Raw genomic sequence first — 54,089 nt, 5'->3', positions numbered from 1 at the left:
CAACGGACGGCTCGAGCACCTCCGCGGATCAGCCCTCGGCTTCCGAAACCTCACCCACTACATCGCCCGCAGCCTCCTCGAATCAGGCGGCTTCAGACCCCAACTGCACTCTTATTTACGATGAGCCATTTATAGGCCTGGCGAGCGGGAGACCGATCGTGCAAGCTGCCGACATGACCAGTAGTGCTGCCCAGCCCAGCAACGCGATGCCGATCCCGCCGATGTCTGCGGCCGCATTCTCAGCTGTGCGGAGCGAGAAAAGGTAGATGCCATTAGCGGTGAGCATGGGAATGGCAGCTATTGCGAGTAGGACGGCTCCGAGCTTGAGGAGATCGGGACGGCATCCCAGTGCTTTCCCGACCAGTAAGAAGGCTGCAGGGACACCTACGCACAGCAAGGCGGAGCATAGGTGCGCTGCAACGAAGGAAAGTAAGCGGTCTTCCTGCGTCCATAGATACCCGCAGAGAAAAGACAGAACCAGTGCAATTATCCCTGGTAGGAATCGCAGACGAGGGGGCATGCATCACTGTCCCACATCCCGCACATGCCGCCGCCCTGATAGCACTAGACAGACCGTCCGCAGGGGGGTCCACTTGTGCGCCTCGCTAGTCTGGCGGAATGGAAGACATCCAACGGACCGCGCGTGGTCGATGGGAGAAAATCGGATTCTGGCTGCTGGTTTTTCCCGTCGTCCCGGCTGTAACTCTCAACAACATCCTCATGGCCCTTGGGCTCCCCTTTTGGGGGAGCATCGTCATAGTCCTGGTCCTCTTGGCCTTCGGCACCTACTTACTGTCACGGCCGATCAGAACAGAGCGGTCCCGCCGGCTCGCGAATGACTTAGAACGAGGAGTCTTTGACTGCGCCATCCGTTTCCCACGCTCCACTTCCGGGTCGTTACGTGACCTATGGGAGTTTGGAGCTGGCGAGTTACAAAACAGCTCATTCCGCTTTCAAGCTCGCGTGGAGGATGAACAAGGCTCTCCGGCCGGACACGTCAAGACGTTCCCGAACGCTGTCATCGCTCCTGCAACCGAACCTCCCGCCCGCAAACCGCAGGGTTGGATGCGCGACTGGAGATACCTACACCTCCAGAGCGAGGGATGCTTCGTTCAGGTAGCTGGATCAGACCTGACCTGTACATTCATAGAATCAGCCCTGAGCGCTAAGCACGAAACGAGCAAGGCGACCGCCAACGGTGAGGATGTCAACCAAAACTCGCCCTAACGGCCACGAAGTCCCTAGTGAAGTAGGCCCGTTCAGCGATGGTTCACCGACGACAGTGAGCGGAACCTGTACCCGGTCGAGGAACATCCCCAACACTCGAGGGTCCTCGTCTCTCAGCTGCGGGAAGTCCTTACCCGAGAAGGACCCAGATCTCGTGCAGTCGACGTCGTCGACGCCCTACAAGTCACCAGCACGGAGTTCGCGCAGGTCTGGGCGGAGCACCCCGTGGGATGGCGGTACAGCGAACACAAACGCCTCCTCCACCCCGAACTGGGAGAGCTCACCGTGTACTGCCAGAGCCTGCTGGATCCCGAGCAGACCCAGACACTGCTGGTCTTCACTGCAACCCCCGGCACCGAGAGCCACGACAAACTCCAACTACTCTCCGTCATCGGGACGCAAAAACTGAGCCCGGCATGAACCGCCAGCGAGAACCAGTCGGAGGAACGAATGAAGGATCCCTGTCGGTACGTAGCTTTCAGTCAAACCGCACGAAAGCTCGAATGGATCCTCCAGCAAACTCGTCTGTCTGCGTGTAGCCCAGGGCTTCGTAGAACGACTTCTGCTTTGGCTCGTCATCAGTGATGAGAACCTTCTGCCGCACGTGCGGGTACTGTCCGAGGGCGCGTTCTGCGAGAGCTCGACCTAAGCCCGTCCTGTGGTGTGATGGCCGGACGAGGATGTCCTGGAGATAGCAGATCGAAGCACCGTCGGAGATTACGCGGGCCAGGCCGACAAGCATCTGACCGTCGCGAGCAGCCACCAGTGTCGATGATCCTTCGAGTGCTTTTTGGAGAGTGTCCGGATCTTTGGTGTAAGCAAGCCACTCCACCGCGTTGTAGAGCGCGAGAACGTCGCTCAGTGCTAGATCCTGAGCCTTCACTACCTCAATCGTGGTCATGGTCCATCGAAACACAGCGCAGACTCTCGTCTTTACTCGAGGTCTCGCGTGTCCGCTCAAGGATCCGTTAGCGGGACGCTTCAGGGTGTCGGAGGGCCCTCACCGTGGGCTTGCTTACCTACGAGATTGCGGCGTGCTCCGCAGGTTCTTGGGCACGAAAACACACCCGAGGATGAGTCCTCCGGTGATGAGCAGCAGGAGCGAATACCCGGTGTAGATGATGCCCAACGCCAGGGAAAGCCACGCGACCGTCGCGATTACGCCGCCGATCACGAGTCGCTGATCGGAGATTTTCGTCGCGAGTAGGAGTAGCAGCACTCCATAGAAGAGACTGAAGGAGTGTCCGGCGGAGATGCTTGGAAGGGCTGCCACAAAGCTCAGGCCGATGAGCAGAACCAACTGGCCGCGGACCAGGTTGATGCCCGCACGTCGCTCCAAGCGCGAGGTGTAGGCCCATAGGGCGAGGGTGATAGCCGGAGCCAGGAGTGGTAACGCGTACCTCTGAACCCACCATGCAGGCGCCATATCGGACCAGCGACTGGCTTCCTCGAACGCACCGATAAGAGTCGCAATCCCTACAAGTACCAAGGCTGCGACGACAGTCTTGTCCTTCGTGCTCTGCTCGGGCGAAGAATCTACGTCCTGGCGATATGCGTTGTCCATCTACTCGACGCTACCAACCCAGCCCGAAGGCCCTGGAGTACCCCGTGGATCGTTATCAACGCGTAGCTCGCTTGCCCAGGCGGATACGACCAGTGAGGGCAGGCGAACGACTCGCACTCCGGTCGCTGAGGGATCCACCACCGTTCGGCAGCGTGATCCTTCACGGGCCCGATGACGCGACGCTCGCTGTGTAGCGGGCGTCCTACGACTCCATCTACAGTCAAAGAAATGCCTACGAACTCATCGCGCCTCCGTCCGGCAATGGGCTTTCTAATCTTCCAACTGGTACTGGCGGTAGGTTTTGTCTACATAGCCGTGGTCGCGGTGACGGAAGACAGAGGACCACTTCCACCCTTCATGGACGTCATCCTTCTTGTTTTTGCTGTAGGCCTACTGCTCGCAGCCTTGTGGAGTTTGTATCAGAGCAGACGCAGATCCCGAGCTCGTCCCGCCGCCGCCGCTGACCGTGACTAGTAGCTGCTCGTTTGTACACACTGGCGCGGGCAGGAATCCGACGGGTAGGACCATCGTCAGGCGGGCGTTAGCTCATTGTCGACAACATCAGTCCGGAGAGGTTGCTGGATTGGGCTGGGCCGGTTCTCCCGCGCGGTGGTATCTGCGGATACTCACAAAGAGCGAGAGGGTGAGAACGATCGGTAGCAAGGGCACGACGAAGCTGCCGCCCGACGCAATGACCCATATCGCCAAGCCCCAGAACGCGACCGTGAAGACACCGGAGACGATGAGAGAACCCCGGGTAGGGATCTGAGGGAGCGGTTCGTCTCCGCTGCGGCGAAGGTCGTTGAGCTCTTTCACTGCGGCGAGGGACATTGGGACGAAGATGGCCAGGAACAACCCCAGGCTGACGATTGTGCGTCAATTATCGGAGATCTCGAGCGCATCCGCGACGATGACGATACCGGTCCGGATGAGCAGTACCCAGACCACCGCAGCGATGATCAAGCGCCGACGCGCTGGGTGCAGAGGCGTAGTTCGAATCGGTTCAGTCACTACGACAGCGAACCACAAGTGATTGGCTGCGGGTGATCAGCGTCAGACGACAAACCCAACAGACTCAGTCATCGATCCTCCCGCGAACCTATGCGGTGCGTTCCGGGCTTATCGAGTGTTGAGTGTCATCGAGTTAGAAGATCAGCCGAGATGATCACGAGCCCGCCTGCGACGAGCATCACCGACACAGCCACCCAAACTGTGGCCAGGCCAGCTGCGATCTCGGACTGACGGTCCTCGCCGATGTCGAAGGCCTGGAGCAGCACGTTCGCCTGGAAGCGCCCGATGACCTTCCTTCCTCGGAATGCAGCTACCGCGAGCAAGATCATTACGAAACCAGCGCCCACGCGCTTCACATTGCTTTCGCTAGAGCGGTCATATGGTGAAGCTAGCACCTGGAGCGGGGGTCCCTGTACGGGCAGCTCACTACTATTTAGGATGCGTGCGCCCTAGTCACGCAAACCCGCCTTTTTCCTCTCGGCTCGACTGAGCAGTAGAACCGTCACGATGATCAGGCACACCGCGATCGCGACAATAGTGAGAGCGACTGCTCGACCGAGAAACACATTCAAGGGGATGGCAATTACAACCATCATCGGAGCCATCGCCACCAGCAAGATTTGACTCAGCCCGACCCTTGGCTTCTTGAGGTGGTTGCGATCAGTCATGGCATCGAGCTCCCAAATTGGTTGGTCATCGCCTAGCAGTCTCTCGAAATTCAGGAGTAGGCAGTGGCAAGCCACTGCCTACTCCGATCCTGACGGTCGCTGAAGGATCGGCCAGCGGGACTGCTCCACCCGGAGGGCTACTGCGGGTCAGCGTTGCCTACATCGTCGAATTTCCCTGGTGGCGGGGGTGGGTTGCGGACCATATTCACTCCCAGGTTCGCCATGTAACTGACGAAGATGGCTCCGGGGATACCTAAAACCAGCAACGCATACTCGGACGGTACGAAGAGTCGCAGCACGAGAAACGCAACTAGGCACACTCCGAACAGGAGAAGGATCTTACTCGGCGCTTTCCAGTTCTTCATGCGGGCGGTTCCGTTCGTGAAGGAGCTATCTGACGGCTGTCGCTGTTCAGTGTGTCAGCTACGCCCTGTTCGTACACCGATCCCTTAGCGGAGAGGAACGCCCGGTGACGCTGGTGGTGTCCTGAGGCGGAGGGCCATGAGGGCCGCGGCGAAGTAGAGGGTGCCTTGTATTTGTAGGCCGATGGTGAGTCCTGTACCGGTTCCTAGGAAACCCGCAATGAGTGTGCCGAGGGCTTGCATTGCCCCGTAGAGGGCGAAGTAGGTGCTGAGGACGCGCCCTCGTGCGCTTGGAGTGCAGCTGGTTTGGAGGACTGTGAGCATGCCGGTCATGAGGGTCACCCCGGGGGCGCCGACGAGGATGAAGAGGCCGATGTAGAGGGGCATGCTGGTGGTGAGGGCGGGCAGGTTCCAGATCGCCAGCGAGAGGGCACCGAACACTGCGAGGGATCCCGAGATGAGCTGTCGCGGCGGGATGCGGTGGATGATCAGTCCGAGGAGTACACCTCCTAGGAGCGCCCCTATGGCTTGCACGCCGCGCAGCAGGCCGACGTCCGTTTCGGTTCCTCGGAGTTCGCGTGTCACGAAGAGAACGAAGAGCAGGACGAAGGCGCCTTGTGCCAGGGCGATGACAGCGGTGATCGCCATGACCTGCCGAAGGGCGGGGGTTCTGGCCGTGATGCCGAGGCCCTCGACGAGGTCGGTCCACGGGCTGGTCGCCCCGGGAGGACGGGTGCCAATTGGTGCTGCGCGCCGTGTCCGGGCGCCAATCGAGAAGACGACGGCGGCTGCGAGGAAGGTGCCTGCGTTCGCGTAGACGATGGCGTCGAAGCCGCCGGAGGCGAGGATCAGTCCGCCGAGGGGGCTGCCGAGGAGGCGCGCCATGCTCGAGAGGACACCCATTAGCTGGTTGACCTCAGCCAGCCGGTTCGCGGGCACGCTCGCTGCAGCGGTCGTGGCCCGGCAGGGTTCGATGATCGTGCCGAGGACGGATTCCACGACCACCACGGTGTAGAGGATCCACAGGTCGGAGGCGTCGTCGACGGCGAGAAGTGGCGTGAGACAGAGAACCTGGAGCCCGGCGACGATCGCCATGATCTTCCACGGTTCGCTGCGGTCGATGAGCACTCCGGCGAGGGGTCCTGCGACGACGGTTGGTGCGAGCCCGAGGACGAAGACGGTGGCGGTGATCAGCGGAGATCCCGTGAGGGCCAGGACATGGAGGGGGAGTGCTATCAGGAGCATCCAGTCGCCGACCTCGGCCAGGAATCCTGCTGCTGCCAGCCCGGCGATACGCCGATCGCGGAGGAGGCGCAGCACGGTTAGGGAGCGTCCTTGCCCGGAGTGTCCGGGAAGGATCGTACCTGAAGGTGGACCGACTGAGTATCCTGCGGCAGCTCGGATCGGTTGCTGCGTATGTAGGGTCGCAGAAGATCATCGATGGATGCCGCCAAGCCGGTCAGTTCCTCGGCGGTGATCTCGAGACGGTAAAGCTGGGTTCCCGCGGCGTCCCGCCAGTACTGTGGAACCCCGCTGCGGTGCGCGAGATAGCGATCGAACGCGTCGTTCGCGGTGCGGGTCGCAGCGGCCTCCAGCGCGCTGCCGGCGATCTCACCGGCCTGGGTTCCATCACCTGAGAAATCGAAACCTGCGGCTGTTGCCCGCCAGGGGCGGTCACGTCCATCGGTCGCCGACGCGTCCGCTCGCTCGACGAGACCCACCTTCGCCAGGGCGCGCAGGTGATAGGAGCAGTTCGAGGGCGTCTCTCCCACGACCTTCGCGCACTGGCTCGCGGTCGCCGGACCCACTGCCAGGAGATGGTCGAGAATCGCGAAGCGGGCGGGGACCGCCAATGCCGTAAGAGCGTCGCGGCTGGTGATCTTCCGCGGCCCCGCAATCGTCCCTGATGTTGAAGGGGTCGCGCCCATATCTGAAGTCATTACTTCAGGGTGAGATTTCTTGGACACGATGTCAAGGGAAGACTTCAGATAATCGGCTTACTGCGACCCGGCATACTGCCATCCGCTGATTATCCGTGACGGACTCCCAAGGGGATCCTGAACCGTGCGCTGTAGTTGCAGCACCAGTACCTGAAGCGCTGTTCCTCGACGCTCCTGAGCACCCTGGAGTCATAGGGCTGCCCGGATGCTTCACCTCGATCCGGGTGTGATGGCAGACTCGGCTCATGCGGTTCGGAGCATTTTGTTGATGTTCTGAGCGGTGGGTACCTTTCTCGAATAGTTCAACAACAACGGCTTAGGTGAGGTGCTGTGAGTAGCTGGAACTCAGCCATAACAACAGGGCTGCTGAGCCTCCCATCGGGGCGGATCGTGCGTGGGCGTGGGCTCGGCGAGGCACCCCCGAATGGTGAGGCGCCGGACTTCGGGGTTTACCTACTCGATGAACCACCGAAACTTTCATGGCCCGCGCGGTGGGTGGATTGGCCGGATTTCGGGCTACCTACTGATCCCGACGATGCGTGCAGCGCACTTCGGGAAGCCTGGCGACGCGCCCCCACCGAACGGGTCGAAGTTGCATATTGGGGAGGGCATGGCCGAACCGGCACCGCTTTGGCATGCCTGGCAATACTTGATGGGCTACCACCGCACCTGGCAGTCGACTACGTGCGCAGTAAATATCGTCCCGCTGCCATTGAAACTCCTGCGCAAGAAGACTTCATTGCGAGACTCGCAGCCAAAACCTCACGTTGAGCCTGCGCATTGGGAAAAGGCATTTCCCCAGGAGCAAAGGAACTCTACGAACCCATCGGATCCTCCACCGAACGTCGTTCGGGCGTTCGGGCGTTCGGGCGTTCGGGCGTTCGGGCGTTCGGTGGAACTTAGCGGTCCTGCACAATGGTCTGCATGACGATTTCCGTACTGGTAAGGAAAGCGCGGCCAGAGGACGCGCCCGAGTTGGTAAGACTGCGGCATGCGATGTTTCTTGCGATGGCAGAAGCAGGCGCAGCCGGCCGTGCACAGGACGTCGATGACACCTCGTGGTACCCAGCTGCGCAGGAGGCGATCGCTTCGCGTATTGCCCAAGGCACGCTGGCCGCTTTCGTCATCGATGAGAAGCCCGATATCAACGGCAATCACCAGCACGGCAGATTGTCGGCCTGTGCGGTGGTGACGCTCGAGGATCGGTTGCCCGGGCCGGGGTTTCCTCGAGGCACCAGTAGGTCGATGTCCTCTGTCTTCGTGGAACCAGAGCAGCGCGGACGCGGCTTGGCCCGTGCAGTGGTTAGCGCCGGATTGTCATGGCTGGATGAGATGAATGCCGAGGTCGTGGATCTCCATGCGACACCCGATGCCGCGCATCTCTACCGGTCCTTGGGGTTCACCGAGGCACGGTCACTCGCTCTGCGACGCCTGAACAAGCTCTAACGACACCAGATAGTAAATGCTTCTGCACGACCATCTCGCTGGGGGATGACCCTGCAGGACACCGCTGTCCTCTTCAGCTTCGAGGTACGAGTACGTTAATCGAGGCGAAAAGCTGCTCGGCCCGGTCCAACGTCTTTTCGTTGATTTTTGGCACATAATGACTCTGCCTCCGGTTGAGAGCAGCAGCAGGCGAAAAGTGATTTATGCGACCATGGTTAATTCCTCGGGTTTCGAAAGCACGTTCTACCCGTCGAACCAGTCGTGGGTCGTCGGGCAGTTCCTTCACGGTGAGCTTTTTACCGCTTAGCAATCCTTGATATGCATCATTGATCAGTTCGACGTAGAAACTTGGCTCGAAGACATCTTCAATGTCAGCATCGGCCTTACCTAAGACGGTGCCAATTTCAACTATTCCGCCGCCGCCAAGACGGCCAGCTTCTCTTAGACGCTTGACCGCTGCCACGTCATTACTAGATGTATCAACTAATGCAATTGTGTTGAGTCCATTTGATCCTAGAAGTCCAATGAACGCTGGAAGCTTTGCGATTCCCCCAGCAGGAGTAATGACCAACTTCTCATTAAGGCCTTCCCGATTCAACGATTTCAGTGTTTCGGAGAGTACTTCAAGGTAGAGAAGGTCTCCGGGGCCTTCAACAAGTAGAACGTTTGGCCCGACAAATAGTGTTTGACTTAGTTCGATACCCAGAGTCGCGTGCAAGGGAAATGCTGTCTCGGCGTCAGCGCGTAGTACGTCAGCAGACACAATTGTTCCCTTCTGTTCATCGTCGACCACAGTCCGAACCCGACCGAACTTGTGAGCGTTGATCATGAATGGGGAATGAGTGGAGAAGAGTACTTGATGGCTAGGGGCGAGTCGTTCGTCAATAAAGCGAAGCAGATCAGCTTGCGCTGTCGCGTGCAGATTCAGGCCGGGTTCATCCAAGAGTAAGATTAGTTGCTGCTTGGAGTCCTCTTCGAGGTGAGTGAAGTAGGCGAGGAAGGAGAAGAACCAAACGAAGCCACGTGACCGCTCATCGAAGGGAACGCTGACATTGTGGCGTTGATTCACGACCCGAATTTGCAGCAGCGGTGCTTGGTTGAAGGGGGCTGCAGCTCCTGGTTCGGGTGTTCCGATGATGTCGAGCCGAACGGATAGGTTCTTGTTCTGTGTCCAGTACTCAAACACCTCGCTACTGATGCTGTTGGAAGCATTTTCCAGATCCCGTATAAGGTGTTCATGCGATTCGGGTTCCTGAAAATCTTCTAGGTCCACCCCGGCCATGCTGAGGAGCGCCAGTACTGCCTCCTCACCTCGGGTCAGAGTTCCTTTTGTTCGGGCGGCTATGAGATAGGGAATGGAAACTTTACCAGGCATCGAGTCGTAATCGCCGAAGTACACAAATCTGGGTCGATCTGCTGCTAGTGAATCAATCACAGCGAGCTGCAGGTCGTTGTTACGCCAGCCTTCGACCACTGTAAGAACTTGCGTAACAGCAGCTGTTGGAGCCTCCATGCCTTCAAGTATCTGTGTCAGCGCGGGAACGGTCGTGGCCTGATTGGCCAGCTGTTGCGTCGCCTGAGGAAGATCGAGCCCCTCGCGTAGATGTTCTACGGCTACAGCTTGATCAATTTGTACATCCCACGTTGAAACACCCTCGTACCGGTAGCCGGTAGTCATCTTAATAATTTTGCTTTTGAGAACTCCATGACCAAACCGCGCTTCAACCTTCGCTGCCTCAGAATCGTCAAGCTCATAGGTAAGCTCCGCGACTCGGAGCTTACCTTCTTCCTTCCGTTCCCGAGTTAGGCGGCTCGGATAGTCCAGTCCTTCGTCAAATTTCGATTTATCTACAGGGTAGGACTTATATAGACCTTGAAGTACTGCAGTTTTACCGGACTCATTTTTTCCAACGAGGCAGGTGACATCGGGTTCTACGGTGAACTCGCTGCCGTCTTCGATACTTCTGTACCGTCGCAAGTTTGCGGTGATGAGCTTCACGGAAATCGCTCCCCTTACGTTCCAGAGCTAGGCTGCTCCAACTAGGACCGATAGTACCGTTGGCACCATGCGCGGAGGCGTCGTTGCCATGCGCGACAACATCAGCCTGATGCCCGTCGTCCTCATCTAGGTCTTACGCCAATACCTGTGGTGAAGGTCCTTCGATTGCTAGCCGAGAACCTGGGGCGTGTCATGAGAGGCCGGTCGAGAGTGCCCGTTAGCCGGTCGCTCTGCGCCCGCGCAGACGACTTTGGGAAGTAGTGCGGGCCACGGCAACGCCCTCGCTCACCCTGCCGGGGCGCGAAGAGCGTAAGACCCATACTCTGAAAACGCCCGCAAAGCTGCGCTATCTGCAACACTGATCCCGTGAAGATTGGATACGCACGCGTCTCCACGAAGGGGCAGGACCTCACCGCCCAGCGGAATGCTCTGCTGGCGTTCGGGGTCGAGGCTGAGAACATCCATGTGGACCACGGCTTCACCGGCGCGAACCGAACCCGTCAGGGACTGCGCGAAGCACTGGCATCCTGCCGGAAGGGCGACACCCTGGTGGTGACCAAACTGGATCGCCTCGCCCGTTCATTGTCCGATGCACGGGATATCGTCGACGAGCTCACGCGGAAAGGTGTGGCCCTCAATCTGGGCGGCAGCATCCATGACCCCACGGATCCGATAGGCCGCCTATTGTTCAACGTTCTCGGCATGGTCGCAGAGTTCGAATCGGACCTGATCCGTATGAGGACGAGGGAGGGGATGGCCATCGCGAAAGCCAACGGACGGCTTCGCGGCAAGCAACCCAAACTCTCCGCCAGCCAGCGCAAGCACCTGCTGCATCTGTACGACGCCGGAGAGCACACCCAGGGCGAGATCGCTGAACTGCTCGGGGTTTCTCGGACCACCGTGTATCGGGAACTGCAGCGACGCGCCAGAGCCACGACGACCTAGCGCTCCCGATCAGAAGGGTCCCCCACCCGATCACGGGGGAGGACCCCTCCCAGCAGCAGCAGCAGCGGTCGAGCCGGCCGGAGTCAGCCCTGGTGGAAGGTCGTCCCGCGGACACGCTCCGAGGCGCCCACGCGGTCCAGGTACGGCGTGATGCCGCCGAGATGCATGGGCCACCCGGCACCCATGATCATGCAGAGGTCGATGTCCTCCGGAGCGGCGACGACCCCTTCGTCGAGCATGCGCCCGATCTCGTCCGCCAGGGCATCCTGTGTCCGGCGCAGCACCTCGTCCGTGGAGGATGGCGAACCACCCCGCTCCATGAGGGCCAGTGTGGCGTCGGGAACGGAGTAGGAGCCGTCGTCCTGCTTCTGCCACAGGCCCTTCACTCCCGCGTCGATCAGCTTCTGCTGGTTCGCCGACACGTGGAACCGGTCCCCGAACGCCGCATGCAGCGATTCCTGGACGTGCTGCCCCACGGGCAGTCCCACGAGAGCCAGCAGGGTGAACGGCGTCATCGGGAGACCCATGGGGCGCAGCGCGTTGTCCGCCGTGGTGGCGTCGGTGCCTTCATCGAAGACGGCGGTGATCTCACCGAACATGCGTCCGAGGATGCGGTTGACCACGAAAGCCGGTGCATCCTGCACCAGCACGGCGTTCTTCTTCAGGCCCTTGGCGAGGACGAAGGCCGTGGCAAGGACGGCGTCGTCGGTCTTCGGGGCTCGTACCACCTCGAGCAGCGGCATGGCCGCAACCGGATTGAAGAAGTGGAAGCCGACCACACGCTCGGGATTCCGCAGGTCCGCGGCCATCTCGGCGACGGACAGCGACGACGTGTTCGTGGCGAGGATGCAGTCGGGGGAAACCACGGCCTCCACCTCGGCGAACACCTGCTTCTTGACGGACATCTCCTCGAAGACGGCCTCGATCACGAAGTCGGCGTCGGCGAAGACATCCTTGGAGACAGAACCGGTCACGAGTGCCCTGACGCGGTTGGCTGCATCCTGGGACAGGCGCTTCCGGTCAAGCATCTTGTCGATCTCGGCATGGACGTAGGCCACGCCCTTGTCCACCCGGGCCTGATCGATGTCCGTGAGCACCACGGGTACTTTCAGCTGGCGTGCGAACAGGAGCGCGAGCTGGCTTGCCATGAGCCCGGCGCCGACGACACCGACTTTCGAGACGGGCCGCGCAAGCTTCCTGTCAGGTGCACCGGCGGGGCGCTTGCCCCGCTTCTGGACGAGGTCGAGGAAGGCGTAGACCGTCGCGTGGAACTCGGGCGTCTGCATGAGTTCGGCCAGGGCTGTGCACTCGGCAGCTGCCGACTCCTTCCGGGTCAGCGTCAGGCCGGCCTCGAGCAGGTCCAGCACGCGCGACGGCGCCGGTGCGGCATTGCTGGTCTTCGTCTCGACGAACGCCCGACCCGCGGCGACGGCGCCCGTCCATGCGGCGTCGTCGTACCGGGCCAGCTCGGCCCGGCGGCGCGTGACCGTCGTTGCAGCCTCGCCGCCATTGACGACCCTCGCTACCCAGAGGAGCGACTGCTCGAGGTAGTCGGCGGGCTCGAAGAGCGCATCGGCGATGCCGAGGCCGTAGGCCGCGCGGCCGTCGAGGCTGCGGTTGTTGCTCAGCGGGTTCTCGATCATGACCTTGACGGCATTGGCAGGGCCGATCAGGCGGGGGAGGCGGTAGACGCCGCCCCATCCCGGGACGAGGCCGATGAACGCCTCGGGCAGGCCGATCCCGCTGGCGCCCGAGGACACCGTCCGGTAGTTCGCGGCCAGCGCGATCTCCAGTCCGCCGCCCAGGGCCACGCCGTTGATGAAGGCGAAGCTCGGCACCCCCATGTCGGCGAGGAGGTCGTAGGCCTCATGGCCCAGCTCGGCCATGAGCCGGCCGAGGTGCTCGGACTTCACGCTCTTGACGGTGCTGAGGTCCGCTCCCGCGACGAGGAAGTACGGTTTGCCCGTCACAGCGACCGCTTGGATCTCGCCTCGCGCGGCGCGGTCCTTCAGGCCCTCGAGCGTCCGCCCGAACTCGATGAGCGTGTTCGGCCCGAGGGTCGTCGGCTTCGCGTGGTCGAGGTCGTTGTCGAGCGTGATGAGGGCCAGGACGCCGGCGCCCTCCGCAAGGGTCACGTCCTGGACGTAGGAGTGGCTGACGATCTCGGTGGGGACGAGCGCTGCCAGTTCGTCGTAGCGTTCGAAGCTCATGCTGCATCCTGTCCGTAGTGCTCGTGGTGGGGGTTCTCCCAAATGACCGTGGCACCCATGCCGAGGCCGATGCACATGGTGGTCATGCCGTAGCGCACCGAGGGATCCTCCTCGAACTGGCGGGCCAGCTGATTCATGAGCCGGACGCCGGAGGAGGCGAGGGGGTGCCCAACGGCGATGGCGCCACCGTAGCGGTTGACCCGCGGATCCTCGTCATCGATGCCGAAGTGGTCGAGAAAGCTCAGTACCTGGACGGCGAAGGCCTCGTTGATCTCGAACAGCCCGATATCGGAGATGTCGAGCCCCGCCTGACGGAGCGCCTTCTCGGTCGCGGGGACGGGTCCGATGCCCATCACCTCGGGCTCGACGCCGGCGAAGGCGTAGGCGACGAGGCGCATGCGGACCGGGAGGCCGAGCTCCTCGGCAGCGTCGGCGGACGCCAGCAGGGCTGCCGTCGCACCGTCGTTCAGGCCCGCGGCATTGCCGGCCGTGACACGTCCGTGGGCGCGGAAGGGAGTCCGGAGGCTCGCGAGGTCGTCGACCGTCGTGCCGGGGCGCGGCGGCTCGTCCACGGTGTTCAGAGTCCACCCCGAGCCTGGCTTCCGGGCGGCGACGGGCACGAGATCGGGCTGGATCCGACCCGCCTCGTACGCCCTGGCGAGCTTCTGCTGGCTGCGGACGGCATAGGCGTCCGTGCGCTCCTTCGTGATCTCCGGGAAGCGGTCGTGGAGGTTCTCCGCCGTATTGCCCATGTTCAGGGCAGCCGGATCGACGATGCGCTCCGACATGAAGCGCGGATTCGGGTCGGCGTCCGCTCCCATCGGGTGGTTGCCCATGTGCTCGACGCCTCCGGCGATGACGACGTCATAGGCGCCGAAGGCGATCCCCGAGGCCGTCGTGGTGACGGCCGTCATGGCGCCGGCACACATGCGATCGATGGCGAAGCCGGGAACCGTGCGGGGAAGGCCCGCGAGGAGGGCGGCCGTGCGGCCGATCGTGAGCCCCTGGTCGCCCGTCTGGGTGGTGGCAGCGATGGCGACCTCGTCGACGCGCTCGGCAGGAAGGGAAGGATTGCGGCGCAAGAGGTCCCGGATGCACTTGACCACGAGGTCGTCCGCGCGCATCCCGGCGTAGATGCCCTTGTCTCCTGCCCGGCCGAAGGGGGTTCGGACTCCGTCGACGAAGACGACGTCGCGGACGGCGCGCGCTAATCGCCGACCGGCAGCGGACTCGGTGTGTTGACTCACCTGATGCTCCTCTTTGAGATGTTGATCCGCGACTATGTTACTGGCCAGTAACATAGCGTGCAAGCAGCGTCAGGAGGCCCGCGTCAGTCCCCGGAAACGTCCTTCTGCGGTTGCTGGCCCTTGACCGGCAGGGGATCGGGGTCGAGGAACGCCACCGTGATGATCGCGGCGAGCTGCTCGATCTGCCAGGGGCGGGCTCCGAGTTCCGCGAGGGCCGTCGACACCGTCTCGAGCGACAATTCGGCAGGCGGCCGCCAGGCGATCCGGCGCAGGTAGTCGGGGGTCAGCAGGTTCTCCACCGGCATGCCGAGCGACTCCGCGCGGGCGGCGACCCTCGGGCGGGCCGTCAGCAGGCGGGCTGCCGCCTCCGGATCCTTCTCCGCCCAGACCCGCGGCGGGGGAGGAGCGTTCGTGGAGATGTGCAGCGGCGGGAGGTCGGTGAGCTTTCGCGCATCGCTGATGCACTTCAGCCACCTCGGCGCCTCCTTCTGGGCGGCGCGCCCGTGGAAGCCCTTGGTGCCGAGGAGCTGCGGAACGGTCGAGGGCATCGCCTTCGCCGCGGCGACGATCGCCGAATCCGGGATGAGGCGCCCGGGCGCGACGTCGCGGCGCTGCGCAAGGTCCTCGCGCTCGAGCCACATCTGCCGCACGGCGGCCAGGTGCCGGCGGTCCCGCAACTGGTGCAGCCCGGAGGTCCGGCGCCACGGGTCCACGCGAGGCTCGGCAGGGGGCGTCTGCCGGATGTGCTCGAATTCCTCCTCGGCGATTGCCAGCTTGCCGGCCCGCTCGAGCAGGCCGGCAAGCTTGTCACGCAGGTCGGTCAGCACCTCGACGTCGAGCGCCGCGTACCGCAGCCAGGGTTCGGGCAGGGGCCGCTTGGACCAGTCAGCGGCCGAATGCTCCTTCGCCAGGCTAAAGCCGAGCTGCGTCTCGATGACGGCGGCCAGCCCGACCCGGGGGAGTCCGGCGAGGCGGGCGGCGAGCTCCGTGTCGAAGAGGCGGTCCGGCCACATGCCCAGTTCCGACAGGCAGGGAAGATCCTGGCTCGCTGCGTGCAGGATCCACTCCACGCCATCGAGGGCGTCGTCGATGATGCGGAGGTCGTCGAACGGTTCGGGATCGATGAGCCAGGTTCCGGCGCCCTCCCGTCGGATCTGCACCAGGAAGGCGCGCTGCCCGTACCGGAATCCGGACGCCCGCTCGGCGTCGACAGCTGCCGGTCCCGTGCCGGCGGCCAGCGCTGCTGCTGCCCGCTCCAGACCTGCCTGGGTGTCGATGACGAGCGGCACGCCATCGCGCGGCTCCGTCAGGAGGGGTAGGGTCTCGTCGGCTTCGCCGGGGGGAGTGGACGCTTCGACGCGGTCCGTCTGCTCCGAGGTGTGGGAACTCATGGTGATTTCAGTCTATCCCCGCGCCGCCGGAAGCCCTGATGGCGGCGCCGGTGCGCCCACGGCACTCAGGACCTGCGGTGCGGCAAGTGCGCGACGCCGGCAGACAGGGGAGGCAGCCCGGCGAAGGTGCAGACCATCTCGGACCAGGCCTCGAGGTGGCGCCGCACGTCCGCGGTCTCGGGCGTCCAGGACGCCCGCAGTTCGATGTCGATGGTATCGGCGCGGTCCTCGAGGCTGCCGTAGCTCTCGGAGAGGATCCTCGTTGCCGTGCCCCCGGTGCTGTGGTGGCGTGCACCGTGATTGGCCAGGGCCTCGACGAGCCAGGTCCATGCCACCGAACCGAGGAGGGCGTCGTTGCCCATGTCCGGTTCGAGCTGTGCGCGGATGTAGGTGACGATCCGGAAGCGGCCGTTCCAGACCTCGGACCCCTCGGGGTCGTAGAGGAGGATGAACCGGCCGGTGGCCAGTTCTTCCGGCTCCGGTGCCGGCACCAGCAGGCGGGCGGGCCCGTGGGGCGGGGTGGGCGAGGTCGGTGAGGACTCGAAGACCTCGGCTCCAAGGGCGACGGCGAAGGGGGCGAGCCGGGCCGGAGCAGGGATCTCCGCCAGCCTGATCTCGCTGCGCCGGCCGGCCTTCCGCAGCCCGGACAGGGCATCCAGGAATTCCGCAGGTAGCTGGGGTACGCCGCCGAGTGCACTCACCCCCGCAGGCTATGCCCTGCGGGGGCGGGTGCGACGGCGGCGCGCCGTGCGGACGGTCAGGCCGAGACCTCGCGGCGGATGGCCTCGATGAAGGCGTCGACGTCGTCCTCCGTGGTGTCGAAGGAGCACATCCACCGCACCTCACCCGTGGCCTGGTCCCAGTCGTAGAACCTGAAGCTCTCGCGGATTCTGTCCGCCGATCCCGGGGGCAGGATCGCGAAGACCGCGTTGGCCGTGGTCTCCTGCGTCAGCGTGACGCCCTTGATCCCGCGTACGCCCTCGGTGAGGCGGGCCGCCATCGCATTAGCGTGGGATGCCGACCGCAGCCAGAGGTCTCCCTCGAGCAGCGCGATGAGCTGCGCCGACACGAAGCGCATCTTCGAGGCCAGCTGCATGTTCAGTTTGCGCAGGTAGTCCAGCCCGGTGGAGGCCTCCTGGTCCAGGACCACGACGCACTCGCCGAACATCAGACCGTTCTTGGTGCCGCCGAAGGACAGGATGTCCACGCCGGCGTCGCGCGTGAACGCGCGCAGCGGCTGCCCGAGCGCTGCCGCGGCGTTGGCCAGCCGGGCGCCGTCCATGTGGACCCGCATACCGCGCGCGTGGCAGTGGTCCGCGATCGCCTTGATCTCGGCCACGGAGTAGAGCGTGCCGAGCTCGGTGGTCTGGGTGATGGAGACGGCGAGCGGCTGCGCGCGGTGCTGGTCTCCCCAGCCCCAGGCCTCACGGTCGATCAGCTCGGGAGTGAGCTTGCCGTCCGGCGTGGGCACGGTGAGCAGCTTGATGCCGCCGACGCGCTCGGGTGCCGCGTTCTCGTCGACGTTGATGTGCGCCGTCTGCGGGCAGATCACGGCGCCCCACCGCGGGAGGATCGACTGCAGGGAGAGCACGTTGGCGCCGGTGCCGTTGAACACCGGGTAGATGGAGATGCCCTCGCCGAAGTGCTGCTCCATCACCTCCTGCAGGCGGGCGGTGTACTGGTCCTCGCCGTAGGCCACCTGGTGGCCCTCGTTCGCGGCGGCGAGGGCGGTCAGCACCTCGGGGTGGATGCCTGAGTAGTTGTCGGAGGCGAAGCTGCGCTGGGTGCGGTCGTGCAGCGCAGCGGGAACGGGAGCGGCGGGGATCATCGTGTCGGTCACTGTGCCATTATCCCCGAACGGCGTCGATGCGGGCCCCATTGATCTCCGCCGGGGGCCTGCCGGGCAGGGACACGAGGATGCGCGCCAGATCCGCGACGTGCGTGTAGCCGGGGAAGGTCCGCTCGGGGTGCTCCGCCCGCATGCGGTCGTCGAGCAGCGCCTTCACGACGACGGCGGTGGCGGCTGCCGCCGTCCCGTCCTTCGAGAAACCGTGTGCGACCGCCTGCAGCCACGCGTCGACGGAGGCCTTCACCGCGGCGTAGGAGGCGTTCGGCGCGGTGGGTGAGGCGACAGCGGTGGCGGAGACCGCGGCCAGCCTGCCGCCCCTGGCCGCGAGCTGATCGTAGAACGCCCTGCTCGTGTTGAAGAGCGTCGTGAAGACCGAGCGATGCAGGGCGTCGTAGTCCTCGGTCGTCTGGGTGGTGATCCCCGTGCCGCCACGCCAGCCACCGACGAGGTGGAAGAGGGCGTCGACTCCACCGTGGTCGGCCTGGAGCCGTGCCGCGAGGGAGCTGACGGCGGCCTCGTCGGTGAGGTCGCACACGCGGCGGTCGACGCCGTCGAGCCCCGCGAGTGCTGTCTCCAGCCTCCCGGCGGAGGATCCCACGGCCACCACGGTGTACCCGCACGCCAGCAGGGCGTGTGTGAGTGCGACGCCGGATGCGCTCGTGGCGCCGGCGACCACCGCGGTCCGCGCCCCGGAGGAAGTGCTCACGCCGCGTCCGCGGTGATGCCGGCGGTGGACTCGATGACCGGCTTCATCTTGCGGTCGAGTGCCTCGAAGAACATGGACAGGGGGAACTCGTCGTCGAGCACCGCGTCCGTGAGGCCGCGGGGCGGGCCCATGAGCTCCAACGCCTCAGGCCCCTTCGCCCAGACGGAGGCGGGGTGCGGTGTGACGGTCGCGGATACGAGCTCGTAGGCGGCGAGCCAGTGGGCGGTCTTGGGGCGGTCGATCGAGCGCCAGTACAGCTGCTCGATCTGCTCGCCGAGGGCGACGACGACGCCCGCGACCTCGTCCCAGTCGATGGTGAGCTTGGTGTCCGTCCAGTGCAGCACGCGGTGCTGGTGCATCCAGGCGAAGAGCAGCTGACCACCCAGCCCGTCGTAGTTCCGGACACGGCTCCCGGTGATGCTGAAGCGGAAGATGCGGTCGAAGATGACGGCGTACTGCACCAGCTTCGCGTGCTTCCGCGCCTCGGGCGAGGCGTCGTCGTCCTTCTCGATGCGCACCGACTCACGGAAAGCCGTGAGGTCGCAGCGCAGTTCCTCGAGGGAGTAGAGGAAGAAGGGCATGCGCTGCTTGATCATGAACGGATCGAACGGCAGGTCGCCGCGCATGTGGGTGCGGTCGTGGATCAGATCCCACATGACGAACGTCTCCTCGGCCAGGGCCTGGTCGTCGAGGAGCCCCAGGGCGTCCTGCGGGAGGTCGAGGCGCGTGATCTCGGCCGCGGCCCGGACGACACGGCGGAAGCGCGCCGCTTCGCGATCGGCGAAGATGGCACCCCACGTGAACGTCGGGGTCGAACTGACGGCGACGGTCTCCGGGAAGAGCACGGCGGAGTTCGTGTTGTATCCCTCGGTGAAGTCCAGGAAGCGGATCGGGACGAAGAGGGCATTCGAGTAGTCCCCGGCTTCGAGTTCGGCGATGAAGTCGGGCCAGAGGACCTCGATCAGCACGGCTTCGACGAGTCGGTTCGTGCTGCCGTTCTGCGTGTACATGGGGAACACCACGAGGTGCTGCAGTCCGTCGATCCTGTCCAGCTGCGGCTGGAAGGCGAGCAGCGGCTCCAGGAAGTCGGGAACGGCGAAGTCACTGCTCCGCCAGGCCTCGAAGGCCGTCACGGTGCGCGCGAGGTACTCGGCGTCGTGCGGGAACAGGGGAGCGAGCCGTTCCACCGCGTCCATGATGGTTGCCGTCAGCCCCGCAGCGGCGGCGTGCTGGTCCGGGTCGGGGATCGATCCGTCCTTGACCTGAAGGAGCCGCAACTCCTGCACTGCATCCTTGAGCGCCAGCCAGGAATCGTGCTCCTGCGGTGCGCTGTCGGCGGGCGTGCTGTCGATCGGTGCGAGCGTCATGGTTGCTCCTGCTTTCCTGCTCGTAACGGGTCCGGTGCCGTGAGACTAGCAAGGAGAACAGTTATTCTTACGCGCCAAGAGTTCGAGAATAAGGAATGCTGGTTGTCGCCGCACGCTGTCGCCCGATGAGCCCAAGAGCGAGCAGACGTCTCCGCTGAACGGCACAACCCGACGGCCGGGCCCGCCACCCGGGACGACGGAAGGCCGGCCCGAGGGCCGGCCTTCCGTCTCCGTCACTGCTGTCGCTACTCGGCGGCGACCAGCTTCATCGAGATGGAGTTGATGCAGAAACGCTGGTCCACGGGCGTGTCGAAGCCCTCGCCCTTGAACAGGTGTCCGAGGTGCGAATCGCAGCGCGCACAGCGCACCTCGATGCGCTCCATGCCGAGTGAGCGGTCATGGAGGTAGCGCACCTTGTCCTCGGCCAGCGGCGCCCAGAAGGACGGCCAGCCGCAGTGCGAATCGAACTTCTCGTTGCTCGTGAACAGTTCTGCTCCACACGCCCGGCACTCATAGGTGCCCGCGGTCTTGGAGTCGTAGTACTCGCCCGTGTAGGGGCGCTCGGTACCCGCCTTGCGGAGTACCTGGAATTCCTGCGGCGTGAGTTCCTGCCGCCACTCGTCGTCGGACTTGTCGATATCGGGCCGATAGGCCTCGCGTTCAGTCGTCATGGTGTGTGCAACGCCTACGAGTCGCCAATAAATCCCGAGCCGGAGTACAGGTGCAGCACGGCGATGCCAAGCTGGTCCTGCGCCTTGTTGGCCCAGTCGGTGTGGAACGTGTCCGCCACGGCGTGCGGCCGCGTGATGACCACGGCCTGTGTGGCGCCGCTGTCTCCGGCCTCCTGCACGAGGGCGTCGACGGGGTTGCCCGTCGTCGTCCGCCCACGCGCCGCGAACCGCTCGCGCGCGAGGAGGTCGAGCGATTCCCTCAGCGCGGTGTGCGCGGCGTCCTCGTCATCACGGCGATCGTCGCCGGAGAAGGACCTGAAGGCCTCGCCCACCTCGAGCAGGCTCAGATGGTGGAAGAACTCGCCGAGGACGCTCTGCTCGCGGTCCTCAGGGATCAGCACGACGACCTCCGCGGGTTCCTCGCCCTGCAGGGTCTCGAGATTGCGGAGGTCGGCCTGGGTGAGGGCTTCCTCGGTCAGCACAAGGATGGTTTGGGTCATGGCGCCACTGTACTGCGGGCAGGAGCGAGGGGCTGCTGCCCGCCCTCGGAGCCGGGGCTCGCGCTCGCATCGGGGCGTCGCTTGGCCGCGCAGGGTTCCGGCAGGGTACAAAGGGAGTTATGGCAACGACGAAGTCACCGGCGACGGCTCAGAGGACCGCCGCGCCCTGGCTCAAATGGACAGCAGTGGGCGTGGGTGCGGGCGCGGCGCTGGCCTCGTCGGCCGCAGGCGCAGTCTCGGGCCTCGCGGTGTACTTCGCCCGGCAGATCGTGACCCCTTCCCGGATCCGGGTGGAGAACCTCGACATCCTCGCCGTCGTCGGGTCCCCGGGTCACCAGACGGTGATCCTGCCCGCGAACGACGACACCACCATCGAAGGCACCTACAGCCTCCACTTCGACCAGGGAGCAGGCCACGCCCGCATCGGTGCGATCCGGTCCTACGTTCCCCGCGAGGGCACGGTGGAGCGGGAGGTCGAGAAGGTGTACGCGGGAGATCTCCAGGCAGCCACGCGCGGATGGTGGGGCGGGGCGGTGTATCCGTCACCGGGTGCGATGGGCTTCGCGGAGCAGCAAGTGCTCATCCCGGTCGAGGGTGGGTCCGCGCCTGCCTGGCTGGTGAGGGCTGAATCGCCGGCCGCCACGTGGGCGGTCATGGTGCACGGTAGGGGTGCCACGCGCGCCGAGGCGCTCCGGGCGCTCGCCCCCGCGCGCCGGCTGGGCCTGACGAGCCTCGTCCTGTCCTACCGCAACGACGGCGAGGCGCCCTCGGCACCCGACGGCCGCTATGGCCTCGGCATGACGGAGTGGCACGACGTCGACGCCGCCATCGACTACGCGGTGGCCCACGGCGCGGAGGACGTCGTGCTCTTCGGCTGGTCCATGGGCGGGGCGATCGCACTCCAGACCGCGGACCTCTCACGCCACCGCCGACGCATCAGGGCGCTCGTGCTGGACGGCCCCGTGATCAACTGGATGGAGGTGCTCGCACACCACGCGGAGCTGAACCGCATCCCCGCCCCGGTGGGACGCCTCGGACAGTATCTGCTCTCAAGCCAGCGGGCGCGACGGATCACGGGTCTCGCCGCACCGCTCGACCTGAAGAGCATGGACTGGATAGCCCGCGCCGAGCAGCTCACGCTGCCCACCCTGGTGCTCCACAGCGAGGACGACGAGTTCGTCCCCATCGGGCCATCCGTGGACCTCGCCGCGAAGAATCCCGGATTCGTGACCCTGGAGCGTTTCCACCGCGCCCGCCACACGAAGGAGTGGAACGTGGATCCGGACCGGTGGGAGGCCGTCGTCGAAGGCTGGCTGCGCGGCCGGCTGTTCGGACGGACGCTGCCCGGCGGACGGTCCCGCGAGGCGGCCGCACCGGAGCGCGACGCCGGAGCTACTGAGCGTCCCTGATCTTCCGCTTGATGCGTCCCAGCATGGCGGACATGCCGCGCATGCGAAGGGGAGTGATGGCCCGGGTCAGGCCGAGGCGGTCGGGGACGTCGTCGGGAACGGCCAGGACGTCTGCGGCCGGCAGCCCGTCGAGGCCCTCCAGCAGCACGCCCGCGAAGCCGCGCGTGGTCGGCGCCGCCGGCGGAGCGGAGAAGAAGAGGTGCACCGTCCGCTCGGGCGCCGCACCGATCTCCATGGTGAGGAAGAGCGGACTCTGACACTCCACGACCTGCTCGAGCAGCTCCGGATGGTCGCTGTAACGCTCCGGCAGGTCCGGCAGTCCACGCGAGAAATCCAGCAGGAGCTGGAGGCGGTCCGGCTCCGTCAGGTCCTGGAAGTCGTCGATGATCTCGGCGAGCTTCGCCGGGACGGTCCCTGCCGTCATCGGCCCGACGCCGATCGGCGCAGGGAGGTCGGGACGTCGCCGGGCTCTGTACCCCGGACGATCGGGACGCGCACGGCGTTACCCCACTCCGTCCAGGAGCCGTCGTAGTTGCGCACGTTCTCGAAGCCGAGCAGGTGCGTGAGCACGAACCAGGTGTGGCTCGAGCGTTCCCCGATGCGGCAGTACGCCACCACCTCGTCGCCGTCCTTCAGACCTGCCTCGTCCCGATAGATGGAGTCGAGCTCCGCCCGGGTCCGGAACGTGCCGTCCTCGGCGGCAGCCCGCGCCCAGGGCACCGAGGCCGCCGTCGGGATGTGGCCGCCACGCAGTGCGCCCTCCTCCGGATAGGCCGGCATGGTGGTCCGTGCTCCTGTGTACTCGTCGCCGGAGCGGACGTCGATCAGCGGCTTGCCGAGGTGGTCGAGCACATCCCCGAGATACGCGCGGATGGCGGCGTCGTTCCGTTCCACCGTGGGGTAGTCGACGGCGGCGACGTCGTTCCTGGCGGTGGTCAGGTCCCGTCCCTCGGCGACCCACAGGTCGCGCCCGCCGTCGAGGAGGCGTACGTCCTCGTGGCCGAACAGGGTGAAGACCCAGAGGGCGTAGGCGGCCCACCAGTTGCTCTTGTCGCCGTAGATCACCACGGTGGAATCGCGGGAGATACCCTTCGAGGCCATGAGCCGTGCGAAACCGTCACCGTCGATGTAGTCGCGTGTCACCTCGTCGTTGAGTTCGGTGTGCCAGTCGATCTTCACGGCACCCGGGATGTGCCCGGTCTCGTACAGCAGCACGTCCTCGTCGGATTCGACCACGACCAGCCCCTCGGCACCGAGGTTCGCGGCGAGCCACTCGGTGGAGACGAGACGTTCGGGGTGGGCGTACTCGGAGAACTTGTCCTGCGTGTCTGGTGCCAGGGTCATTGCGGCCTTTCGCATAGCGGTCTGCGTGCGGGTACTGCTGTCTAGCCTAACCACGCGACCCGTCGATTGCTTCCGGCCCGGCGTGACCGCACGGGACCGGACAGGACCGCACCGGTCAAGCCCGCGGCGGCCGGCGTCCGTCCGCCTCTCCGGCAGGACGTGGTGCCGTAGTCTGGCGTAGCAGGGCGGAGCGGTGGTGACACCATGGTTGCCCCTGACCCCCACCGACCATCCGCCGGACAGAAAGCGGTCCAGATCCGTGCCCGACATCGAACATCTCACGCAGCGTTCACCGAAGGTCTCCGTCGATGATCTGCTGCGCGGCTTCTACCCCTCGCCCCGCTTCGGCGAGGTGTCCTTCGACACCTACCGCCCGGATCCCCAGCAGCCGTCGCAGGCTGCCGCGGTGAGCAAGCTCAGGGACTTCGCCACGACCGTCGACGAGCCGGAGCCCTCCGGCTTCCGCAAGCTCTTCGGTGGCAGGAAAGCCCCGTCCCGGGCAGGCATCTACCTCGACGGCGGCTTCGGTGTCGGGAAGACCCACCTTCTTGCGTCGCTCTGGCACGCGTCCTCCGGGACGAAGTCCTTCGGCACCTTCGTCGAGTACACGAACCTCGTGGGTGCCCTGAGCTTCCGCAAGACCGTGGACGCACTCAGCGGGTACAGCCTCGTCTGCATCGACGAGTTCGAGTTGGACGATCCGGGGGACACAGTGCTCATGTCCCGGCTGATGCGGGAACTGGCCGACGCCGGCGTGAAGCTCGCCGCGACGTCCAACACCCTTCCCGGCTCGCTCGGCGACGGACGGTTCGCTGCGCAGGATTTCCAGCGGGAGATCCAGGTGCTCGCTGACCAGTTCGAGGTGGCGCGCATCGACGGGGAGGACTACCGGCACCGCGGGCTGCCGGAAGCCCCGGCGGCCATCGACGACGCCGCACTCCGCAGCCGTGTCGAGACCTTCTCCGGCGGCGTGCTCGCCGAGGACGGCTTCGACGACCTGCTCGGGCACCTCGCCGACGTGCATCCCAGCCGCTACCGCCAGCTCCTCGACGGTATCGACGCCGTGGCCTGGCATGACGTGCGGACCATCACCGAGCAGTCGGTGGCGCTGCGCTTCGTGGTGCTGGCCGACCGCCTCTACGACCGGGACGTACCGATCATGGCGAGCGGAACCACGTTCGACCACCTTTTCTCAGAGGAGATGATGAGCGGCGGCTACATGAAGAAGTACTACAGGGCGGTCTCCCGCCTCACGGCGCTGGCACGGCAGGGCAGCGACATGGCGAACCAGGTGTAGCGTCGCGCCTTCACCTCGGCGAGACCTGCGGGAACGCAAGAAGCGCCGGTGCCGCCTCTCGGCGGGACCGGCGCTTCCTTATTGCCGGGCTGGGACTACACGGCCGGCGGAGGGGTAGGGCCGACGTCGCCCTTGCCGTCCTTCTTGTCGATCCTGTCGACCATCTCCGAAGCCTTCGATTGCGCTCCGTTGATGTGCTGTGCGTACTTGCCATGGGTCTTGCTGTCGACGAAATCGCCAGCTTTCCCGATGCCGTTCTTCACCTTGTCGGAATTATCGCCAATGAGTTCGGTCGCCTTCCCCGCGAGGGTGCCGGCCTTGCCCTTGAGCCCATCCAATAAACCCACGGACACCTCCTTTCGGTCGTGGAGACGCAGTCCGTCTCCGCTGACTCCATGATAAGCGACCGGACGCCATGCCGTGGGGGAGAACCCGGCCGAAGGGTGGTGGGCGTCGGACCCGCCGCGTTCGGGCACAAAAAATGCCCGGTCCTCGCCAGGACCGGGCAACGGCCGACAACCGGCCTGAGAGCGGACGACGGGATTCGAACCCGCGACATCCACCTTGGCAAGGTGGTGCTCTAGCCAGCTGAGCTACGTCCGCAAAAAAGCGCCCCCGAGGGGGCGCCGTCGTGGGCGATACTGGGATCGAACCAGTGACCTCTTCCGTGTCAGGGAAGCGCGCTACCGCTGCGCCAATCGCCCATTTTCATGGTGCTCGTTCTGTACCGAGGTGGGGACGGGATTCGAACCCGCGTATACGGCTTTGCAGGCCGCTGCCTCGCCTCTCGGCCACCCCACCGTGACCGGATTACTCCGGACACCGGACGGATCCGGCCTTACAGTGACTTGCGAGCGGACGACGGGATTCGAACCCGCGACATCCACCTTGGCAAGGTGGTGCTCTAGCCAGCTGAGCTACGTCCGCAGAAGAAGAACAAGAACCGAAATCTCCCGCTCATCACAAGCAATTCGCGGCGTTTCTTCGTTTTCCAACGAGAAAAAACTCTATCGGACGTTCGGGGGTTCGTCCAATCGACAGGCCACGCTGCCGACTCGGCGCCCGGCCACGGGTGGCGCGGACGCCCGGGGCGGCCCGCGTGCCAGCTGCGACGGCTCCCCGCGTGCCGTGGCTGTCGGAGGCGCCTGAGAGACTGGTCCCATGACCGCCCCGCTTCTCGCACACGCAACACCCCACGGCCGCATGTACGCCCGCTCCACCGCAGAGCAGCCCTCGGTGCCGTCGATCACCACCGTCATCTCACAGCTCCCGACGTCGCTCGGCGGCTGGTTCGGGCACATGGCTGCGAGCGCATTGGCCAAGGATCCGCGCCTGCCGACGGCGCTGGGCAGTCCGGCGGAACTACGGAGTGCGGTGAGGGATGCGTCCTCTGCGGCCGAGCGGTATCGGGACGATGCCGCACTGCGTGGCACGCGGGTGCACCACTACTGCGAGCAGGTCGCGCTGCGGGCCCTCGGGCGGGCCGAGGAGCTCGACGCCGCCCGGCTGGCCCTCGAGGAGAACGGCGAGGGAGGCTTCGCCCAGCGGTTCGATGAGTGGTGGGAGCTGTACGACGTCCGCCCCGTGGAACCCGAGCTGACGGTGTGGAACACCTCTCTCGGCTACGCCGGCACGCTCGACCTTATCGCCACGATCGGCGGACGCACCTGCCTGATCGACTACAAGACGAAGAACACCGATCGGGAGGGTTTCGTGAAGCCCCTTGACGACAAGGTCGTCATGCAGCTCGTGGCGGGCATGAAGGCGGAGGAGTCGCTCTCGGACCCTGAGCGGGGCGACTGGCAGCCCTGGGCACACGGGGACGAGCCCCTCCTGCTCGGTGTGGCCGTCGGCCAGACCGAGGTCCGCGCCATGCGGGCGAATCCTGCGGTGCTGAGGAACCACTGGTTGCGGTTCTGCGCACTGCGCCGCGCGTGGGAGGCCGGCCTCGAGGCAGACGAGGCCGGGAAGGCGCTGCTCCCGATCGGTCCGCCACCGAGCCGGTCCGTGGCCGCCGAACCCGCTCTGCCCGCCTGACCGGGCAGCCCGATGGGACCGACCGCACGTCACCGCCCGGCCGGACGGGACTGACCGCATCTGTCCGCCCGGCCCGATGGGCCTGACCGCACGTCACCGCCCAGTAACGCGATCCCGGGCGGAGGGGCGCCATCGGCCGACGTCCGGGCCGTCGACCGGAGGCGATCCCGGACGGCGGCACTAGGATTGACGGGTACCTCGCGGCCCGGACCGGTCGCGGTGGTCAGACCGTCCCTCGGCGCAGTCCGCGCCGTCCCGCATCGAAACGAGGAACAGAGCACCGATGACCGTCCTGAGTATCCGCATGATCGGTGATCCGATCCTCCGCACCCCGGCTGCCGAGGTCACCGACTTCGGGCCAGAACTCGCGCGCCTCATCGAGGACATGACGGAGACGATGATCGACGTGCAGGGCGCGGGTCTCGCGGCTCCCCAGGTGGGTATCGGTCTCCGGGTGTTCACGTACCGCGTGGACGGCAGCGAGGGTCATGTGGTCAACCCCGTGCTCGAGACGGGCGGCGGGTCCCAGGGCGAATTCGACGTCGAGGGCTGCCTGTCGGTTCCGGGTCTCGGCAGCTTCGTCGACAGGACGGACTGGGCGCGGGTCACGGGGAAGGATGCTTCCGGCCAGGAGATCGCGGTGGAGGGTACGGGGATGCTGGCGCGCGCGCTGCAGCACGAGACCGACCACCTTCGCGGCCGCCTCTACATCGACCGGCTCGAGGGCGAGGATCGGCGGAATGCCCTCAAGGCCATCCGCAGCGCGGACTACAACCGGGTGACCTCGCGTACGGCGGCCGAACGGTCCCGCACACTCGGCTCGAGTTTCACGCCGGGGGGCGTCCCCTCGGGCGGGGGATCGGCCGGCACCTTCGGCCGGAACGGTCGATGAGGATCCTTTTCGCGGGGACGCCCGAGGTGGCGGTCCCTTCGCTCCGCGCACTGGTCGAGGCCGGGTTCGACGTCGCTGCCGTGCTCACACGCGTCGACGCACCGCTGGGCCGGAAACGCGTCCTGACGCCCAGCCCGGTCGCCGCCGCGGCCGCCGATCTCGGCCTGCCCGTCCTGAAGGCGAATCGCTTCACGCCGGAACTGCTGGCCGACCTCACCTCGCTGGAGCTCGATGCTGCGGCCATCGTCGCGTACGGCGGGATCGTGCCGCCGGCCGGTCTGCGCATCCCGCAGCACGGGTGGATCAATCTCCACTTCTCGGTTCTCCCCGCCTGGCGCGGAGCAGCTCCCGTGCAGCACGCGGTGCTCGCCGGCGACGACGTCACCGGCGCCTCGACCTTCCTCCTCGAGGAAGGTCTCGACACGGGACCCGTCTTCGGCGTCATGACCGAGACCCTGGATCCAGCGTCCACGAGCGGGGAGGTTCTCGAACGGCTCTCGCACAGCGGTGCGGTACTACTCGTGCAGACCCTGTCCGGTCTCGAGGCAGGGCGGGTGGCAGCGACACCCCAGCAGGGAGAGCCGACTCTCGCGCCGAAGCTGACGATCGATGACGCAAGGATCGACTGGACCCAGCCCGCCGTCGCCGTGCGCCGCCGCATCAACGCCGTCACACCGGAGCCGGGCGCCTGGACGATGCTCGACGGCCAACGCGTGAAGGTTGCACCCGTCGCTCCGGCCGCAGTACCTCCCAGGACCGACGACCCCACTGCCGACGGGACGGCTCCCGGCAGCGGGGACGGTGCCGGGCGTACCGACCTGCCGCCCGGGGGGCTCGTGGTCGAGGGCCGCAGGGTCCTGGTGGGCACGGGGAGCCACCCGGTGCAGCTCGACAGGGTGCAGCCCGCAGGAAAGAAGATGATGAGCGCCCTCGACTGGGCACGAGGCGCGGGGTCGCGCGGAGAGCTGGTGTTCGAATGAGCGGTGCCGACGGAGGCAACAGCGGGACGGGCGGGAGTGGTGCTCCCCGCGGACAGGCCGGCGCCGGCGGGCCGCGTCGGGCAGGGCAGGGCGGATCGGCCGGGCAGGGCGCGGGCAACCGACGCCGCAACGAGCAGGGTCGGGAGCGGAACCGCGGCGGCGAACGGCAGTTCTCACAGGCGGCACCGGCCCAGCGCACGCGCCGTGCCGACCCGGCGCGCCTCGTCGCCTTCGAGGTGCTGCGTGCCGTCGCGGCGGACGATGCGTACGCGAACCTGGTCCTCCCGGGGAGCATCCGGAAGCACCGTCTGGATCGCCGGGACGCAGGCTTCGCCACCGAACTGACCTACGGGGCGTTGCGCGGCCAGGGGACCTACGATGCAGTGCTCGCGCGCTGCGTCGACAGGCCGTTGGACCAGCTGGACCCCGCGGTGCTCGACGCCCTGCGGATCGGCGTCCACCAGATCCTCGCCATGCGCGTCCCCGCCCACGCGGCGCTCGACCAGACCGTCGGACTGGTCCGCGCCGTCATCGGCGCCGGACCGTCGTCGCTCGTCAACGCCGTGCTGCGCAAGGTGACGGCCCGCGACCTCGCCGGCTGGATCATCGAGATCACCGACGGAATGACCGATGCCACGGCCGTCGCCGCCCTGACCCACAGCCACCCGGAGTGGATCGTGCGGGCACTGCGTCAGGCGCTCGTCGCGCACGGACGCGACGCCGGTGAGATCGACGCGCTCCTCGCCGCGGACAACGCCGCGCCGGTCGTCCACCTCGTCGCCCTGCCGGGCCTCGCCACGCTCGACGAAGCCCTGGCCGAAGGAGCGGAGCCCGGTCGCCTGGCCGAAGGGTCGGCCTACTACTCGGGCGGTGACGTGAGCCGCCTGCCCGGCGTCGCCGCCGGAACCGTCCGGGTGCAGGACACGGGTTCCCAGCTGGTCGCGCGGGCGCTGGCCGCCGTCGAGCTCGGTGACCGCGGGACGGAAGGGCCTGAGCACTGGCTCGATCTGTGTGCCGGGCCCGGCGGCAAGACGGCGCTGCTCGCGGCGATCGGACAGGACGCGGGAGTGCACCTGACGGCGACCGAGCCGGTGCCGCACCGCGCGCAGCTCGTCCGGCAGGCGCTCCGGCCGCTGCCCGAGGACACCTGGACGGTGCGGGTGGGCGATGGCCGCGACGTGGGGCGGGACCAGCCCGACCACTACGACCGCGTGCTCGTCGACGCCCCGTGCACGGGACTCGGGGCGCTCCGGCGTCGCCCGGAGTCACGGTGGCGCCGGAAGCCCGCGGATCTGGTCTCCCTCGCGCCGCTTCAGCGTGAACTGCTGGCCTCGGCCCTCGACGCCGTCGCGCCCGGGGGCGTGGTCGCGTACGTGACATGCTCACCCCACCACGCGGAGACCGATGCCGTGGTCGACGACTGCCTGCGGAAACGGGAGGGTTTCGAGCGGATCGACGCGGGAGCGGCTCTGGACGCCGTCAGCATCGGGGGCGCCCTCGATGCCGGGCACGGCTCGAGCGCGCAGCTGTGGCCGCATGTGCACGGGACCGACGCGATGTACCTCGCGCTCATTCGCAAGAGTCTGTGAGGATGGACATGTCCGCCGCACCTCCGCCGGACCGCGCCGACCGCCCGAAGACCGGGCAGGGGCAACGAAAGGAACCGCTGTGACCCATCTCCGGATCAACCCGAGCATTCTGGCCGCGGACTTCGTCAACCTCGAGGCGGAGCTCCAGCGCATCGCCTCGGCCGACGCGGTGCACGTGGACGTCATGGACAACCACTTCGTCCCGAACCTGACGCTCGGCCTCCCGATCGTGCAGCGGATCCAGCAGGTGAGCCCGCTACCGCTGGACGTCCACCTGATGATCGAGGACGCCGACCGGTGGGCCCCGCAGTACGCAGAGGCAGGAGCCGCGTCGGTCACCTTCCACGCGGAGGCGGCCGCCGCCCCGGTCAAGCTCGCGCGCGAACTCCGTGATGCGGGAGCGAAGGCGGGCATGGCCCTCCGGCCCGCGACACCGATGGAGCCGTACCTCGACATGCTCGGTGAACTCGACATGCTGCTCGTCATGACCGTGGAGCCGGGATTCGGCGGACAGTCCTTCCTCGACCTCACGCTCCCGAAGATCCGCCGGGCGGCGGACGCCATCCGTGGGGCGGCCCTGCCGCTCGTCATCCAGGTGGACGGCGGCATCACGGAGGAGACGATCCTCCGCGCGGCCGACGCGGGAGCCACCGTCTTCGTCGCAGGCTCGTCCGTCTACGGGGCGGACGACGCCGCCGCCGCGATCACCGCCCTCCGCTCCGCCGCCGGTCAGGACGCGTAACCCGCCCCTGACAAAGCACCTGCAACGGGTGCGTCGATCCTCTCGCTGGTCGCTCCGGCTCGCAGATGGACCTGCGTGCTGGGTCAGGCCTCCTCGATCGGCGGATCGGCCACGGTGATCCGTACGGCCAGCGCGGTGCGCGCCGCGTCCTTCAGCACGGCGAACCGGGGATCCGGCACCGTGATGAACGGGACCTGAGGCAGCCCGGCGAAGGCAGTCAGCACGGATTCGGCGAGCGTCGCCTCCGCCAGCGCCCGGTCGCCGCCGAGCTGGAGGCACGACGGCGGCTCGGCCCGGTACAGCGCGGCTGCGCGGCCGGCGGTCTCCTCCACCAGCGCGTCCGCCTGGTTCGCCCGGCGCCTCGCGAAGCGCTGCTGCGACCAGCCCCCCGCCGCCGTCCTGCCCTGGACGTACCGCGTTCCGGTCTTGGACGACACCACCTGGCCCGACCGGGCGACGCCGACGGAGTAGCCGCCGCGACGGATCAGGAGGAGCCCGACCGTGAGCCCGGGATCAGTACCGCGCAGGAGTGCTGCCAGGCCGTCGGCGGGGGAGACCGGTGGGTGATCGGTGCCGTCCCGTACGTCCCCAGGTGCGGAGGGAGCGGGAAGCGGCGGGGTGAGCACGGCCGAGCACCCATTTCGGGCGACGATCAGAACGGTGCCGGTGCTACCGACAGCGCCCGCAGTGCCGCCTGCGCCGACAGTGGCTGCGCTATCGGGGTCCGGGACGGCGGTGTACGGACCATTGCGGGCCTCGAAGCGTGACAGCCAGCCCGCGAGCCGGTGCTGCTCGACGAGGACCGATCGGGTGGTGGACATGCTCCGCCTCTCGTGCCGCCTGCGTCAGTGGCCCACAGTAACGTTGACGCTGTGAATGATCTATTCAGTGCGGCCGCGGACGACGAGGCGGAGCACGCCCCGTCCGGCGGATCGCGGGCTTCCGGCGCGGTGCGTCCACGGAGTCCCCTGGCCGTCCGCATGCGTCCCCGCTCGCTGGACGAGGTCGTCGGGCAGCAGCACCTGCTCGGAGCAGGCTCACCCCTTCGGACCCTCGCGGGCGAACACGCGCCGGGAGCCCACGCGGCTCCCTCGTCGGTGATCCTCTGGGGGCCGCCCGGTACCGGGAAGACGACGCTCGCCCATGTCATCGCACGCGGACAGGGCCGGAAGTTCGTGGAGCTCTCGGCCATCACGGCCGGCGTCAAGGACGTCCGGCGCGTCATGGACGAGGCGCTGACCTCGCGGGACCTCTACCGGCAGACCACCGTGCTGTTCCTCGACGAGATCCACCGGTTCAACAAGGCCCAGCAGGACGCCCTGCTGCCGGGCGTCGAGAACGGGTGGGTGGTGCTCATCGCCGCGACCACCGAGAATCCCTCGTTCTCCGTGGTGTCACCGCTCCTGTCCCGTTCGCTGCTCCAGACCCTGAGGCCGCTCGACGAGTCGGACATCCGCGGGCTCCTCCAGCGAGCCGTCGACGACGAGCGCGGTCTGGCCGGCACCGTCGAGATGTCCGAGGAGGCGCTCGAGCACCTCGTCCGTCTCGCCGCCGGGGACGCGCGCCGGGGGCTGACGGCGCTCGAGGCGGCTGCCGGCGTCGCGCGGTCGGCACAGGACGACGGAGTGGAGACCGCGGCACGCCGACCCGACTCCCACGACCGGCCGGATCAGGTCGGACCTGGAGCAAGGGAGGACGACGGGGAGGACGACAGGGAGGACGACGGCGGCGCCGAGCCGCTCCCGGTGCTGGTGACGCTCGCCCACGCCGAGAAGGCGGTGGACGTCGCAGCGCTCCGCTACGACCGCGCGGGGGACCAGCACTACGACGTCGCCAGCGCCTTCATCAAGTCGCTCCGGGGCTCCGACGTCGACGCGGCGCTCCACTACGTCGCGAAGATGCTCGAAGCGGGGGAGGACCCGCGGTTCATCGCCCGCCGCCTGATGATCTCGGCGTCGGAGGACGTCGGGATGGCGGATCCCACGGCGCTCCAGACGGCCGTCGCAGCGGCGCAAGCTGTCCAGCTCGTGGGGATGCCGGAGGCGCGGATCATCCTCGCGGAAGCAGTGGTGCACATTGCGACGGCGCCGAAATCGAACGCGGCCTACAACGGCATCAACGCCGCCATCGCCGATGTTCGCGCGGGCAGGGGACAGGGCATCCCCCCGCACCTGCGTGACGCGCACTATCCCGGGGCCACCCAGCTCGGGCACGGCAAGGGGTACGTGTACTCCCACGACGAACCGCACGGCATCGCCCTGCAGCAGTACGCCCCGGACGACCTCGTGGGGAGGGACTACTACCAGCCGACCGATCGGGGGGCGGAGCGGGACATCGCCTCGAGGCTGTCGAAGCTGCGTCGCATCATCCGCGGGAAGTAGGCCCTGGCGGCAGTAATGTCCGCCGAGCTCGGCGGACCCCCGTCGGTCGTGGTCCTGGCGCGCCTCAGCGCCTGCTGGCCGCGACTGCCAGCATGGTCAAGGCGGCGCCGGCTGCCGTCACCGCGGCGGACCGTGAGCGTCGGCGTTGCCCGATGACCACGCCGACGAAGGCCCAGAGGAGGGTCCCGGCGTAGAAGCGCGACGAGACGGTCGACCCTTCCGGGGCGGAGACGGCCGCAGCGCCGAACGCGCCCAGTGTGGCGAGGAGGGCTGCTCCGACAGTATCGGCAGGCCGTCCGGCGGGAACGATCGTCCTGTCGACGAGCAGGGCGGCCAGATTCACTCCGCAGGCCGCCTGTCCCCACGCGGCAAGCATGCCCGCTGCCGGCGCGACGGCCGCCACCTCGGCTGCCCGCAGCTCATTCCTCCGCTCGGCCCGGGCCACCCGACGTCGCGCGGTCTCGGACAGTGCGGCGAAAGACACCAGTGCTGCCTGCGCACTCCAGAACCGTCCCGCCCGCGCCAGGGGGGCCCAGATGCCGGCGGAGGCGAAGGCACCGGCCAGGGGCCAGCCCGCCGCACGCCAGATGGTCCGGGTACGCGCGGTGCGGCGCGCCTGGTGGACGGCGTAGGCGATGGACGAGGCGAAGATGGGGAACCAGACGGTGAAGGCGTACGGGGCCGGTTGGATCACATCGGGCGGTGAGTCCGGTCCCCGGAACCGGGGACCGTAGAACACGGGAAGGAGTACCTGCGGGGCGGCCGCGGCGCAGGTGAGCACCTGGGGGGAGGAATCGCCCGACGCAACGGCCCACACCCGTCGGGCACTCCTGGGACTGGCGTCGGTCATCTGGACTCCCTTGGCTGGTTCCGCCCACCGCTACCGCTGGATATGGCACAAGCGTAGGGCGTCACCGGGATGGCGCAAGCCCGACGTGCTGCCGGCCAGCCCCGGGACGGGCGCCCCCGCAATTTCGGCCCCGTCGAGGCTCACTGCTAGCATGGGACGCTGACTGGCAAGTCGTCGTGTACCAGCCTCCCTCCTCTTCCGCAGGTCTCCTGCGGGCGTGCGCGGGCGGCCAGGGTCGCGGCGGACTGTAGTACCGGGAAGCGGCCAATCCCGGCTCTCCGCAAGTGGAGGCCAGCGACACCAGGAAGTGCGGATGCCCCCGTGGCTCACTCCGCTTCTTCGCCGCAAAAATCGAAAGGTGAACGTGGCTAACAACACACGTGCCCGCCGCAAGGTCCGCATCTCGCGGGCCCTCGGCATTGCTCTGACCCCGAAGGCCGAGAAGTACCTCGAGCGCCGCCCGTACGCGCCGGGCCAGCACGGCCGCGCGCGTCGCAAGCAGGACAGCGACTACGCCGTCCGTCTGCGCGAAAAGCAGCGTCTCCGCGCCCAGTACAACATCCGCGAAGCGCAGATGGCTCGGATCTTCGAGGAAGCCCGCCGCACCGCAGGCCTGACCGGTGAGAACCTGATCGAGCTGCTCGAGATGCGTCTCGACGCCCTCGTGCTCCGTGCCGGGTTCGCCCGCACGAGCGCCCAGGCTCGCCAGCTGATCGTCCACCGCCACATCATGGTCGACGGCGCCCGCGTGGACCGCCCGTCGTTCCGTGTGGCCGAGGGCCAGCTCATCCACGTGCACAGCCGTAGCGAGACCATGGTCCCGCTGCAGGTTGCTGCCGCCGGTGCGCACCGCGACGTCCTGCCTGCCGTTCCCGGCTACCTGGACGTTCAGCTCGACAAGCTCCAGGCGCGCCTCGTGCGCCGCCCGAAGCGCTCCGAGGTCCCCGTGACCTGCGAAGAGCAGCTCGTCGTCGAGTACTACGCACGCTAGTCGCCCGTTCCCGGCGGAGGAATCCGCCGGGAACTGCGAGACGTGTGGAGCAGGAGCCCGTGGCACACGCCGCGGGCTCTTCGTTCTGTAAGGTACTAAGAGCCACGAATTCCCATGCCCGCCCGAGAAGGCGGTGCACCCCTGCGTAAAGGAGACCGCCCATGTCAGGTGGAGATATTGCGGGCCTGATAGCTGCTGGCGTGTTCGCCGTCCTGGTCCTGCTGCTGGCCGTTCCGATCTGGAAGCTCGGTCGGGTGTTCGACGAGCTGCGCACGGCCATCCGTACCGTCACCGATGAGACCACGCCGCTGATCGAAGAGGTCACGAGCACGGTGAGCACCACGCACCAGCAGCTGAAGACGGTGGACGGCATCACCTCGAACGTGTCCGACGCCTCCGCCAACATCTCGGCGCTGTCGTCCCTCATCGCCGCCACGATCGGCTCGCCGCTCATCAAGGTCTCGGCGTTCTCCTACGGCGTCCGTTCGGCCTTCGCCGGGCGTACCTCGCCGTCCCGCCGCCGCCGCAGCCGCTAGCCCCCGAACGAACCGGAGAGAACGATGATCAGAAGAGTCTTCTGGCTGGCAGCAGGCGTCACCATCGGCGTCGTCGCCGTCCGCAAGGTGTCGCAGGCCAGGTCCACGCTCGGCCCCGAGGGCCTGAACCGCGCCGTCGGGCAGATCAGCGATAGCCTCGCCGACTTCGCGGATGCCCTCCGCTCCGCCATGGCCGAGCGGGAGACCGATCTCCGCACGGCGCTCGGCGTCGACGTGCCCGCAGCCTCCGCCCCGGAAGCCGACGCCGCACCGGCGTCGCGCCGCTCCCTGCGCTGAGCCCCCCGCCGGCTCCCGCCCCGGCGCTGTGCCGCGCGAGGCCCAATCGACGCCTGAGCGCGCCACGCCCCGTACGACTGGCCATCGGCCAGGGAACGACGACGGCTGCCGGGGAGTCCGCCCGCGGACCCGGCAGCGTCCAGACCAACCATCGAAGGATGTCCGTCCCATGAAGTCCCACGAGATCGCCAGCCGCTGGCTGAGCTACTTCGAGCAGAACGGGCACACGGTCGTGCCGTCGGCCTCACTGGTCTCCTCCGATCCGTCGCTCCTCTTCACGGTGGCGGGGATGGTGCCCTTCATCCCGTACCTGACCGCACGGGAAGTTGCTCCCTACGATCGCGCCACGAGCGTGCAGAAATGCATCCGTACCGGTGACATCGAGGAGGTTGGCAAGACCGCCCGACACGGCACCTTCTTCCAGATGTGCGGCAACTTCTCCTTCGGTGACTACTTCAAGGCCGAGGCCATCCGCATGGCCTGGAACCTCCTCACCAGCGACGTGGCCGACGGCGGCTTCGGCCTCGCATCCGACAGGCTCTGGATCACCGTCTACCACGAGGACGAGGAAGCGCTGGAGATCTGGCGCGACACCATCGGCGTCCCGGTCGAACGCATCCAGAAGATGGGCAAGAAGGACAACTACTGGTCCACCGGCCAGCCCGGTCCGGCCGGCCCCTGCTCGGAGATCTTCTACGACCGCGGCCCCGAGTACGGCGTCGACGGCGGACCCGAGGCCGACGACACCCGCTACATCGAGATCTGGAATCTCGTGTTCATGCAGTACCAGCGCGGCGAGGGCATGGGCAAGGACGACTTCCAGATCCTCGGCGAACTGCCGAAGAAGAACATCGACACCGGGCTCGGACTCGAGCGGCTTGCGATGATCCTGCAGGGCGTCGAGAACATGTACGAGACCGACCAGGTACGCCCCGTCCTCGACCGGGCCGCGGCACTGAGCGGCAAGGCGTACACGAGCGCGGAGTCCGCCGAGGATCCGCACCACACCGACGACGTGCGCATGCGCGTGGTCGCCGACCACATCCGCTCCTCCCTGATGCTCATCGCCGACGGCGTCACCCCGTCCAACGAGGGCCGCGGCTATGTCCTGCGCCGCCTCATCCGCCGGGCCGTCCGCGCGATGCGCCTGCTCGGCGTCGAACGTGCCTGCCTGCCCGAACTGCTCCCGGCCTCGCGCGACGCGATGAAGGGTGTGTACCCGGAAGTGGAGGCCGATTTCGAGCGCATCAGCCGCATCGCCTACGCCGAGGAGAAGGCGTTCCTGCGCACCATCGCCTCCGGCACCGCACGGCTCGAGGACGCCGTCCGGGAGTCCCTCTCCGAGAACCGTCCGCTCTCGGGAGAGGACGCCTTCACGCTCCACGACACCTACGGCTTCCCGATCGACCTGACCCTGGAGATGGCGGAGGAGGCAGGCCTCGCCGTCGACGCCGACGGTTTCCGCACGCTCATGCTCGAGCAGCGCCAACGCGCGCAGGCCGACGCCCGCGGCAAGAAGGCCGGCCATGCCGACCTCTCCGTCTTCACCGAGCTCCTCGGCCGCGGCCAGACCCTCTTCACGGGGTACGACGAGCTGACGTCCGAGGCGACGATCGTCGCGGTGCTGGACAAGGGCCAGTCCGTGCCGAGCGCCCTGCACGGCGAGGAGATCGAGCTGGTCCTCGACCGGACGCCGTTCTATGCGGAGGCCGGCGGCCAGGCGGCCGACGTCGGGCTCATCACGGGGAACGGTTTCGTGGTCGAGGTCCTCGATGTGCAGCGTCCGGTCAAGGGCCTGAGCGTCCACCGCGCCATCGTACGCGAGGGTGAGGTGGCGCAGGGCGCCACGGTGACCGCAGCCGTCGACCGCCAGCGCCGCCACGCGGGGGAGCAGGCCCACTCGGGTACGCACATCGTCCACGCGGCCCTGCACGAGATCCTCGGCCCCGAGGCCCTGCAGCGCGGGTCCTTCAACAAGGCCGGGTATCTCCGCTTCGACTTCTCCTGGGGAGAGGGCATCAGCGCCGCGGCGCGCTCGGAGATCGAGGAGGTCTCCAACATCGCGATCCGCAACAACTACGAGGTCGAGACGAAGATCATGCCGCTGGCGGATGCCAAGGCACTCGGCGCCACCGCGCTCTTCGGCGAGGCGTACGGGGACACCGTGCGGGTCGTCGAGATGAACGCCGATTTCTCGCGCGAGCTGTGCGGCGGGACGCACGTCGCCTCGACCTCCCTCATCGGCAGCCTCACGCTGCTCGGCGAGCAATCGGTCGGTTCGGGCAACCGCCGCGTCGAGGCGTTCGTGGGCCTGGACGCCTTCCGGCACCTCGCCGCCGAGCGCGCCCTCGTCTCGGAGCTCTCGGACATGCTCAAGGTGCCGTCCGCGCAGCTGCCCGAGCGGCTCTCCGCCACGCTGTCGAAGCTCAAGACGGCGGAGAAGGAGCTCGACAGGCTGCGCAAGGAGCAACTCGCCGACGCCGCGGCATCCCTCGTCGGTACCGCCGTCGACGTCGACGGCGTGCGGCTCATCGCGCACGACGCCGGCGAGATCGGCGGTGCGGACGAGCTGCGGACCCTCGTCCTGGATCTGCGGGGACGCCTCGGCACCGAAGCCGCCGTCGTCGCCGCCACCGGTGTGTCCCAGGACCGGCCCCTCGTCCTCGTGGCGACCAACGACGCCGCGCGTGCCGCAGGCGTCAAGGCGGGCGCCCTCGTCCGCACCGCCGCGAAGATCCTCGGCGGCGGTGGCGGGGGCAAGGACGACGTCGCCCAGGGTGGCGGTTCCGACGCGACCCGCATCCCCGACGCGCTCTCGGCGATCCGCGCAGCGGTTGCCGAGCGCTGACGGCCCGATGGCCGGCGAGACCGCGTCCTATCCCCGGGGGCCGAAACTCGGCGTCGACGTCGGGCTGGTACGCGTGGGTCTTGCCGGCTGCGACCGGGACGGCATGCTCGCCACCCCGATCCGCACGCTGAAGCGGGATCCGCGCCGGAACAGCGACGTCCGCATCCTCGTCCAGGAGGCCGTGGAACGCGGCGTCGTCCAGGTGATCGTGGGACTGCCGAAGACCATGGCCGGCCGGGAAGGATCGTCGGCGGAGATGGCCAGGACCTACGCGGGCCTCGTCGCCGCGGAACTTCTCCGGCAGTCCCACCCGTTGTCAGTACGGCTGGTCGACGAGCGCCTGAGCACGGTATCGGCCCACCGGTCCCTGCATTCGGCTGGTCTGGGCAGCCGCGAGCATCGTAAGGTAGTGGATCAGGTGGCTGCCGTCGAAATACTCCAGCACGCCATCGACATGCAGCGTTCACGCGGACAGGACGTGGGGGATCCGGTTCCCGTGGACGATGCAGCGGGTGCCCCGGGCCCGCTGCCGACCCCGATCGAGGAGCCAGTTATCAAGGACAGTACGCCGAGCAGGAGGGAGCAGGAGTCGTGAACGATCGTACGCGTCATTCGACAGCCGCCCACGACGAGGGACAGCCCTCTGCCGACGGGCAGTACGAGGACGACTCCCACGACCACCCCGAGCCCGTCGAGGAGTTCTTCGTCGCACAGGACGTCCCTCGTGGCCGCAAGCCGCCGTCGAAGGCGAAGCAGCGCAGGCGCCTGCGGCGCACCGTGATCATGCTCGTCGTCCTCATGCTGTTCGCCGGAACCGTCTACGGCGCCGCGCTCATGCTGCGGGACGCCCTAGGGCTGAACGAGGTCCGGGACTATGCCGGCCCGGGCGGCGACCAGACGGTCTTCACCGTGCCCCAGGGAGCCGGTGCACTGGCCATCGGGACCGGGCTCGAGAGCGCCGACATCGTCGCCGATTCGCAGACCTTCATCGAGGCGCTCGGCTCCATCGCGGAGGGTCGCGAGGTGCAGCCGGGCGAGTACGAGATGCGTCTGCAGATGCCCGCGGCCGCGGCCGCCGAAGCGCTGCTGGGCGAGGACCCGACGCTCGTGTCCTACGCGGCAGTGGCCCGCGACCTCCGACAGAACGAGGTCTTCGACATCCTCAGCGAATCCACCGGTATCCCGGTCGCGGAGTTCGAAGCCCTCGCCGACGACCCGACGCAGTTCGGACTCCCGGCCGAGGCACTCTCACTCGAGGGGTATCTCCACCCCGGTGAGTACCGGTTCGACATCGAGGCGACCGCCCCCGAGATCATCACGGAGATGGTGGACGCCACCACGGCCCGTCTCGAACAGGACGGCGTGACCGATCCGAGCGAGCAGTACCGGATCCTCACGATCGCGAGCATCGTGCAGGCCGAGGCCGGCGAGGGTGACTACGCCACGGTCGCCGGATCCATCAACAACCGCCTCACCCCCGGCAACACGGAGACCAACGGGCTGCTGCAGTCCGATGCGACGGTCGCCTACGGTCTCGGCAAGCGGACGTACCAGCTGAGCGAGGAGGAGAAGGCTGACACCTCCAATCCGTACAACACCTTCGCCAACCCGGGCCTGCCGAAGGGACCGATCGGTTCCCCGAGCGACGAGGCCATCGATGCGACGGTCAATCCCGCCGATGTGCCCTTCTACTTCTGGGTGACGGTGAACCTGGACACCGCGGAGACGAAGTTCTCGGAGACCTATGCGGAGCACCTGCGGTACGTCGCGGAGTACGACGCCTGGTGCTCCGACAACCCCGGACGCTGCGAGTAGGTGCACCCCGAGCCTGAGGAGGGACGGTCGAGGGCGGCCGTCCTCGGATCGCCGATCGGCCACTCGAAGTCTCCGCTGCTGCATCGGGCCGCCTACCGGTCCCTCGGCGTCGACTGCGAGTACAGCGCCGTCGAGGTCGACGAACGCGGCATCGAGGACTTCCTGGGGACGGTGAGGACCGGCCGGGGGTGGCGTGGCCTGTCCGTTACGATGCCCCTCAAGGCCGCGGTCGCCCGGCTCGTCGACACCACCACCGAGCCGGCCACCGCGCTCGGTGTCGTGAACACCGTGGTCGTCGATCCCACCGGGACCCATCTGACGGGGCACAACACCGACGTCGTCGGGATCGCCCACGCGCTGGCGGCCGGCGGCGCGGGTCGGCCCTCCCATGGAGTGATCCTCGGCGGAGGCGGGACAGCGGCTGCCGCCGTGGCCGGCCTCGCCCGCCTCGGAGCCTCCTCGGCCGCCGTCCTCGTCCGCCGGCCGGAAGCGGCAACCGACCTGCTGCGGATCGGCGGGGCGGTGGGCATCGAGGTGCGGCTCCTCCCGTGGGGCTCCGCACGGCAGCACCTACGCGCTGCCGACGTCGTGATCTCAACGCTTCCACCCCGCGCCGCCGATGCCCTGGCCGCAGAGCTCGCCGCGGACCCGACCTACTCCACGCCGGCAACCCTGCTCGACGTCGCCTACGACCCGTGGCCAAGCGCCCTCGCGACCGCATGGCAGCAGGCCGGCGGGACGATCGTGCCCGGTCTGGACATGCTCCTGCACCAGGCCGTGGAACAGGTGAGGCTGTTCTTCCCCGATCGCGTCGAGGACCCGGCGGCCGTGCTCGCCGTGATGTGTGACGCGGTCGGCGCCCCGCGACGCTGAACCCCGCCGTGCTGCATGGCAGTATGGAAACCATGTTGCGTTGGTTGACGGCAGGAGAATCGCACGGCCCCGCCGTGGTCGGGATCATCGAGGGTATGCCCGTGGGGGTCGGCATCACCAGTACGGATATCCAGGAGGCCCTCGCGCGGCGCCGGCTCGGCTACGGCCGTGGAGCCCGCATGAAGTTCGAGCAGGACCAGGTGCGCATCCTGGGTGGCGTGCGCCATGGCATCACGCAGGGCGGGCCGGTGGCCATCGAGGTCGGCAACACCGAGTGGCCCAAGTGGGAGAAGATCATGTCCGCGGACCCCCTCGGCGAGGAGGACGCCGCCGAGCTGGCGGCATCGGCCCGCAACGCTCCTCTGACGCGGCCCCGCCCCGGCCACGCCGATTTCACCGGCATGCAGAAGTACGGCTTCGACGAGGCGCGCCCGGTCCTGGAGCGCGCCAGTGCCCGCGAGACGGCCACCCGCGTGGCCCTCGGCACCGTCGCTGCCAAGTTCCTCGAGGGCCTGGGGATCCGCCTGGTCAGCCACACCGTCTCCATAGCCTCGGTCTCCGTGCCCGAGGACGCCCCGCTCCCGCGGCCGAGCGACGTGATCGCCCTCGACACTGATCCGCTGCGCTGCTTCCACCGGGACACCTCGGACGCCATGGTGGCCGAGGTGGACGCCGCCCACAAGGAGGGCGAGACCCTCGGTGGTGTCGTGGAGGTCGTGGCCTACGGTCTGCCACCAGGACTCGGCAGCTACGTGCACTGGGACCGCCGGCTCGACTCCCGGCTCGCCGCGGCGCTCATGGGCATCCAGGCGATCAAGGGTGTGGAGGTGGGGGACGGCTTCGAGACGGCAGCGCGCCGCGGCACAGCCGCCCACGACGAGATCCTCCGGGACGACGACGGCAAGATCGTCCGAGCGAGCAACCGGGCGGGCGGTATCGAGGGTGGCATGAGCATCGGGGACGTGCTGCGGGTCCGTGCCGCCATGAAACCGATCGCCACGGTGCCGCGCGCACTGCGGACCGTCGACGTGAGTACCGGTGCGGCCGCCCGGGCACACCACCAGCGCTCGGACGTCTGTGCGGTGCCTGCCGCCGGGGTGGTTGCGGAGGCGATGACCGCCCTGGTCCTCGCCGAGGCGGTCACGGAGAAGTTCGGCGGGGACTCCCTCGCGGAGACCGCACGGAACATGCGCACCTATCTCGAGAACATCCCGGAGTTCCTGGACTCCGCCAGGGCCTGATGCTGCACGACGCCCCCGTGGTCCTGGTGGGCCCGATGGCCGTGGGCAAGTCCGCCGTGGGTCGGATGCTGGCCCAGCGCACGGGCTCGCGCTTCGTCGACACGGACCGCGTGATCGTCGAACGCCACGGGAGCATCCCGGCCATCTTCGACCGGGACGGCGAGGAGGGGTTCCGCGCCCTCGAGGCCGCCGTGGTCGCCGAAGCCCTCGTACCGGGCGCCGTCGTCTCGCTCGGCGGGGGAGCGGTGCTGCACGAGGGTACCCGGCACCGCCTCGCCGCGGCCGTCGTCGTGTTCCTCGACACCGATCTCGCGACCGTGCTCCCCCGGATCACCGGTGACTCCGCACGGCCCCTGCTCGCGGGACGTCCGGCAGAGCGCTGGCAGGAACTCTACGACGCTCGCCGGCCCGTCTACCGCGCGCTGGCCGACGTCGTGATCGACTGCCGCAGGATGTCCGTCCGGAGGACCACCGACGCGATCCTGCAGGAACTGCCCCCGGGGGACGATCCGCCTCCTGCGCGACAGGCACGAAACGACCAGTCCGACGGCGCGCGTACCGCGTCACCTCCACACCTGACCAACGAGCACACCTGACCAACGAGATCGGAACGCACCACCATGGCGACTGACGACGCGACCATCATCCCGGTCACCGGGGCCACCACCGAGAACACCTACGACGTCGTCGTGGGCCGGGGACTGCTCGGGCGCCTTCCCGCGATCCTCGGGGAGCGTGTGCGCCGGGTGCTGGTGATCCACCCGCGCGCGCTCCGTGCGACCGGTGACACCGTCCGCGACGAACTCGCGGGGGCGGGCTTCACCGCCGTCACGGCCGAGATCCCGGACGCCGAGGAGGGAAAGCACATCCAGGTGGCCGCCTTCTGCTGGCAGGTCCTGGGACAGAACGACTTCACGCGCTCCGACGCCGTCGTGACGGTGGGCGGCGGCGCCGTGACGGACCTCGGCGGATTCGTCGCCGCGACCTGGCTGCGCGGAGTCCGCGTGGTCCACCTGCCCACCAGCCTGCTCGGCATGGTGGACGCCGCGGTGGGCGGCAAGACCGGGATCAACACCGCCGAGGGCAAGAACCTCGTGGGCGCCTTCCACCCGCCCGCCGCCGTGCTGGTGGACCTCGACGCACTGTCCACCCTGCCGAAGAACGAGCTCGTGACCGGTCTCGCCGAGGTGGTCAAGTGCGGTTTCATCGCCGATCCCGTGATCCTCGACCTGATCGAGCAGGACACGACGGCCGCCACCGACGCGAGCTCGCCGGTGCTGCGCGACCTCGTGGAACGGGCCGTACGGGTCAAGGCGGACGTGGTCTCGGAGGATCTCCGCGAATCGGGCCGCCGCGAGTTCCTCAACTACGGCCACACCCTCGCCCACGCGATCGAACTCGCCGAGCGCTACTCGTGGCGGCACGGAGCCGCTGTCTCGGTGGGCCTCGTCTTCGCCGCCGAACTGTCCCGCATGGTCGGCCGACTGAGCGACGCGGAGGCGGACCGGCACCGCAGCATCCTTGAATCCCTCGGGTTGCCGATCACCTACCGGCGTGACCGCTGGGCTTCCCTGCTGGACGGCATGCGCAGGGACAAGAAATCCCGCGGCGACCTCCTCCGCTTCGTGGTGCTCGACGGCGTCGGGCGGCCCGGCATGCTCGAGGTGCCGGACACCTCGCTGCTCTTCGCCGCCTACCAGGAGATCGCCTCCTGACGCACCCGCCCGGACGGTGGCGTCGCCGGTGCCCCACCCGGCACGGGGTAGACTGGTCCACGGACTTTCGGCGCGCTTCCGTGCGCCCGCTGCGCCTCGGCCGGCCCATCCGCTCCCGTCTTCGACGAAGACCTGTACGAAACCGACGAAAGTGAACCTGTGGCGACCACGAACGACATCAAGAACGGCACTGTGCTGAAGCTCGAAGGCAACCTCTGGAACGTCCTCGAATTCCAGCACGTCAAGCCCGGCAAGGGTGGCGCCTTCGTCCGCACCAAGCTCCGTAACATCCTGTCCGGCAAAGTGGTCGACAAGACCTTCAACGCCGGCCTGAAGATCGAGACGGCGACCGTGGACCGTCGCGACTACCAGTACCTGTATAAGGACGGCGAGGACTTCGTCTTCATGGACACCACCGACTACGACCAGATCACGGTCCCCGGCAAGACGGTCGGCAACGCCGCGAACTTCATGCTCGAGAGCCAGATGGCCACCATCGCCATGCACGAGGGATCGGCCCTCTACGTCGAACTCCCGGCATCGGTCACGCTCGAGATCACCTACACCGAGCCGGGCCTGCAGGGCGACCGCTCCACGGGCGGCACCAAGCCCGCCACCGTCGAGACCGGCCACGAGATCCAGGTGCCCCTCTTCCTCGGCAACGGCACCAAGGTCAAGGTCGACACCCGTACGGGCGAGTACCTGGGACGCGTCAACGAGTGAGCGCACGCAGCAAGGCGCGACGCCGGGCCCTGGACGTCCTCTTCGAATCCACCCAACGTGAGATGCCGGCCCTGGAGGTCATCCGCGCGCGCCGCGAGAAGACCGACATGGTCATCGCCGACTACACGGTGGACGTCGTCGAGGGGGTCCTGGAGCACCAGGAGCAGATCGACGAGTTCCTGAGCACCTACTCGCAGGGCTGGACCCTCGACCGCATGCCCGCGGTGGACCTCATGATCCTCCGGATCGGGAGCTGGGAGCTGCTCTACAACGACGACGTCCCCGACGGCGTCGCTGTCAGCGAGGCCGTGGAGCTCGCCAAGATGCTGTCCACGGACGAGTCACCCAAGTTCATCAACGGCCTCCTCGGCCGGCTCCAGCAGCTGAAGCCCACACTCCTCGCCTGAGCAGGGGCCCGTCCGCCCGCGGGCGGACGGGGCTCAGCGACGGGACGTCGAAGCCAGGCGGAGGATCCGCTCGCGGTGCAGCGTGGCCTGATCGAGAAGTGCGACCTCCACGGCCGCGTAGTCGGCGTCGCGCCGGCCTCCGAGCATCCGCTGGCGCGTGTAGGCGATGCGCGAGCCGGTCCGGATGAAGCCGAGCATGTCCTGCCTCGCTCCCACGGACCCGGCCCACGCCAGCGCCTGGGACCGCCCGGGGATCGTGGCGAGCATCTGCACCTCCGCCCACGTGAACCAGCCCGCCCGGGCATAGTCCCCGAGGCGGGTCTCCGTCAGCCGGCGTTCCGATCGCCGCAGCAGGACGACGGCGGTCACGGCGGCAATGAAGAGCGGCACCTGCACGACGAGGTAGAAGAGGAAGAAGTCGTCGAACAGCACGAGCGTGCCGCCGTTCCAGAGCATGTGACCGGCAATCGCGGGGATGAGCCCCAGAAGGAACGCGGCGAGGATCCTCGCAGTGCCACCTCCGCGGCTCAGGGCGAATCCCAGCACGAAACCGAGCAGCGACGTGAACATGACGTGGGCGAACGGGGAGAAGAGGCCGCGGAGGATGAACACGCCGACAAGGGCCTCGGCGTCGCCGGACTCGCGGACGGCAGCGCCGAAGTAGAGGATGTTCTCCGTGAAGGCGAAGCCGGCCGCGACGGTACCCGCGTACACGATCCCGTCCACCGGTCCGTCGAAGTGGCTGCGAAGGGTGTGGACGAGGATCAGCACGCCGAGACCCTTGGCGAACTCCTCGACGACGGGTGCCTGCAGGACGGCGCCGATCACCTCCGGCGAGGTCGTCGCCAGGGCAGCGCCGAGCAGGTCGATCACCCAGGTCCCGAGGAGCAGGGTGACCGCCACCGACGTCCCCGCACCCCAGAGGAACGCGAACAGCAGTGCCCCGCGAGGTTCGGGATCCCACCGGTCGATCCAGCGCAGCCCCTGCAGGCAGATCGCGAGCGGTATCAGGGCGAGAACGCCGCACAGCAGGAAGGCCGGGGGGCCGAGAGAGCGTGCGATCAGCAGCATGACGCCGGCCACCACGAGTGCCGCGACGATGACGAGGACCACGTTGAGCACCGCCCGGCGGCGTGAGGTGCGCTGGGCCCAGACGGGCTCGAGGACGGGACCGCCCGGGTGCACCGGCGCGGGGAGATCCTGCCGGCGTGTCGTGGTTCCCCACCAGCCGTGCTGCTGGAACCGGTCCGGAGGGCGCCGGAGCGGATCCTGCGACCGCCCGCCCTCCGGGTGGCGGCCTCCGGGGCCCGGGCCCGGGCCGGGAGTGTTCATAGCCATGCTGCAACCCTAGGGGCCCGGCGTGCTGTGGTATTTTTGACACCGCAACCAGCCTTTAAATTCCGTCCAGTGAGGCGGGGAAGGAGGAAGCGTGTTATGACCGTGCCTGCCTCGGAATCCGGCATCCACAAGCGCGTTGTTCTCGCAGAAGCAGATATAGACCGCGCCCTCACGCGCATCGCCCACGAGATCCTCGAGGCCAACAAGGGCCCCCGTGATCTCGTCCTCCTCGGCATTCCGCGCAGGGGTTTCCCCCTCGCCCAGCGACTCGCCCAGAAGATCGCCGCCGTGGACCCCTCGGTGGACCCCGACCTCATCACGGGTCAGCTGGACGTCACCATGTACCGCGACGATCTGCGCCGCCATCCCACGCGTTCGCCCCTCGCCACGCAACTTCCGCCGTCGGGCATCGATGACAAGGTCGTCGTGCTCGTCGACGACGTCCTCTACTCGGGCCGGACGATCCGCGCCGGCCTCGACGCCCTCGCGGACCTCGGCCGTCCACGCGCGGTCCGCCTCGCCGTCCTCGTCGACCGGGGGCACCGCGAACTGCCCATCCGGGCGGACCACGTCGGCAAGAACCTGCCGACGTCGTCCCTCGAGCGCGTGCGCGTGCATCTCGCGGAGATCGACCTGATCGGCGGCTCGGCGGTCGACGAGGTCGTCATCGAGGACCGCACGTGAAGCATCTGCTCAGCACGCAGGACCTCTCGGCCCGCAATGCCCTGCGGCTGCTGGACACCGCCGAGGAGATGGCAGCCGTGGGGGAGCGGGAGATCAAGAAGCTTCCTGCCCTGCGCGGGCGCACCGTGGTGAACCTGTTCTTCGAGGATTCCACGCGGACCCGGATCTCCTTCGAGGCCGCCGCCAAGCGACTGTCCGCCGACGTCATAAACTTCGCCGCGAAGGGCTCCTCGGTCTCCAAGGGAGAATCGCTGAAGGACACGGCCCAGACGCTCGAGGCGATGAGCGCGGACGCCGTCGTCATCCGCCACCCCGCCTCCGGCGCACCCGCGAGGCTAGCCGCCTCGGGCTGGATCGATGCGGCCGTGGTGAACGCCGGCGACGGCACCCACGAGCACCCCACGCAGGCGCTGCTCGACGCCTTCACGCTCCGCCGCCATTGGGCCCGGATTGCCGGCAATCCCTCCGCCGGGACCACGCTGGTCGGCATGAAGGTCCTGATCGTCGGGGATGTGCTGCACTCGCGCGTGGCGCGGTCCAACGTCTGGCTCCTGACCACGCTCGGCGCCGAGGTACTCCTGGCGGGGCCGCCCACGCTCCTGCCGGTCGGCGTGGGCAGCTGGCCCTGCACCGTCTTCTACAACCTCGACGACGCCCTCGCGCAGCGCCCGGACGCCGTCATGATGCTGCGCCTCCAGGCCGAGCGCATGAATGCCGCGTTCTTCCCGTCCACGCGGGAGTACTCGCGGCGCTGGGGATTCGACGACGGGCGCCTCGCCCTCCTGGACACCATGGGCCTGGACGACACCGTGATCATGCACCCGGGGCCCATGAACCGCGGCCTCGAGATCTCCTCGGCGGCCGCCGACTCGCCCCGTTCCACCGTCCTCGCGCAGGTGCGCAACGGCGTCTCCGTCCGGATGGCCGCGCTCTACCTGCTGCTCTCGGGGGACCCGCAGGACGACGACGACCACTCGGACGACCGCCCCCACCAGGACGATCCGTTCGCCACGACCCCGGAAGGCCGCACCCCGTGAGCCCAGACACCACCACCGACCGCGCCGTCGACCCCGCTCAGTACCTGATCCGCGGCGTCTCGCCCCTGGGTGGGGAAGCCACCGATCTCCTGGTCCGTGGCGGTGTCATCGCGGCTAGCGGCCCCGACGCCGCGAGCGGGGCCGCCGCGGACGCCGTCACCATCGAGGCGGACGGCCTCGTCGCCCTGCCCGGCATGGTGGACCTCCACACGCATCTGCGGGAGCCGGGCCGCGAGGACGCCGAGACCGTCGAGACCGGCTCGCGCGCCGCCGCGCTCGGCGGCTTCACGGCGATCCACGCTATGGCCAACAGCTCGCCCGTCGCGGACACCGCGGGCGTCGTCGAGCAGGTGTACCGCCTCGGGCTCGCCTCCGGGTGGGTCGAGGTCCGTCCGGTCGGGGCGGTCACGGTAGGGCTCGCCGGCGAGCGCCTGGCCGAGCTCGGCGCCATGGCCGAATCGCGCGCGTCGGTGCGCGTCTTCTCCGACGACGGCATCTGCGTCCACGACCCGGTCCTCATGCGCCGGGCACTCGAGTACGTCAAGGCGTTCGACGGCGTGATCGCGCAGCATGCGCAGGAACCCCGCCTGACGGAGGGTGCCCAGATGAACGAGGGCGAGGTCTCCGCGGTCCTCGGGCTCACCGGCTGGCCCGCCGTCGCCGAGGAGAGCATCATCGCGCGCGACGTCCTGCTCGCTCAGCACGTCGGCTCCCGGCTGCACGTGTGCCACGTCTCCACCGCCGGTTCCGTGGAGATCATCCGGTGGGCCAAGGCCCGCGGTATCGACGTGACCGCCGAGGTCACCCCGCACCACCTGCTGCTGACCGACGAGCTCGTGCGCAGCTACGACCCCGTCTACAAGGTCAACCCGCCGCTGCGCACGTCCGACGACGTCCACGCGCTCCGCGCGGCCCTCGCGGACGGCACCATCGACGTGGTCGGGACCGACCACGCGCCGCACCCGAGCGAGCACAAGGAATGCGAGTGGGCCCAGGCGGCCATGGGGATGACCGGACTCGAGACAGCCCTGTCCGTGGTCCAGCACACCATGGTCGAGACCGGGCTCCTCGACTGGGCGGGATTCGCCCGCGTCACCTCCGTAACACCCGCGCGCATCGGACGGCTGGACCACCAGGGCCGCCCGCTCGCCGTCGGCGAGCCTGCGAACCTGATCCTCGTGGACCCTGCCGCCCGCTGGACGGTCGACCCCACCACCATGGCGACGAAGGGCCGCAACAGTCCGTTCCGGGGCCTCGAGCTGCCCGGCCGTGTGCGGGCGACCTTCTTTGAGGGACACCCCACCGTTCTCGACGGCCACCTCTCGACACCTCGCCGGGGCCAGGTGCCGGCGACGGCCGTCGATGGAGAGGATGCGGCGTGGAATATCTAGGCTGGGTCCTGATGACCGTCGCCATCGTCCTGGTGATCGTCGCGCTGATGGCCCTCGGCTGGCGGAACCGGCTGCGACGCCAGTCCGACGTCCCCCCGCCGCCGGACGTGCCGGCGGACGCGGGACGCGTGCTGTACGAGGCGGACGGCCAGTACGTCGCCACGACGACGGCCGGGGACTGGCTGGACCGCATCGCCGTGCACGGCCTCGGCCTGCGCGGCAACGCCGTCGCCTCCGTCCACCCCGACGGCGTCCTGTTCACCCGGACCGGCGCCCGCGCCGTCTTCGTGCCACGCGAGCAGCTCCTCTCGGTGCAGCTGGCCGCCGGCATGACCGGCAAGTTCGTCGAGAAGGAGGGGCTCGTCGTCGTGACGTGGCGCCTCGGCACCGACCCGAGCGGTCAGGAACGCCGTGTGGACACCGGCTTCCGGACGCGGCATGCCGCCCACAAGGCCCAGCTCGTCGCGGCCATCGCCGCCCTCATCCCCGCTGATCCCGAGAACGGGGCCAGCCGCACGACCCACCGAGATCCATCGACCCCCGAAGGCAGGGAACAGCAGTGAGCCATGCTCCATCGAAGGCACCGGTCCAGGCGAAGGCACCCGCGGTCCTCGTCCTCGAGGACGGCAGGACCTTCCGCGGCCGCGCCTACGGCGCCGAAGGCACCACGCTCGGCGAGGCGGTCTTCGCCACCGGCATGACCGGGTACCAGGAGACCATCACCGACCCGTCCTACGCCCGGCAGCTCGTGGTCCAGACGGCCCCGCACATCGGCAACACCGGTGTGAACGCCGACGACGCCGAGTCCCGCCGCATCTGGGTGGCCGGTTATATCGTCCGCGACGCGGCACGCCGCCCGTCCAACTGGCGCTCCGAGCAGAGCCTGGACGATCAGCTACGCGAGCAGGGCGTCGTGGGGATCGAGGGCGTCGACACGCGCGCGGTGACCCGCCACCTCCGCGAGCGCGGCGCCATGCGGGCCGGAATCTTCTCCGGCGCGGACGCGGCACTGACAGAGACCCAGCTGGTCGAGCAGGTCCTCGCGCAGCCGTCCATGGCCGGCGCGCGCCTGGCCGAGGAGGTCAGCATCGATGAGGCGTACGTCGTCGACCCCGCCGACCACGGCTGGGCCGGGGGCCCGGTGGCCACCATCGCGGCGCTGGACCTCGGCATCAAGGCCATGACGCCGAAGCATTTCGCGCAGCGCGGCGTACGCACCGTGGTCCTGCCCGCCAACGCCACCTTCGAGGACGTGGCCGCCGTTCAGCCGGACGGTGTGTTCATGTCCAACGGGCCGGGAGACCCCTCCACCGCGGACGCCCAGGTGGAGTTGCTCCGCCGGGTCCTCGACGAGCGCATGCCCTTCTTCGGCATCTGCTTCGGCAACCAGATCCTGGGACGCGCCCTCGGTTTCGGCACCTACAAGCTGCGCTACGGGCACCGCGGCATCAACCAGCCCGTCCTCGACCGCCGCACCGGCAAGGTGGAGATCACCTCGCAGAACCACGGGTTCGCGGTCGACGCCCCGCTCGACGGCCCGGTCGAGGCGCCCGCCGGTTCCTACGGCCGCGTGGAGGTGAGCCACGTGAGCCTGAACGACGACGTCGTCGAGGGGCTCGCCTGCCTGGACCTGCCCGCCTTCTCCGTCCAGTACCACCCGGAGGCCGCGGCGGGTCCGCACGACTCCGCGTACTTGTTCGACCGCTTCATCGACCTCATGCGGGCCGAGAAGAAGGACCCCGGATCGGGGAACGCGGCGCTGGCCTCGGCCCTCGACGCGCCATCGGAGGCGGGGGCCCTCGCCGACGCCGCCGCGATGGAACTCGGCACGCATGGATCGAAGGTCGCGGGCACACAGCCCCGCCATGACCGCACCACCGGCAGCACAACGCAGGAAGAGAACTGATGCCCCGCAGAACCGACCTCAAGAGCGTCCTGGTCATCGGGTCCGGCCCGATCGTCATCGGGCAGGCAGCCGAATTCGACTACTCGGGCACCCAGGCGCTGCGCGTCCTGCGCGAGGAGGGCCTCCGGGTCATCCTCGTGAACTCCAACCCCGCCACGATCATGACCGACCCGGAGTTCGCCGACGCCACCTATGTGGAGCCGATCACGCCCGACGTCGTCGCGAAGATCATCGAGAAGGAGCGCCCCGACGCACTGCTCCCCACCCTCGGGGGTCAGACCGCGCTGAACACGGCGATCGCCCTCGACAAGAACGGCGTGCTGGAGAAGTTCGGCGTGGAACTCATCGGGGCGAACATCGCCGCGATCGAGCTCGGCGAGGACCGCGAGAAGTTCAAGGGCGTCGTGGAGCGCTGCGGGGCCGAATCGGCCCGCTCCGCGATCATCCACTCGATCGACGAGGCCCTCGTGGCCGCTGACGACCTCGGCTACCCGATGGTGGTCCGGCCGTCCTTCACCATGGGCGGCCTCGGCTCCGGCCTCGCCTACACCGAGTCCGACCTCCGCAGGATCGTGGGCCAGGGCCTGCAGTACAGCCCCACGAGCGAGGTGCTCCTCGAGGAGAGCATCCTCGGGTGGAAGGAGTACGAGCTCGAGATGATGCGGGACAGGAACGACAACGTCGTGGTGGTCTGCTCCATCGAGAACTTCGATCCTGTGGGCGTGCACACCGGCGACTCCATCACCGTGGCGCCTGCACTGACCCTCACGGACCGCGAGTACCAGCGGCTCCGCGACATCTCGATCGCCGTCATCCGCGAGGTGGGCGTGGACACCGGGGGCTGCAACATCCAGTTCGCCGTCGAGCCCGACACCGGCCGCGTGGTCGTGATCGAGATGAATCCCCGGGTCTCGCGCTCCTCGGCGCTGGCCTCGAAGGCCACGGGCTTCGCCATCGCGAAGATCGCCACCAAGCTCTCCCTCGGCTACACGCTGGACGAGATCCCGAACGACATCACGCTGAAGACCCCGGCCTCCTTCGAACCGACCCTCGACTACGTGGTGGTGAAGGTCCCGCGGTTCGCGTTCGAGAAGTTCCCCGCCGCCGACCCCACGCTGACCACCACCATGAAGTCTGTCGGCGAGGCCATGGCCATGGGCCGCAACTTCACGGAGGCCCTGCAGAAGGCGCTGCGCTCGCTCGAGCAGAAAGGCTCCCAGCTCTCCTTCGTGCCCGTACCGGCGGACGAGGTGAACGGCCTGGTCGAGGCCGCGAAGCGCCCCACCACCGAACGCCTCTCCCAGGTGCAGCGCGCGCTGCTGGGCGGCGCGAGCGTGGAGCGCCTGTACGAGGCCACCGGCATCGACCCGTGGTTCCTCGACCAGCTGGTCCTCCTCAACGAGGTGTCGGAGGAGGTGCGCTCCGCCGCCAACCTGACGGAGGATGTGCTGCGGCTCGCCAAGCGCCACGGCTTCTCCGACGAGCAGATCGGGGTGCTCACCTCCACCCCCGATGCCGTGGTCCGCGGGGTCCGGCACGCCCTCGGCATCCGCCCCGTCTTCAAGACCGTGGACACCTGCGCCGCCGAGTTCGCCGCGTACACGCCCTACCACTACTCCTCCTACGACGAGGAGGACGAGGTGGCCCAGCACGAGAAGCCCTC

General features: G+C 67.8%; 50 protein-coding genes, 4 tRNA genes and 1 pseudogene (1 of these 55 only partly in view). 29 read left to right on the top strand and 26 right to left on the bottom strand.

Features of this window, described 5'->3' with window-relative positions; all coding sequences use genetic code 11:
• Window positions 1-1,269: 1,269 nt before the first annotated feature.
• Window positions 1,270-1,647, top strand: a pseudogene (locus FJV46_RS15270) (MmyB family transcriptional regulator); the annotation flags it as partial.
• Window positions 1,648-1,705: 58 nt separating this feature from the next.
• On the opposite strand, the gene FJV46_RS14660 reads toward FJV46_RS15270, so the two are convergent.
• From FJV46_RS14660 to FJV46_RS14635, 6 genes are all read right to left on the bottom strand, one after another.
• On the bottom strand, window positions 1,706-2,128 hold the full coding sequence (locus FJV46_RS14660) for a GNAT family N-acetyltransferase (RefSeq protein ID WP_087026097.1): 423 nt from the start codon (window positions 2,126-2,128) through the stop codon (window positions 1,706-1,708).
• Window positions 2,129-2,242: 114 nt separating this feature from the next.
• Window positions 2,243-2,791 carry a hypothetical protein gene (locus FJV46_RS14655; RefSeq protein WP_104150487.1) on the bottom strand — a complete coding sequence of 183 codons (549 nt, stop codon included), beginning with the start codon at window positions 2,789-2,791 and terminating at the stop codon, window positions 2,243-2,245.
• A 1,136-nt stretch (window positions 2,792-3,927) separates the two neighbouring features.
• Window positions 3,928-4,158, bottom strand: coding sequence for a hypothetical protein (locus FJV46_RS14650; protein WP_126130583.1), 231 nt, complete (start codon window positions 4,156-4,158; stop codon window positions 3,928-3,930).
• A 93-nt stretch (window positions 4,159-4,251) separates the two neighbouring features.
• Window positions 4,252-4,470, bottom strand: a complete 219-nt coding sequence (locus FJV46_RS14645) for a hypothetical protein (protein WP_126130582.1) — start codon at window positions 4,468-4,470, stop codon at window positions 4,252-4,254.
• Window positions 4,471-4,919: 449 nt separating this feature from the next.
• Window positions 4,920-6,152, bottom strand: a complete 1,233-nt coding sequence (locus FJV46_RS14640) for an MFS transporter (protein WP_087026083.1) — start codon at window positions 6,150-6,152, stop codon at window positions 4,920-4,922.
• A 2-nt stretch (window positions 6,153-6,154) separates the two neighbouring features.
• The gene (locus FJV46_RS14635; RefSeq protein ID WP_140995583.1) at window positions 6,155-6,799 is read right to left on the bottom strand and encodes a helix-turn-helix domain-containing protein; all 645 of its coding nucleotides are present in this window, start codon (window positions 6,797-6,799) and stop codon (window positions 6,155-6,157) included.
• Window positions 6,800-7,696: 897 nt separating this feature from the next.
• Here FJV46_RS14635 and FJV46_RS14625 point away from each other — a divergent pair.
• Window positions 7,697-8,218, top strand: coding sequence for a GNAT family N-acetyltransferase (locus FJV46_RS14625; RefSeq protein ID WP_158250097.1), 522 nt, complete (start codon window positions 7,697-7,699; stop codon window positions 8,216-8,218).
• A 73-nt stretch (window positions 8,219-8,291) separates the two neighbouring features.
• Here FJV46_RS14625 and FJV46_RS14620 read toward each other — a convergent pair whose 3' ends face one another.
• Window positions 8,292-10,217 (bottom strand): AAA family ATPase, encoded by a 1,926-nt coding sequence (locus FJV46_RS14620; protein ID WP_087026072.1) that lies wholly within the window; start codon window positions 10,215-10,217, stop codon window positions 8,292-8,294.
• Between the two features lie 366 nt (window positions 10,218-10,583).
• Between FJV46_RS14620 and FJV46_RS14615 the strand changes: the two genes are divergently transcribed.
• Complete coding sequence (locus FJV46_RS14615) at window positions 10,584-11,162, top strand: recombinase family protein (protein WP_087026069.1); 579 nt, start codon at window positions 10,584-10,586, stop codon at window positions 11,160-11,162.
• 83 nt (window positions 11,163-11,245) lie between these two features.
• On the opposite strand, the gene FJV46_RS14610 is transcribed toward FJV46_RS14615, so the two are convergent.
• The 9 genes from FJV46_RS14610 to FJV46_RS14570 form a co-directional block, all read right to left on the bottom strand.
• Window positions 11,246-13,372, bottom strand: coding sequence for a 3-hydroxyacyl-CoA dehydrogenase NAD-binding domain-containing protein (locus FJV46_RS14610; protein WP_087026067.1), 2,127 nt, complete (start codon window positions 13,370-13,372; stop codon window positions 11,246-11,248).
• Complete coding sequence (locus tag FJV46_RS14605; RefSeq protein WP_087026065.1) at window positions 13,369-14,619, bottom strand: thiolase family protein; 1,251 nt, start codon at window positions 14,617-14,619, stop codon at window positions 13,369-13,371. Before FJV46_RS14605 ends, FJV46_RS14610 begins: the two co-directional genes overlap by 4 nt.
• Window positions 14,620-14,702: 83 nt before the next feature.
• Window positions 14,703-16,010 (bottom strand): HRDC domain-containing protein, encoded by a 1,308-nt coding sequence (locus FJV46_RS14600; RefSeq protein ID WP_087026062.1) that lies wholly within the window; start codon window positions 16,008-16,010, stop codon window positions 14,703-14,705.
• A 65-nt stretch (window positions 16,011-16,075) separates the two neighbouring features.
• Complete coding sequence (locus FJV46_RS14595) at window positions 16,076-16,711, bottom strand: DUF3000 domain-containing protein (RefSeq protein WP_087026059.1); 636 nt, start codon at window positions 16,709-16,711, stop codon at window positions 16,076-16,078.
• Between the two features lie 56 nt (window positions 16,712-16,767).
• On the bottom strand, window positions 16,768-17,838 hold the full coding sequence (locus FJV46_RS14590; RefSeq protein WP_087026118.1) for a threonine aldolase family protein: 1,071 nt from the start codon (window positions 17,836-17,838) through the stop codon (window positions 16,768-16,770).
• 19 nt (window positions 17,839-17,857) lie between these two features.
• Window positions 17,858-18,565, bottom strand: coding sequence for an SDR family NAD(P)-dependent oxidoreductase (locus tag FJV46_RS14585; protein WP_087026056.1), 708 nt, complete (start codon window positions 18,563-18,565; stop codon window positions 17,858-17,860).
• Window positions 18,562-19,932, bottom strand: coding sequence for a DUF6421 family protein (locus FJV46_RS14580; protein WP_087026054.1), 1,371 nt, complete (start codon window positions 19,930-19,932; stop codon window positions 18,562-18,564). The genes FJV46_RS14585 and FJV46_RS14580 overlap by 4 nt, the downstream gene beginning before the upstream one ends.
• Before the next feature lie 245 nt (window positions 19,933-20,177).
• On the bottom strand, window positions 20,178-20,603 hold the full coding sequence (gene msrB, locus FJV46_RS14575; RefSeq protein ID WP_087026052.1) for a peptide-methionine (R)-S-oxide reductase MsrB: 426 nt from the start codon (window positions 20,601-20,603) through the stop codon (window positions 20,178-20,180).
• 14 nt (window positions 20,604-20,617) lie between these two features.
• Window positions 20,618-21,103 carry a hypothetical protein gene (locus FJV46_RS14570; protein ID WP_087026049.1) on the bottom strand — a complete coding sequence of 162 codons (486 nt, stop codon included), beginning with the start codon at window positions 21,101-21,103 and terminating at the stop codon, window positions 20,618-20,620.
• Between the two features lie 119 nt (window positions 21,104-21,222).
• Here FJV46_RS14570 and FJV46_RS14565 point away from each other — a divergent pair, with 119 nt between their 5' ends.
• A complete protein-coding gene (locus FJV46_RS14565; RefSeq protein ID WP_087026046.1) occupies window positions 21,223-22,512 on the top strand; it encodes an alpha/beta hydrolase family protein in 1,290 nt (429 codons plus the stop codon).
• Here FJV46_RS14565 and FJV46_RS14560 read toward each other — a convergent pair.
• Together FJV46_RS14560 and FJV46_RS14555 are read right to left on the bottom strand one after the other, a co-directional pair.
• Window positions 22,496-22,936: a SufE family protein gene (locus FJV46_RS14560; RefSeq protein ID WP_087026043.1), complete on the bottom strand. Its 441-nt coding sequence runs from the start codon at window positions 22,934-22,936 to the stop codon at window positions 22,496-22,498. The genes FJV46_RS14565 and FJV46_RS14560 overlap by 17 nt on opposite strands.
• Window positions 22,933-23,856 carry a sulfurtransferase gene (locus tag FJV46_RS14555; RefSeq protein ID WP_087026040.1) on the bottom strand — a complete coding sequence of 308 codons (924 nt, stop codon included), beginning with the start codon at window positions 23,854-23,856 and terminating at the stop codon, window positions 22,933-22,935. The genes FJV46_RS14560 and FJV46_RS14555 overlap by 4 nt, the downstream gene beginning before the upstream one ends.
• 259 nt (window positions 23,857-24,115) lie before the next feature.
• Here FJV46_RS14555 and zapE point away from each other — a divergent pair, with 259 nt between their 5' ends.
• Window positions 24,116-25,153: a cell division protein ZapE gene (zapE, locus tag FJV46_RS14550; RefSeq protein ID WP_087026037.1), complete on the top strand. Its 1,038-nt coding sequence runs from the start codon at window positions 24,116-24,118 to the stop codon at window positions 25,151-25,153.
• A gap of 95 nt (window positions 25,154-25,248) precedes the next feature.
• On the opposite strand, the gene FJV46_RS14545 is transcribed toward zapE, so the two are convergent.
• From FJV46_RS14545 to FJV46_RS14525, 5 genes are all read right to left on the bottom strand, one after another.
• The gene (locus tag FJV46_RS14545; RefSeq protein ID WP_087026115.1) at window positions 25,249-25,500 is read right to left on the bottom strand and encodes an antitoxin; all 252 of its coding nucleotides are present in this window, start codon (window positions 25,498-25,500) and stop codon (window positions 25,249-25,251) included.
• Window positions 25,501-25,682: 182 nt separating this feature from the next.
• Window positions 25,683-25,756: transfer RNA gene (locus tag FJV46_RS14540), tRNA-Gly, on the bottom strand.
• Between the two features lie 29 nt (window positions 25,757-25,785).
• Window positions 25,786-25,857: transfer RNA gene (locus tag FJV46_RS14535), tRNA-Val, on the bottom strand.
• Between the two features lie 26 nt (window positions 25,858-25,883).
• Window positions 25,884-25,954: transfer RNA gene (locus tag FJV46_RS14530), tRNA-Cys, on the bottom strand.
• A 52-nt stretch (window positions 25,955-26,006) separates the two neighbouring features.
• A tRNA-Gly gene (locus FJV46_RS14525) sits at window positions 26,007-26,080 on the bottom strand.
• 234 nt (window positions 26,081-26,314) lie between these two features.
• Here FJV46_RS14525 and FJV46_RS14520 point away from each other — a divergent pair.
• The 5 genes from FJV46_RS14520 to rpe all read left to right on the top strand — a co-directional run bounded on the left by FJV46_RS14520 (window position 26,315) and on the right by rpe (window position 31,393).
• Window positions 26,315-27,190: a cytochrome gene (locus tag FJV46_RS14520; RefSeq protein WP_087026034.1), complete on the top strand. Its 876-nt coding sequence runs from the start codon at window positions 26,315-26,317 to the stop codon at window positions 27,188-27,190.
• Window positions 27,191-27,473: 283 nt separating this feature from the next.
• Window positions 27,474-28,082 carry a peptide deformylase gene (def, locus tag FJV46_RS14515; RefSeq protein WP_087026032.1) on the top strand — a complete coding sequence of 203 codons (609 nt, stop codon included), beginning with the start codon at window positions 27,474-27,476 and terminating at the stop codon, window positions 28,080-28,082.
• On the top strand, window positions 28,079-29,062 hold the full coding sequence (locus tag FJV46_RS14510; RefSeq protein ID WP_087026030.1) for a methionyl-tRNA formyltransferase: 984 nt from the start codon (window positions 28,079-28,081) through the stop codon (window positions 29,060-29,062). The genes def and FJV46_RS14510 overlap by 4 nt, the downstream gene beginning before the upstream one ends.
• The gene (locus FJV46_RS14505; protein ID WP_087026027.1) at window positions 29,059-30,651 is read left to right on the top strand and encodes an RsmB/NOP family class I SAM-dependent RNA methyltransferase; all 1,593 of its coding nucleotides are present in this window, start codon (window positions 29,059-29,061) and stop codon (window positions 30,649-30,651) included. Before FJV46_RS14510 ends, FJV46_RS14505 begins: the two co-directional genes overlap by 4 nt.
• A 79-nt stretch (window positions 30,652-30,730) precedes the next feature.
• Window positions 30,731-31,393 (top strand): ribulose-phosphate 3-epimerase, encoded by a 663-nt coding sequence (rpe, locus tag FJV46_RS14500; protein ID WP_087026025.1) that lies wholly within the window; start codon window positions 30,731-30,733, stop codon window positions 31,391-31,393.
• Between the two features lie 83 nt (window positions 31,394-31,476).
• Here rpe and FJV46_RS14495 read toward each other — a convergent pair whose 3' ends face one another.
• A complete protein-coding gene (locus tag FJV46_RS14495) occupies window positions 31,477-32,214 on the bottom strand; it encodes an acVLRF1 family peptidyl-tRNA hydrolase (RefSeq protein ID WP_087026022.1) in 738 nt (245 codons plus the stop codon).
• A 51-nt stretch (window positions 32,215-32,265) separates the two neighbouring features.
• Between FJV46_RS14495 and FJV46_RS14490 the strand changes: the two genes are divergently transcribed.
• Complete coding sequence (locus FJV46_RS14490; protein ID WP_087026019.1) at window positions 32,266-33,774, top strand: replication-associated recombination protein A; 1,509 nt, start codon at window positions 32,266-32,268, stop codon at window positions 33,772-33,774.
• A 64-nt stretch (window positions 33,775-33,838) separates the two neighbouring features.
• Here the strand turns inward: FJV46_RS14490 and FJV46_RS14485 are convergent, their stop codons facing one another.
• Window positions 33,839-34,624: a TspO-related membrane protein gene (locus FJV46_RS14485; RefSeq protein ID WP_126130581.1), complete on the bottom strand. Its 786-nt coding sequence runs from the start codon at window positions 34,622-34,624 to the stop codon at window positions 33,839-33,841.
• 364 nt (window positions 34,625-34,988) lie between these two features.
• On the opposite strand from FJV46_RS14485, the gene rpsD reads away from it, so the two are divergent.
• From rpsD to nusB, 12 genes are all read left to right on the top strand, one after another.
• Entirely contained in the window at window positions 34,989-35,615 is a 627-nt protein-coding gene (gene rpsD, locus FJV46_RS14480; protein ID WP_055771608.1) for a 30S ribosomal protein S4, read from the top strand.
• Window positions 35,616-35,776: 161 nt separating this feature from the next.
• Window positions 35,777-36,151 carry a DUF948 domain-containing protein gene (locus FJV46_RS14475; protein ID WP_087026013.1) on the top strand — a complete coding sequence of 125 codons (375 nt, stop codon included), beginning with the start codon at window positions 35,777-35,779 and terminating at the stop codon, window positions 36,149-36,151.
• A gap of 24 nt (window positions 36,152-36,175) precedes the next feature.
• On the top strand, window positions 36,176-36,448 hold the full coding sequence (locus tag FJV46_RS14470) for a DUF6167 family protein (RefSeq protein ID WP_179195184.1): 273 nt from the start codon (window positions 36,176-36,178) through the stop codon (window positions 36,446-36,448).
• A 169-nt stretch (window positions 36,449-36,617) separates the two neighbouring features.
• Window positions 36,618-39,296 carry an alanine--tRNA ligase gene (gene alaS, locus FJV46_RS14465; protein ID WP_087026010.1) on the top strand — a complete coding sequence of 893 codons (2,679 nt, stop codon included), beginning with the start codon at window positions 36,618-36,620 and terminating at the stop codon, window positions 39,294-39,296.
• 7 nt (window positions 39,297-39,303) lie between these two features.
• Entirely contained in the window at window positions 39,304-39,891 is a 588-nt protein-coding gene (ruvX, locus tag FJV46_RS14460; RefSeq protein ID WP_087026007.1) for a Holliday junction resolvase RuvX, read from the top strand.
• Window positions 39,888-41,111: an endolytic transglycosylase MltG gene (gene mltG / locus FJV46_RS14455; RefSeq protein ID WP_087026003.1), complete on the top strand. Its 1,224-nt coding sequence runs from the start codon at window positions 39,888-39,890 to the stop codon at window positions 41,109-41,111. Before ruvX ends, mltG begins: the two co-directional genes overlap by 4 nt.
• Complete coding sequence (locus FJV46_RS14450) at window positions 41,112-41,984, top strand: shikimate dehydrogenase (protein WP_087026001.1); 873 nt, start codon at window positions 41,112-41,114, stop codon at window positions 41,982-41,984.
• A gap of 32 nt (window positions 41,985-42,016) precedes the next feature.
• Window positions 42,017-43,225: a chorismate synthase gene (gene aroC, locus FJV46_RS14445; protein WP_087025999.1), complete on the top strand. Its 1,209-nt coding sequence runs from the start codon at window positions 42,017-42,019 to the stop codon at window positions 43,223-43,225.
• Window positions 43,225-43,821, top strand: a complete 597-nt coding sequence (locus FJV46_RS15370) for a shikimate kinase (protein ID WP_087025997.1) — start codon at window positions 43,225-43,227, stop codon at window positions 43,819-43,821. The genes aroC and FJV46_RS15370 overlap by 1 nt, the downstream gene beginning before the upstream one ends.
• Window positions 43,822-43,845: 24 nt before the next feature.
• Complete coding sequence (aroB, locus tag FJV46_RS15365; RefSeq protein ID WP_087025994.1) at window positions 43,846-44,940, top strand: 3-dehydroquinate synthase; 1,095 nt, start codon at window positions 43,846-43,848, stop codon at window positions 44,938-44,940.
• A 159-nt stretch (window positions 44,941-45,099) separates the two neighbouring features.
• Window positions 45,100-45,663 carry an elongation factor P gene (gene efp / locus FJV46_RS14430; protein WP_087025992.1) on the top strand — a complete coding sequence of 188 codons (564 nt, stop codon included), beginning with the start codon at window positions 45,100-45,102 and terminating at the stop codon, window positions 45,661-45,663.
• Window positions 45,660-46,070, top strand: a complete 411-nt coding sequence (gene nusB / locus FJV46_RS14425) for a transcription antitermination factor NusB (RefSeq protein WP_087025989.1) — start codon at window positions 45,660-45,662, stop codon at window positions 46,068-46,070. The genes efp and nusB overlap by 4 nt, the downstream gene beginning before the upstream one ends.
• Window positions 46,071-46,103: 33 nt before the next feature.
• Here nusB and FJV46_RS14420 read toward each other — a convergent pair whose 3' ends face one another.
• The gene (locus FJV46_RS14420; protein WP_087025984.1) at window positions 46,104-47,408 is read right to left on the bottom strand and encodes a PrsW family intramembrane metalloprotease; all 1,305 of its coding nucleotides are present in this window, start codon (window positions 47,406-47,408) and stop codon (window positions 46,104-46,106) included.
• 96 nt (window positions 47,409-47,504) lie between these two features.
• Here FJV46_RS14420 and pyrR point away from each other — a divergent pair, with 96 nt between their 5' ends.
• The 6 genes in view from pyrR to carB are tightly spaced (at most 11 nt apart) and all read left to right on the top strand, a layout consistent with a single transcriptional unit that may run on beyond the window.
• A complete protein-coding gene (pyrR, locus tag FJV46_RS14415) occupies window positions 47,505-48,092 on the top strand; it encodes a bifunctional pyr operon transcriptional regulator/uracil phosphoribosyltransferase PyrR (protein WP_087025981.1) in 588 nt (195 codons plus the stop codon).
• Window positions 48,089-49,129, top strand: a complete 1,041-nt coding sequence (locus FJV46_RS14410; protein WP_087025978.1) for an aspartate carbamoyltransferase catalytic subunit — start codon at window positions 48,089-48,091, stop codon at window positions 49,127-49,129. The genes pyrR and FJV46_RS14410 overlap by 4 nt, the downstream gene beginning before the upstream one ends.
• On the top strand, window positions 49,126-50,520 hold the full coding sequence (locus FJV46_RS14405; RefSeq protein WP_087025975.1) for a dihydroorotase: 1,395 nt from the start codon (window positions 49,126-49,128) through the stop codon (window positions 50,518-50,520). The genes FJV46_RS14410 and FJV46_RS14405 overlap by 4 nt, the downstream gene beginning before the upstream one ends.
• An 11-nt stretch (window positions 50,521-50,531) precedes the next feature.
• Window positions 50,532-51,083, top strand: a complete 552-nt coding sequence (locus tag FJV46_RS14400; RefSeq protein WP_087025972.1) for a PH-like domain-containing protein — start codon at window positions 50,532-50,534, stop codon at window positions 51,081-51,083.
• Window positions 51,080-52,426, top strand: coding sequence for a glutamine-hydrolyzing carbamoyl-phosphate synthase small subunit (gene carA, locus FJV46_RS14395; RefSeq protein WP_087025969.1), 1,347 nt, complete (start codon window positions 51,080-51,082; stop codon window positions 52,424-52,426). Before FJV46_RS14400 ends, carA begins: the two co-directional genes overlap by 4 nt.
• On the top strand, window positions 52,426-54,089 hold the 5' portion of the coding sequence (carB, locus tag FJV46_RS14390) for a carbamoyl-phosphate synthase large subunit (RefSeq protein ID WP_087025966.1). It continues 1,645 nt past the right edge of the window; 1,664 of the gene's 3,309 nt are visible here — the first part of the coding sequence; the start codon lies at window positions 52,426-52,428; the stop codon falls past the right edge of the window. The genes carA and carB overlap by 1 nt, the downstream gene beginning before the upstream one ends.

Source organism: Arthrobacter agilis, from assembly GCF_006494655.1.
Taxonomy (GTDB): domain Bacteria; phylum Actinomycetota; class Actinomycetes; order Actinomycetales; family Micrococcaceae; genus Arthrobacter_D; species Arthrobacter_D agilis.
Note: the sequence above shows the minus strand (reverse complement) of the source record. Positions and strands in the feature narration are given on the sequence as shown.

What these genes read in the sequence shown, in the direction of transcription:
- FJV46_RS14580 (WP_087026054.1), bottom strand. Translation starts at nt 19,932, where the DNA reads ATGACGCTCGCACCGATCGACAGCACGCCCGCCGACAGCGCACCGCAG.
- FJV46_RS14565 (WP_087026046.1), top strand. Translation starts at nt 21,223, where the DNA reads ATGGCAACGACGAAGTCACCGGCGACGGCTCAGAGGACCGCCGCGCCC.
- ruvX (WP_087026007.1), top strand. Translation starts at nt 39,304, where the DNA reads ATGGCCGGCGAGACCGCGTCCTATCCCCGGGGGCCGAAACTCGGCGTC.
- FJV46_RS14485 (WP_126130581.1), bottom strand. Translation starts at nt 34,624, where the DNA reads ATGACCGACGCCAGTCCCAGGAGTGCCCGACGGGTGTGGGCCGTTGCG.
- aroC (WP_087025999.1), top strand. Translation starts at nt 42,017, where the DNA reads ATGTTGCGTTGGTTGACGGCAGGAGAATCGCACGGCCCCGCCGTGGTC.
- pyrR (WP_087025981.1), top strand. Translation starts at nt 47,505, where the DNA reads ATGACCGTGCCTGCCTCGGAATCCGGCATCCACAAGCGCGTTGTTCTC.
- FJV46_RS14420 (WP_087025984.1), bottom strand. Translation starts at nt 47,408, where the DNA reads ATGGCTATGAACACTCCCGGCCCGGGCCCGGGCCCCGGAGGCCGCCAC.
- FJV46_RS14555 (WP_087026040.1), bottom strand. Translation starts at nt 23,856, where the DNA reads ATGACCCTGGCACCAGACACGCAGGACAAGTTCTCCGAGTACGCCCAC.
- FJV46_RS14400 (WP_087025972.1), top strand. Translation starts at nt 50,532, where the DNA reads ATGACCGTCGCCATCGTCCTGGTGATCGTCGCGCTGATGGCCCTCGGC.
- FJV46_RS14590 (WP_087026118.1), bottom strand. Translation starts at nt 17,838, where the DNA reads ATGATCCCCGCCGCTCCCGTTCCCGCTGCGCTGCACGACCGCACCCAG.
- FJV46_RS14520 (WP_087026034.1), top strand. Translation starts at nt 26,315, where the DNA reads ATGACCGCCCCGCTTCTCGCACACGCAACACCCCACGGCCGCATGTAC.
- FJV46_RS14610 (WP_087026067.1), bottom strand. Translation starts at nt 13,372, where the DNA reads ATGAGCTTCGAACGCTACGACGAACTGGCAGCGCTCGTCCCCACCGAG.
- FJV46_RS14660 (WP_087026097.1), bottom strand. Translation starts at nt 2,128, where the DNA reads ATGACCACGATTGAGGTAGTGAAGGCTCAGGATCTAGCACTGAGCGAC.
- alaS (WP_087026010.1), top strand. Translation starts at nt 36,618, where the DNA reads ATGAAGTCCCACGAGATCGCCAGCCGCTGGCTGAGCTACTTCGAGCAG.
- def (WP_087026032.1), top strand. Translation starts at nt 27,474, where the DNA reads ATGACCGTCCTGAGTATCCGCATGATCGGTGATCCGATCCTCCGCACC.
- msrB (WP_087026052.1), bottom strand. Translation starts at nt 20,603, where the DNA reads ATGACGACTGAACGCGAGGCCTATCGGCCCGATATCGACAAGTCCGAC.
- FJV46_RS14560 (WP_087026043.1), bottom strand. Translation starts at nt 22,936, where the DNA reads ATGACGGCAGGGACCGTCCCGGCGAAGCTCGCCGAGATCATCGACGAC.
- FJV46_RS14600 (WP_087026062.1), bottom strand. Translation starts at nt 16,010, where the DNA reads ATGAGTTCCCACACCTCGGAGCAGACGGACCGCGTCGAAGCGTCCACT.
- FJV46_RS14470 (WP_179195184.1), top strand. Translation starts at nt 36,176, where the DNA reads ATGATCAGAAGAGTCTTCTGGCTGGCAGCAGGCGTCACCATCGGCGTC.
- FJV46_RS14655 (WP_104150487.1), bottom strand. Translation starts at nt 2,791, where the DNA reads ATGGACAACGCATATCGCCAGGACGTAGATTCTTCGCCCGAGCAGAGC.
- FJV46_RS14570 (WP_087026049.1), bottom strand. Translation starts at nt 21,103, where the DNA reads ATGACCCAAACCATCCTTGTGCTGACCGAGGAAGCCCTCACCCAGGCC.
- aroB (WP_087025994.1), top strand. Translation starts at nt 43,846, where the DNA reads ATGGCGACTGACGACGCGACCATCATCCCGGTCACCGGGGCCACCACC.
- FJV46_RS14625 (WP_158250097.1), top strand. Translation starts at nt 7,697, where the DNA reads ATGACGATTTCCGTACTGGTAAGGAAAGCGCGGCCAGAGGACGCGCCC.
- FJV46_RS14510 (WP_087026030.1), top strand. Translation starts at nt 28,079, where the DNA reads ATGAGGATCCTTTTCGCGGGGACGCCCGAGGTGGCGGTCCCTTCGCTC.
- FJV46_RS14645 (WP_126130582.1), bottom strand. Translation starts at nt 4,470, where the DNA reads ATGACTGATCGCAACCACCTCAAGAAGCCAAGGGTCGGGCTGAGTCAA.
- FJV46_RS14495 (WP_087026022.1), bottom strand. Translation starts at nt 32,214, where the DNA reads ATGTCCACCACCCGATCGGTCCTCGTCGAGCAGCACCGGCTCGCGGGC.
- FJV46_RS14505 (WP_087026027.1), top strand. Translation starts at nt 29,059, where the DNA reads ATGAGCGGTGCCGACGGAGGCAACAGCGGGACGGGCGGGAGTGGTGCT.
- FJV46_RS14475 (WP_087026013.1), top strand. Translation starts at nt 35,777, where the DNA reads ATGTCAGGTGGAGATATTGCGGGCCTGATAGCTGCTGGCGTGTTCGCC.
- FJV46_RS15370 (WP_087025997.1), top strand. Translation starts at nt 43,225, where the DNA reads ATGCTGCACGACGCCCCCGTGGTCCTGGTGGGCCCGATGGCCGTGGGC.